General features: G+C 75.2%; 57 protein-coding genes (1 of these 57 only partly in view). 40 read left to right on the top strand and 17 right to left on the bottom strand.

Annotation, left to right across the window (positions count from 1 at the left end; all coding sequences use genetic code 11):
- Positions 1 to 61 precede the first annotated feature (61 nt).
- Positions 62 to 1162 carry a hypothetical protein gene (locus ACI8AB_RS01710; RefSeq protein WP_456948716.1) on the bottom strand — a complete coding sequence of 367 codons (1101 nt, stop codon included), beginning with the start codon at positions 1160 to 1162 and terminating at the stop codon, positions 62 to 64.
- Positions 1163 to 1490: 328 nt separating this feature from the next.
- Between ACI8AB_RS01710 and ACI8AB_RS01715 the strand changes: the two genes are divergently transcribed.
- From ACI8AB_RS01715 to ACI8AB_RS01865, 31 genes are all read left to right on the top strand, one after another.
- The gene (locus tag ACI8AB_RS01715; RefSeq protein WP_456948717.1) at positions 1491 to 2321 is read left to right on the top strand and encodes a flagellin N-terminal helical domain-containing protein; all 831 of its coding nucleotides are present in this window, start codon (positions 1491 to 1493) and stop codon (positions 2319 to 2321) included.
- Positions 2322 to 2431: 110 nt separating this feature from the next.
- Entirely contained in the window at positions 2432 to 3823 is a 1392-nt protein-coding gene (gene fliD, locus ACI8AB_RS01720; protein WP_456948718.1) for a flagellar filament capping protein FliD, read from the top strand.
- 44 nt (positions 3824 to 3867) lie between these two features.
- Positions 3868 to 4254, top strand: coding sequence for a flagellar export chaperone FliS (gene fliS, locus ACI8AB_RS01725; protein WP_387993874.1), 387 nt, complete (start codon positions 3868 to 3870; stop codon positions 4252 to 4254).
- Positions 4251 to 4595, top strand: coding sequence for a hypothetical protein (locus tag ACI8AB_RS01730; RefSeq protein ID WP_456948719.1), 345 nt, complete (start codon positions 4251 to 4253; stop codon positions 4593 to 4595). Before fliS ends, ACI8AB_RS01730 begins: the two co-directional genes overlap by 4 nt.
- A gap of 353 nt (positions 4596 to 4948) precedes the next feature.
- Entirely contained in the window at positions 4949 to 5296 is a 348-nt protein-coding gene (locus tag ACI8AB_RS01735; protein ID WP_387993869.1) for a flagellar basal body rod protein FlgB, read from the top strand.
- Between the two features lies 1 nt (position 5297).
- Entirely contained in the window at positions 5298 to 5696 is a 399-nt protein-coding gene (locus ACI8AB_RS01740; protein WP_387993866.1) for a flagellar basal body rod protein FlgC, read from the top strand.
- Between the two features lie 2 nt (positions 5697 to 5698).
- Complete coding sequence (locus ACI8AB_RS01745) at positions 5699 to 6025, top strand: flagellar hook-basal body complex protein FliE (protein ID WP_456948720.1); 327 nt, start codon at positions 5699 to 5701, stop codon at positions 6023 to 6025.
- A complete protein-coding gene (gene fliF, locus ACI8AB_RS01750; RefSeq protein WP_456948721.1) occupies positions 6025 to 7623 on the top strand; it encodes a flagellar basal-body MS-ring/collar protein FliF in 1599 nt (532 codons plus the stop codon). The genes ACI8AB_RS01745 and fliF overlap by 1 nt, the downstream gene beginning before the upstream one ends.
- Positions 7620 to 8699, top strand: coding sequence for a flagellar motor switch protein FliG (gene fliG, locus ACI8AB_RS01755; RefSeq protein ID WP_387993858.1), 1080 nt, complete (start codon positions 7620 to 7622; stop codon positions 8697 to 8699). Before fliF ends, fliG begins: the two co-directional genes overlap by 4 nt.
- Positions 8683 to 9537: a FliH/SctL family protein gene (locus ACI8AB_RS01760; RefSeq protein ID WP_456948722.1), complete on the top strand. Its 855-nt coding sequence runs from the start codon at positions 8683 to 8685 to the stop codon at positions 9535 to 9537. The genes fliG and ACI8AB_RS01760 overlap by 17 nt, the downstream gene beginning before the upstream one ends.
- Positions 9534 to 10853, top strand: coding sequence for a FliI/YscN family ATPase (locus tag ACI8AB_RS01765; protein ID WP_456903315.1), 1320 nt, complete (start codon positions 9534 to 9536; stop codon positions 10851 to 10853). Before ACI8AB_RS01760 ends, ACI8AB_RS01765 begins: the two co-directional genes overlap by 4 nt.
- A 1-nt stretch (position 10854) precedes the next feature.
- Positions 10855 to 11313, top strand: a complete 459-nt coding sequence (locus ACI8AB_RS01770) for a flagellar export protein FliJ (RefSeq protein ID WP_456903316.1) — start codon at positions 10855 to 10857, stop codon at positions 11311 to 11313.
- Positions 11301 to 12284, top strand: a complete 984-nt coding sequence (locus ACI8AB_RS01775; protein WP_456948723.1) for an NlpC/P60 family protein — start codon at positions 11301 to 11303, stop codon at positions 12282 to 12284. The genes ACI8AB_RS01770 and ACI8AB_RS01775 overlap by 13 nt, the downstream gene beginning before the upstream one ends.
- Positions 12281 to 13639 (top strand): flagellar hook-length control protein FliK, encoded by a 1359-nt coding sequence (locus tag ACI8AB_RS01780; RefSeq protein ID WP_456948724.1) that lies wholly within the window; start codon positions 12281 to 12283, stop codon positions 13637 to 13639. Before ACI8AB_RS01775 ends, ACI8AB_RS01780 begins: the two co-directional genes overlap by 4 nt.
- 12 nt (positions 13640 to 13651) lie before the next feature.
- Positions 13652 to 14071 carry a flagellar hook capping FlgD N-terminal domain-containing protein gene (locus ACI8AB_RS01785; RefSeq protein ID WP_387987853.1) on the top strand — a complete coding sequence of 140 codons (420 nt, stop codon included), beginning with the start codon at positions 13652 to 13654 and terminating at the stop codon, positions 14069 to 14071.
- A gap of 32 nt (positions 14072 to 14103) precedes the next feature.
- Positions 14104 to 15303 (top strand): flagellar hook protein FlgE, encoded by a 1200-nt coding sequence (locus ACI8AB_RS01790; RefSeq protein WP_456948725.1) that lies wholly within the window; start codon positions 14104 to 14106, stop codon positions 15301 to 15303.
- A 240-nt stretch (positions 15304 to 15543) separates the two neighbouring features.
- Positions 15544 to 15855 carry a flagellar FlbD family protein gene (locus ACI8AB_RS01795; protein WP_456948726.1) on the top strand — a complete coding sequence of 104 codons (312 nt, stop codon included), beginning with the start codon at positions 15544 to 15546 and terminating at the stop codon, positions 15853 to 15855.
- Between the two features lie 3 nt (positions 15856 to 15858).
- Positions 15859 to 16629: a motility protein A gene (locus ACI8AB_RS01800; RefSeq protein WP_456948727.1), complete on the top strand. Its 771-nt coding sequence runs from the start codon at positions 15859 to 15861 to the stop codon at positions 16627 to 16629.
- 19 nt (positions 16630 to 16648) lie between these two features.
- A complete protein-coding gene (locus tag ACI8AB_RS01805) occupies positions 16649 to 17593 on the top strand; it encodes a flagellar motor protein MotB (RefSeq protein ID WP_456948728.1) in 945 nt (314 codons plus the stop codon).
- Positions 17590 to 18075, top strand: coding sequence for a flagellar basal body-associated FliL family protein (locus tag ACI8AB_RS01810; RefSeq protein WP_456903320.1), 486 nt, complete (start codon positions 17590 to 17592; stop codon positions 18073 to 18075). Before ACI8AB_RS01805 ends, ACI8AB_RS01810 begins: the two co-directional genes overlap by 4 nt.
- A gap of 94 nt (positions 18076 to 18169) precedes the next feature.
- The gene (locus tag ACI8AB_RS01815) at positions 18170 to 19138 is read left to right on the top strand and encodes a flagellar motor switch protein FliM (protein WP_387987859.1); all 969 of its coding nucleotides are present in this window, start codon (positions 18170 to 18172) and stop codon (positions 19136 to 19138) included.
- Positions 19135 to 19911 carry a flagellar motor switch protein FliN gene (gene fliN, locus ACI8AB_RS01820; protein ID WP_387987860.1) on the top strand — a complete coding sequence of 259 codons (777 nt, stop codon included), beginning with the start codon at positions 19135 to 19137 and terminating at the stop codon, positions 19909 to 19911. The genes ACI8AB_RS01815 and fliN overlap by 4 nt, the downstream gene beginning before the upstream one ends.
- Positions 19908 to 20315: a FliO/MopB family protein gene (locus ACI8AB_RS01825; protein WP_456948729.1), complete on the top strand. Its 408-nt coding sequence runs from the start codon at positions 19908 to 19910 to the stop codon at positions 20313 to 20315. Before fliN ends, ACI8AB_RS01825 begins: the two co-directional genes overlap by 4 nt.
- On the top strand, positions 20315 to 21133 hold the full coding sequence (gene fliP / locus ACI8AB_RS01830) for a flagellar type III secretion system pore protein FliP (protein ID WP_456948730.1): 819 nt from the start codon (positions 20315 to 20317) through the stop codon (positions 21131 to 21133). The genes ACI8AB_RS01825 and fliP overlap by 1 nt, the downstream gene beginning before the upstream one ends.
- Positions 21130 to 21405, top strand: a complete 276-nt coding sequence (gene fliQ, locus ACI8AB_RS01835; RefSeq protein WP_387987863.1) for a flagellar biosynthesis protein FliQ — start codon at positions 21130 to 21132, stop codon at positions 21403 to 21405. The genes fliP and fliQ overlap by 4 nt, the downstream gene beginning before the upstream one ends.
- A gap of 5 nt (positions 21406 to 21410) precedes the next feature.
- On the top strand, positions 21411 to 22175 hold the full coding sequence (gene fliR, locus ACI8AB_RS01840) for a flagellar biosynthetic protein FliR (protein ID WP_387987864.1): 765 nt from the start codon (positions 21411 to 21413) through the stop codon (positions 22173 to 22175).
- A gap of 6 nt (positions 22176 to 22181) precedes the next feature.
- Positions 22182 to 23330, top strand: coding sequence for an EscU/YscU/HrcU family type III secretion system export apparatus switch protein (locus ACI8AB_RS01845; RefSeq protein WP_387987865.1), 1149 nt, complete (start codon positions 22182 to 22184; stop codon positions 23328 to 23330).
- A gap of 79 nt (positions 23331 to 23409) precedes the next feature.
- Entirely contained in the window at positions 23410 to 25437 is a 2028-nt protein-coding gene (gene flhA / locus ACI8AB_RS01850) for a flagellar biosynthesis protein FlhA (protein ID WP_456948731.1), read from the top strand.
- Positions 25418 to 28126 (top strand): hypothetical protein, encoded by a 2709-nt coding sequence (locus tag ACI8AB_RS01855; protein ID WP_456948732.1) that lies wholly within the window; start codon positions 25418 to 25420, stop codon positions 28124 to 28126. The genes flhA and ACI8AB_RS01855 overlap by 20 nt, the downstream gene beginning before the upstream one ends.
- Positions 28123 to 28368 carry a hypothetical protein gene (locus ACI8AB_RS01860; protein WP_456948733.1) on the top strand — a complete coding sequence of 82 codons (246 nt, stop codon included), beginning with the start codon at positions 28123 to 28125 and terminating at the stop codon, positions 28366 to 28368. The genes ACI8AB_RS01855 and ACI8AB_RS01860 overlap by 4 nt, the downstream gene beginning before the upstream one ends.
- 153 nt (positions 28369 to 28521) lie before the next feature.
- Positions 28522 to 29442, top strand: a complete 921-nt coding sequence (locus ACI8AB_RS01865; protein ID WP_456948734.1) for a hypothetical protein — start codon at positions 28522 to 28524, stop codon at positions 29440 to 29442.
- An 81-nt stretch (positions 29443 to 29523) separates the two neighbouring features.
- Here the strand turns inward: ACI8AB_RS01865 and ACI8AB_RS01870 are convergent, their stop codons facing one another.
- The 4 genes from ACI8AB_RS01870 to ACI8AB_RS01885 form a co-directional block, all read right to left on the bottom strand.
- Positions 29524 to 30819 carry a PhoH family protein gene (locus tag ACI8AB_RS01870; protein ID WP_456948735.1) on the bottom strand — a complete coding sequence of 432 codons (1296 nt, stop codon included), beginning with the start codon at positions 30817 to 30819 and terminating at the stop codon, positions 29524 to 29526.
- A 268-nt stretch (positions 30820 to 31087) separates the two neighbouring features.
- Positions 31088 to 31375: a hypothetical protein gene (locus tag ACI8AB_RS01875; RefSeq protein WP_456948736.1), complete on the bottom strand. Its 288-nt coding sequence runs from the start codon at positions 31373 to 31375 to the stop codon at positions 31088 to 31090.
- A gap of 3 nt (positions 31376 to 31378) precedes the next feature.
- Positions 31379 to 32596: a DUF885 domain-containing protein gene (locus tag ACI8AB_RS01880; RefSeq protein WP_456948737.1), complete on the bottom strand. Its 1218-nt coding sequence runs from the start codon at positions 32594 to 32596 to the stop codon at positions 31379 to 31381.
- A 13-nt stretch (positions 32597 to 32609) separates the two neighbouring features.
- Positions 32610 to 33389, bottom strand: coding sequence for an isoprenyl transferase (locus ACI8AB_RS01885; protein ID WP_387987873.1), 780 nt, complete (start codon positions 33387 to 33389; stop codon positions 32610 to 32612).
- 145 nt (positions 33390 to 33534) lie between these two features.
- On the opposite strand from ACI8AB_RS01885, the gene trhA reads away from it, so the two are divergent.
- Positions 33535 to 34341 carry a PAQR family membrane homeostasis protein TrhA gene (trhA, locus tag ACI8AB_RS01890; protein WP_456948934.1) on the top strand — a complete coding sequence of 269 codons (807 nt, stop codon included), beginning with the start codon at positions 33535 to 33537 and terminating at the stop codon, positions 34339 to 34341.
- 7 nt (positions 34342 to 34348) lie between these two features.
- Here the strand turns inward: trhA and ACI8AB_RS01895 are convergent, their stop codons facing one another.
- From ACI8AB_RS01895 to ACI8AB_RS01905, 3 genes are all read right to left on the bottom strand, one after another.
- Entirely contained in the window at positions 34349 to 35602 is a 1254-nt protein-coding gene (locus ACI8AB_RS01895; RefSeq protein WP_456948738.1) for a geranylgeranyl reductase family protein, read from the bottom strand.
- Positions 35603 to 36123: 521 nt separating this feature from the next.
- The gene (locus tag ACI8AB_RS01900; RefSeq protein ID WP_387987876.1) at positions 36124 to 36726 is read right to left on the bottom strand and encodes a hypothetical protein; all 603 of its coding nucleotides are present in this window, start codon (positions 36724 to 36726) and stop codon (positions 36124 to 36126) included.
- Between the two features lie 57 nt (positions 36727 to 36783).
- A complete protein-coding gene (locus ACI8AB_RS01905) occupies positions 36784 to 38781 on the bottom strand; it encodes a thioredoxin domain-containing protein (protein ID WP_456948739.1) in 1998 nt (665 codons plus the stop codon).
- 204 nt (positions 38782 to 38985) lie between these two features.
- On the opposite strand from ACI8AB_RS01905, the gene ACI8AB_RS01910 reads away from it, so the two are divergent.
- Positions 38986 to 39540, top strand: a complete 555-nt coding sequence (locus ACI8AB_RS01910) for an AMIN-like domain-containing (lipo)protein (RefSeq protein WP_387987878.1) — start codon at positions 38986 to 38988, stop codon at positions 39538 to 39540.
- A gap of 49 nt (positions 39541 to 39589) precedes the next feature.
- On the opposite strand, the gene ACI8AB_RS01915 is transcribed toward ACI8AB_RS01910, so the two are convergent.
- Both ACI8AB_RS01915 and mca read right to left on the bottom strand, forming a co-directional pair.
- Positions 39590 to 39952 carry a hypothetical protein gene (locus ACI8AB_RS01915; RefSeq protein WP_387987879.1) on the bottom strand — a complete coding sequence of 121 codons (363 nt, stop codon included), beginning with the start codon at positions 39950 to 39952 and terminating at the stop codon, positions 39590 to 39592.
- Positions 39949 to 40836 carry a mycothiol conjugate amidase Mca gene (mca, locus tag ACI8AB_RS01920; RefSeq protein WP_387987880.1) on the bottom strand — a complete coding sequence of 296 codons (888 nt, stop codon included), beginning with the start codon at positions 40834 to 40836 and terminating at the stop codon, positions 39949 to 39951. Before mca ends, ACI8AB_RS01915 begins: the two co-directional genes overlap by 4 nt.
- A 219-nt stretch (positions 40837 to 41055) precedes the next feature.
- On the opposite strand from mca, the gene greA reads away from it, so the two are divergent.
- Together greA and ACI8AB_RS01930 are read left to right on the top strand one after the other, a co-directional pair.
- Positions 41056 to 41556 carry a transcription elongation factor GreA gene (gene greA, locus ACI8AB_RS01925; protein WP_110907602.1) on the top strand — a complete coding sequence of 167 codons (501 nt, stop codon included), beginning with the start codon at positions 41056 to 41058 and terminating at the stop codon, positions 41554 to 41556.
- A gap of 14 nt (positions 41557 to 41570) precedes the next feature.
- Entirely contained in the window at positions 41571 to 41891 is a 321-nt protein-coding gene (locus ACI8AB_RS01930) for an RNHCP domain-containing protein (RefSeq protein ID WP_456948740.1), read from the top strand.
- Positions 41892 to 41916: 25 nt separating this feature from the next.
- Here ACI8AB_RS01930 and ACI8AB_RS01935 read toward each other — a convergent pair whose 3' ends face one another.
- From ACI8AB_RS01935 to ilvA, 4 genes are all read right to left on the bottom strand, one after another.
- Entirely contained in the window at positions 41917 to 43980 is a 2064-nt protein-coding gene (locus ACI8AB_RS01935; protein ID WP_456948741.1) for a M3 family metallopeptidase, read from the bottom strand.
- A 225-nt stretch (positions 43981 to 44205) separates the two neighbouring features.
- On the bottom strand, positions 44206 to 45015 hold the full coding sequence (locus tag ACI8AB_RS01940; protein WP_387987883.1) for an ABC transporter permease: 810 nt from the start codon (positions 45013 to 45015) through the stop codon (positions 44206 to 44208).
- Positions 45012 to 46016: an ATP-binding cassette domain-containing protein gene (locus tag ACI8AB_RS01945; protein ID WP_456948742.1), complete on the bottom strand. Its 1005-nt coding sequence runs from the start codon at positions 46014 to 46016 to the stop codon at positions 45012 to 45014. Before ACI8AB_RS01945 ends, ACI8AB_RS01940 begins: the two co-directional genes overlap by 4 nt.
- Before the next feature lie 147 nt (positions 46017 to 46163).
- Positions 46164 to 47378 carry a threonine ammonia-lyase gene (gene ilvA, locus ACI8AB_RS01950; protein WP_456948743.1) on the bottom strand — a complete coding sequence of 405 codons (1215 nt, stop codon included), beginning with the start codon at positions 47376 to 47378 and terminating at the stop codon, positions 46164 to 46166.
- 85 nt (positions 47379 to 47463) lie between these two features.
- Here ilvA and ACI8AB_RS01955 point away from each other — a divergent pair, with 85 nt between their 5' ends.
- Together ACI8AB_RS01955 and ACI8AB_RS01960 are read left to right on the top strand one after the other, a co-directional pair.
- Entirely contained in the window at positions 47464 to 48927 is a 1464-nt protein-coding gene (locus ACI8AB_RS01955) for a sigma 54-interacting transcriptional regulator (protein ID WP_456948744.1), read from the top strand.
- Positions 48928 to 48929: 2 nt separating this feature from the next.
- On the top strand, positions 48930 to 50918 hold the full coding sequence (locus ACI8AB_RS01960) for a VWA domain-containing protein (protein WP_456948745.1): 1989 nt from the start codon (positions 48930 to 48932) through the stop codon (positions 50916 to 50918).
- A 68-nt stretch (positions 50919 to 50986) separates the two neighbouring features.
- On the opposite strand, the gene ACI8AB_RS01965 is transcribed toward ACI8AB_RS01960, so the two are convergent.
- The gene (locus tag ACI8AB_RS01965; RefSeq protein WP_456948746.1) at positions 50987 to 51610 is read right to left on the bottom strand and encodes a maleylpyruvate isomerase family mycothiol-dependent enzyme; all 624 of its coding nucleotides are present in this window, start codon (positions 51608 to 51610) and stop codon (positions 50987 to 50989) included.
- A 495-nt stretch (positions 51611 to 52105) separates the two neighbouring features.
- On the opposite strand from ACI8AB_RS01965, the gene ACI8AB_RS01970 reads away from it, so the two are divergent.
- Positions 52106 to 52564, top strand: coding sequence for a GNAT family N-acetyltransferase (locus ACI8AB_RS01970; protein WP_456948747.1), 459 nt, complete (start codon positions 52106 to 52108; stop codon positions 52562 to 52564).
- On the opposite strand, the gene ACI8AB_RS01975 is transcribed toward ACI8AB_RS01970, so the two are convergent.
- Positions 52527 to 53894 carry a DUF2252 domain-containing protein gene (locus ACI8AB_RS01975; RefSeq protein ID WP_456948748.1) on the bottom strand — a complete coding sequence of 456 codons (1368 nt, stop codon included), beginning with the start codon at positions 53892 to 53894 and terminating at the stop codon, positions 52527 to 52529. The two genes, ACI8AB_RS01970 and ACI8AB_RS01975, sit on opposite strands and share 38 nt — an antisense overlap.
- Positions 53895 to 53935: 41 nt before the next feature.
- Here ACI8AB_RS01975 and ACI8AB_RS01980 point away from each other — a divergent pair, with 41 nt between their 5' ends.
- Together ACI8AB_RS01980 and ACI8AB_RS01985 are read left to right on the top strand one after the other, a co-directional pair.
- On the top strand, positions 53936 to 54976 hold the full coding sequence (locus ACI8AB_RS01980; protein WP_456903335.1) for an SGNH/GDSL hydrolase family protein: 1041 nt from the start codon (positions 53936 to 53938) through the stop codon (positions 54974 to 54976).
- 134 nt (positions 54977 to 55110) lie between these two features.
- Positions 55111 to 56331 carry an acetyl-CoA C-acetyltransferase gene (locus ACI8AB_RS01985; RefSeq protein WP_456903336.1) on the top strand — a complete coding sequence of 407 codons (1221 nt, stop codon included), beginning with the start codon at positions 55111 to 55113 and terminating at the stop codon, positions 56329 to 56331.
- A gap of 69 nt (positions 56332 to 56400) precedes the next feature.
- Here ACI8AB_RS01985 and ACI8AB_RS01990 read toward each other — a convergent pair whose 3' ends face one another.
- Positions 56401 to 56556: the 3' portion of an epoxide hydrolase family protein gene (locus ACI8AB_RS01990; RefSeq protein ID WP_456948749.1), read on the bottom strand. It continues 1104 nt past the right edge of the window; 156 of the gene's 1260 nt are visible here — the last part of the coding sequence; its start codon lies beyond the right edge, outside the window — the gene reads right to left on this strand; its stop codon occupies positions 56401 to 56403.

The raw sequence follows: 56556 nt of genomic DNA on the forward strand, positions 1-56556 counted from the left end.
CCCGGTCCCGCACGTGCGGGACCGGGGCCGTCGCGGGGACCCGGGGAGGCTCGGGGGCCCGTCACCCGACCCCGGCGAGGGACGACCGTGGGCCCAGGCCCTTCTGGGCGCGCGTCCGGTTGTCCCGCGCCTGGCGCCACGCCGCCGCCCAGCGCTCGGCGGTGTGCTCCGTCAGGTGCCGCTCCAGCACGACGGCCCGGTCCTGGGCCGCCTTCTCCCGCCGGGCGTCCGGAGCGTCCACGGCGGCAGCGACACCGGCAGCCCAGTCGCGGGGACGCTTGGCGCGTCGTCCGAGACCGAGGCGCTCGTACTCCGCGCTGGGTGACCGGAGGGCGAAGACGCCACGCGCGGCGTACTCCATCACCTTGAGCCAGCTCTTGCACTCGTTGAAGCGGTCGAGTCGCAGCGGAGCGATCCCGACGTCGAACAGTTCCCCCATGGTCGTCAGGTACTGGTCGACGTCCTGCTTCCAGGGGACCTCGACGGGGTCCTCGGGGAGGTGGAGGCGCGTCCGGGCGTCCGCGGCCTGCCCGAGGATGACGAAGCGACTCCGGCCGGCGGTGCGGTCCAGGCCCTGCTGCAGCCCGGACTCCATCACCTGCAGGTCGTAGGGGTGGGTCGGCACGGAACCGGTCCACCCGACGGTGACGACCTCCGGGTCCCGCTCGTACGCCGGCGGCAGCTCGGCGATCCGACGCGGGACCGCGTTGGGGATGTACGCACCTCGTCCGTGTCCGGCGTACTCCTCGAGGAGCGCGGCCGAGGAGACGGTGACGAGATCGGCCTCGCGAGCGCACGCCAGCACGTACTCGTCGATCGAGAGGGTCTTCAGGGTGCGGAAGGCCGTGTGCCCGTACGGCACGGCCCGGAACAGGTCGTCCAGCTCGACGACCACGGCGACGCCCTGGGCCTGGAGGAGCCTCAGGATGTCCAGGCTCTCCCTGGTCTTCGGCAGCTGGAGGACCACCACGTCGGCACCCTCGGCATCGACCTCGCGGACCGACAGGACGTCCTCGCCCGGCCGCTGCGCCATGACGGTCTTCAGGCCGTAGGTGGTCGAGCACTCGACGCCGATCCCGGCCGCCTGGACGGCCTCGGCCGGCTCCGCCGTGCGGTAGTACAGCGACCCGGCGAAGCGGGTCGTCGAGAGCAGGACGCGCATGGGTGCTCCCCCTGGGAGGACGACGGGTGGGGTTCCCCGCGGCGAGAGCCGAGGCGGGGTCCCGCGACGGTATGGCCGGGCAGGCCGCTCCCCGGCCGTCCGACGCGCCGGACTGGGGCCCCAGTGCAGCGCCGAGCCTCCCGTGCCGCCTGGGACGCCGCCCGCACCGCGGGCAGCCTGCACGGACCGCCCCGTCCGGAGGATCCGCGAGAAAGCTGCCCGGTTCGGTTAAAGGTCCCGCGCCCTGCCGCCGTAACCCATGGAGCAAGGCCCGCCAGCACGGATGCCAGCGGGATCAGGAAACGGCCCACGTCCAAGGAGGAACACCATGGGTCTCAGCGTCAACACCAACATCGCGGCGATCAACGCCTACCGCAACCTCACCGTCACCGACGGCCAGATGGGCAAGTCGCTGGAGAAGCTGTCCTCCGGCTACCGCATCAACCGCGCCGCCGACGACGCCGCGGGTCTGGCCATCTCGGAGGGGCTCCGGTCGCAGATCGGCGGCCTCAAGGTGGCCGTCCGCAACACGCAGGACGGCATCTCCGTCGTGCAGACCGCGGAGGGCGCGCTCACCGAGGTCCACTCCATCCTGCAGCGCATGCGTGACCTGGCCGTCCAGGCCGGCAACGACTCGAACAACGAGAAGGCCCGCGCGGCCATCGGCACCGAGGTCACCAAGCTGACCGAGGAGCTGAACCGGATCGCGGGTGCGACCAACTTCAACGGCACGAAGCTGCTCGACGGCTCCGCCTCGTCGCTGAAGTTCCAGGTCGGTGCCGACGGCGACACCAACAGCCAGATCACCATCAACCTGTCGGGTGCCGACGTCGACGCCGTCGCCACCGCGCTGAGCGCCGTCTCCCTGTCGAGCGCGTCGGGCGCCCAGGCGGCCATCACCGCGATCAACGCCCAGATCGAGAGCATCTCCACCGCTCGCGCGGAGCTGGGTGCCTACCAGAACCGGTTCGAGCACACGGTCAACAACCTGAACGCGACCATGGAGAACCTGACCGCGTCGGAGTCCCGGATCCGGGACACCGACATGGCCCAGGAGATGACCAACTTCTCCCGGACGCAGATCCTGAGCCAGGCCGGCACGGCCATGCTGGCCCAGGCCAACCAGGCGTCGCAGAACATCCTGCAGCTGCTCCGCTGACCTCGGCGCAGCGCCTGAGCACCACCTAGCACCACCCGGTGAGGGGGGAGGCCCTGGCCTCCCCCCTCACTGCGCTCGTCCTCCCCCCGCTCACGAGTCGAGGAGTCCCGATGGCCGGTCTGAGCATCAGCGGTCTGGTGTCCAACATGGACACCGCCACGATCATCGACCAGCTGATGGCGGTCGAGGCCAATCCGCAGACCCTCCTCGCGCAGCGGCTCTCGAGGACCCAGCAGCAGGTGACGGCCTACCGCGACGTGAACAGCCGGGTCGACGCACTCAGGACCGCCGCGGAGAAGCTGGCCGGCGACTCCGCCTGGCAGTCGGTCAAGGCGACCAGCTCCTCCACGGCCGTGAGCGCCTCCGCGACCACCGGAGCCGCGCCCGGCTCCCTCTCCTTCCGTGTCGACTGGGTCGCCAAGGCCCACTCGGTCATCAGCACACAGAAGTGGACCGCCACCGATCAGCAGACGGCGGCCGACCTCGACTTCGGCGCCGCCACCATCGACGTGGAGGTGGGCGGCACCACGCACACCATCACCGTCGACCGCAACGGCGACGGCCGCAGCACGCTCGCGGAAGCGGCTGCGGCGATCACGGCCCGCAGCGACCTGGGGCTCTCGGCAACCGCCGTCCGGACCTCCCCCACCGAGTACCAGCTGCAGGTGACCTCCACGAGGACCGGCGAGGCATCCCGCTTCGGCGTCGGCGCACCGGACACCTTCACGACCGTGACGCGGGGCGCCAACGCACAGCTCACCGTCGGCGAGGGAACCGGCTACAAGGTCACCTCCGCGACCAACACCTTCACCGGCCTGCTCGACGGTGTCACGCTGACGGTCACCGAGCCGGCCGGTTCGGTGACCGTGCAGGTGGCGACCGACCCGGAGGCCATCGCCGACCACGTGCAGGCCCTGGTGACCTCGGCCAACGCCCTGCTGGACGCGATCTCCACGCGCACCGACAGCACGAGCAGCACGGCCGTGCTGAAGGGCGACAGCGCCCTGCGCCAGCTCGCCTCGCGGGTCCTCGACGTGCTGTCGTTCGCCGTCGGCGAGGACGGCTCGTCCTCAGCGGTCGGCCTCGAGCTCACCCAGAACGGGCGCTACACCTTCGACGAGACCGCCTTCCTCGACGAGCTGGCCGCCGACCCCGCCGTCGTGCAGCGGATGTTCCGTCAGGTCACCACGCTGCCCGGGCCTGACGGGGACGCCGCCACCACCTCGGACAACCAGTCCCTGCCGACGGGCATCGCCGCCAAACTGGCCGACATCGCACGGACGGCGTCGAACACCACGGACGGGACCCTGACCCTCCTCGTGAGGAGCACCGAGGAGAGGGCCAAGGACCTGGACGAGCGCGTGGAGGCGTGGGACCTGCGACTCGAGCTGCGCCGTACGACCCTCACCCGCCAGTTCACCGCGATGGAGACCGCCCTCGGGACGCTGAGGAACCAGGCGTCCTGGTTGTCCTCGCAGCTGTCGTCCCTGTCGTCGTCGTGACCCCCTGACCACCTGACGCCCGCGCGAGTCCGAGGAGAGACCTGATGAGCACTGCCGCCGCGCTGCGCGCCCGATACGTGGGCGACTCCGTCGCCACCGCGTCCCCCCAGCAACTCCTGGTCATGCTCTACGACCGGCTGGCCCTCGACCTCGAGCGGGCCGCGTCCGCGCTGGCCACCGGCGACCGCCGGACCGCCGGCACGCAGCTGACCCACGCGCAGGACGTCGTCTTCGAGCTGCGTGCGAGCCTCCGCGTCGACGCGTGGGAGGGAGGACCCCGGCTCGCCGCGCTGTACTCGTGGTTGATCACCGAGCTCGTGCAGGCCAACGTCAAGGGCGACCGCAACCGCGTCGAGTCGTGCCTGCGGGTCGTCGAGCCGCTGCGCGACGCCTGGCGGCAGGCCGCCGCCAGCCTGGCGGGCACCGCATGACCGCGGCGCACTCCGCGGACGAGCAGCGCCGCGCGGAGTGGGCCAGCGTCCTCGAGGAGATGGAGGTCGAGGTCCTCGACGCCGAGCGGGCGATCCGCGGCAACCGCGCCGAGGAGATCGCCGCCTGGGGCCGGCGCATGGAGGACTGGACCCCGCCCAGCGTGCTGGGCCCGGTGCCGGCGGACCTGCGCGAGCGGGCCGCCCGGCTGCTGCAGCACCAGCTCGCCGTCGCCGAGGAGCTCGTCGAGCGGATCACCCAGTCCCAGCGCCAGCGCGACGTCGCCGCGCGGATGGCCTACCGGCCCCGCCCGGTGCCCGCCTTCATCGACAGGGCCCTCTGAGCCCGACTGGCAACACTCCACGACGAACCGGCCCGGCCGGGTCCGCCTCGCGGCGGGCCCGGCCGTCGTCGTCCCCGGGCCGGTACCGCCCTCCGGGCGCGGGAGGCGGCTCGGGAGGCGACACGGGCCCCGGCAGTGCCCACCCGGCTCGTCCCCGCCATCCGTCACACTCGTCACCTGAGTCACGCAACGTGGTCAAGGTGTAACGCAACGCTGCCGATGTCGGCCCTGCACGGACAGCACCACTCTCGCCACGGATCGGCGGCCCCTCCCCTGCGCTCGCGCGCCGGGGCAACCCGACGTACCCGGAGGCCAGTCGTGTCCTGCCGTCCTGCCCGCCGGCGGTCCACCCGATGATCAGCGACGTCACGATGACGACGCTGCACGCGGCGCTCAGCGGCCTGGCCCAGCGCCAGCGCGTCACCGCGGACAACATCGCCAACGTCCAGACCCCGGGCTTCCTCGCCGGCCGCACGGACTTCGAGTCCTCGCTGCGCGCCGAGCTGCGGCAGGGCAGGACGCCGACGGTCTCCGGCGGCTCGATCGCGCGCTCGTTCGAGCCGACCCGCGAGGACGGCAACAACGTCAACCTCGACAGCGAGACGGTCATCGCCACCGAGACCGGCCTGCGCTACCAGTTCGCGCTCACCGCGCTCGACGGCAAGTACAGCGGTCTGCGCACGGCCCTGAGGACGTCCTGACGTGTTCGACAGCCTCGACGTCTCCGGGTCCGGGCTCTCCGTCCACCGCCGCTGGATGGACGCCGTCTCGGACAACATCTCCAACATCAACACGGTCAGCTCGACCGACGGCGAGGCGTTCAGGGAGCGCATGGTCGTCGCGCAGGCCGTGGACTACGGCTCCGGTGAGGGCGGCGTCCGCATCGCCCGGGCCGAGTTCGGCAGCGGCGAGGGCCGGCTCGTGCACGAGCCCGACCACCCGCTGGCCGACGCCGAGGGCTACGTCCGGTACCCGGACATCGACCTCGGCGACCAGATGACCCAGCTGATCATGGCCCAGCGCGGCTACCAGGCGAACCTGGCGTCCCTGGAGCGGGCGACCACCGCCTACCAGGCCGCCCTCCAGCTCGGGAAGGGCTGACCGTGAGCTCCCCCATCGACGGCATCTCGCTGCCCGGCGTCCCGACGATCGGCGCCCTCGGCGGGATCAGCGGCACGACGGCCGCGGCCCCGGCGACCTCGACGTCGGGCGAGGGCTTCGCCGCCGCGCTGACCGGCGCGCTCGACCAGCTCGGCAGCCTGCAGTCGGCCAAGGACGCCCTCGCCGTGCAGGGCGCCACCGGCGACCTGCGTGACGTGCACGACTACATGATCGCCGCCCAGGAGTCCTCCGTGGCCACCGAGGTGGTCGTGACCCTCAAGAACAAGGCGGTCGAGGCCTTCACCGAGATCATGAGGATGCCCGTCTGATGCCTGCCGCACTCGCTGGGCCGCTGGCGAAGCTGCGGAGCACGCTCGCCACCATCAGCCTCGGCCAGAAGGTCGTGATCGGCCTGCTGGTGGCCGGGCTGGCTCTGGGCGGCTTCTTCTTCTACCGCTGGATCACGACGCCGACCATGGCGCCGCTGTTCTCCAACCTGGCCTCGACCGACGCCTCGGCGATCGTCGACGAGCTCAACGCCGCCGGCGTCTCCTACGAGCTCGCCGACGGCGGCGGCACCATCCTCGTGGCCCACGAGCAGGTCTACGACCTGCGGCTGCAGATGAGCGGCAAGGGCCTGCCGGCCGGCTCGGAGACCGGGTACGCGCTGCTCGACGAGCAGGGCATCACCACCAGCGAGTTCCAGCAGCAGGTGCAGTACCAGCGCGCCATCGAGGGCGAGCTGGCCAACACCCTCGAGGCGCTCGACGGCGTGCAGACCGCCGTGGTCCACGTCGCGCTGCCCGAGGACGAGGTCTTCGCCTCCGACGAGCGCGAGCCGACCGCCTCGGTGCTCCTGGACCTGGAGCCGGGCACCGAGCTCGCCGGCGAGCAGATCCAGTCGATCACCAACCTGGTCTCCTCCAGCGTGGAGGGCATGGACCCCGAGCAGGTGACCGTCTCCGACTCGACCGGCCAGCTGCTCTCGGCCGCCGGCCAGGGCGTGAGCGCCGCCTCCGGCGACGCCCGCTCGCAGATGGAGACCGACTACGAGAGCCGCTTGGCCGCCAACGCCCAGGCCATCCTCGACACCGTCCTGGGCCCGGGCAACGCCCGCGTCGCCGTGCGCGCCGACCTGGACATGTCGCAGAGCGACAGCACCGCGACGACCTACGGCTACACCCAGGGCACGCCGCCGGTCTCCGAGCAGACCTCGACCGAGCAGTACACCGGCGACGGCACCGCCGTCGGCGGCGTGCTCGGCCCGGAGAACACCGCCGACGCCGCGAACGGCGCCGGCGGCGGCACCTCCACCTACTCGACCGAGTCGACGACGGCGAACAACTCCGTGGACCAGACGGTCACCAACACCGTCACCGCGCCCGGGGAGGTCAACCGGCTCACCGTCGCGGTGGTCCTGAACGACACGGTGGCCGGCAACCTCAACCAGACGCAGGTGCAGGACCTCATCGGCAACGCCGTCGGCCTGGACACCGTGCGCGGCGACGACATCAGCGTCGCCTCGCTCGCCTTCGACACCACCGCCGCCGACGCCGCCGCCGCGGAGATGACCGCGGCCCGCGAGGCCGAGCAGCAGGCGCAGATGTGGTCCCTGGTCAAGAACGGCGGCATCGCGCTCGGCATCGCGCTGCTGGTCCTCGTCGTGTGGCTGCGCTCGCGCCGCCGTGGCGACGACGAGGAGGACGAGGAGGACGAGCCCCTGGAGCTCGACGAGGGCCTGATCGCCGAGCTCGAGCGGCTGCGGGTGTCCAGCTCGCGGGACGACACGGCGGTCCTGGACAACCGGGCGCTGGAACTGGAGGCCGCGGAGCGGCAGCGGGTGCGGGGGGAGATCGCGACGATGGTCAGCGAACGTCCGGACGAGGTGGCGCAGATGCTGCGCGGCTGGCTGAGTGACGTCAAGTGACGCTCGCCAGCGTCGAGCAGCTGGTGGGCGCGGGCGGGACCAACCTGCCCGCGCTGCCGCCGGCTCCCCCGCGTCCCGAGATGCCGGGCCTGCGCAAGGCCGCCGTCTTCCTCGCCCAGATGAGCAGGGAGGAGGCCGGGCTGCTGCTGTCCAAGCTGCGCCCGCGCGAGGTCGAGGCCCTCACCCGCGAGATCATGAAGCTCGGCTCGGTCGAGCCGGAGGACGTCGACGGCGTCCTCACCGAGTTCTCGCAGATGATGGCCGCACAGCGGTACGTGGGCCGCGGCGGCGTCGAGTTCGCCCGCGAGATCCTGGCCGCCGGCCTCGGTGAGGACAAGGCCGAGGGCATCCTCGCCCGGCTCAACGTCGTCTACACCGAGGTGCCGTTCGCCTCGCTGCGCAACGCCGACGTCCGCCAGCTGGTCACCTTCCTCAAGGACGAGCACCCGCAGGTCATCGCCCTGGTGCTGGCCCACCTGTCGGCCGGGCAGTCGGCCGAGGTGCTCTCGGGCTTCTCCCCCGAGCAGCAGGCCGAGGTGGCCCACCGGATCGCCACGATGGACCGCACCTCCCCGGAGATGGTCCGGCTGGTGGAGGAGGAGCTCGGCCGCCGCATGGGGTCGCTGCTCGCCCACCAGGACATGTCCACCGTGGGCGGCGTCGAGACCCTCGTGGAGATCATCAACCGCTCGCCGCGGCCGACCGAGCGCTCGATCCTCGAGTGGCTGGACACCTCCGACCCGGAGCTGGCCGAGCAGGTGCGCGCGCAGATGTTCGTCTTCGAGGACATCACCACCATCGACGACCGCTCGATGCAGCTGGTGCTGCGCGAGGTCGAGGCCAACGACCTGGCCACCGCGCTCAAGGGCGTGCGCCCCGACGTCCGCGACAAGGTGGTCCGGAACCTCTCCGAGCGGGCCGCCGAGAACCTCGCCGAGGAGATCGAGCTGCTCGGCCCCGTGCGCGCCCGCACGGTCGAGGAGGCGCAGGGCAAGATCGTCGCGGTCATCCGCACGCTCGAGGAGCAGGGCGTCCTGACCATCTCGCGCGGTGGGGACGATGAGTTCGTCTCCTGACGGGCCCCGTCCGACGCCCCGGGAGTCGGTGCTGCTGCGCGGGGCCTCGGCCAGCGCGGCGGCGCCGTACCGCTCGGTGCCGGGGACGACGGTCCCCGAGCCGCGCCCGGCACCGCGGGCGGCGACCCACCAGCCGACCGAGCAGCCGACCCGGCCCCTGACGCTGCCCGTCGTGGACGGCGCGCCCGAGGTGGTCGTCGAGCGGCGGTCCTCCGTCCGGCGCGCCGCCGACGTCCCGGTGCCCAACGGCCGCGGCGTGCTGCGGCTCGGCGACGTCTACGCCGAGGAGCTCGCCCGGCTGCGCGAGTTCGCCCGCGCCGAGGGGCACGGCGCCGGCTACGCCGAGGGCCTGGCCGAGGCCGGCCGGGTCGTCGCCGAGGCCGAGGCCGAGGCGGCCGCGCGGCTGGCCGACGCGCAGGCCCGCTGGGAGCGCCGGATGGCCTCGGCCACCGCCGCGCTCGGCGCCGCCGTCGCCGCCCTCGACGCCGCCGTGGTGCCCACCGCCGAGGACGTCCGCGACACGGTCGTCGAGGGCGTCCTGACGCTGGTCGAGGACCTGCTCGGCCGCGAACTGTCGGCCTCGACCACCGCCGGCGTGGACGCGATCCGCCGCGCGCTGACCCTCGTCCCCGCCGACGCCCCCGCCGTCGTCCGGCTGCACCCCGACGACCTCGCCGAGGTCCCGCCGGCCGCCCTCGCCGCGCTGCCGCGGTCGGTCACCGTCGTCGGCGACGACGCCGTCGAGCGGGCCGGCGCGGTCGCCGAGTGCGGCCCCCGCCGGGTCGACGCACAGCTGTCGACGGCGCTCGCGCGGGTGCGGGCGGTGCTGTCGGCGTGAGCACCACCGCGCTGCTGCAGCGCGCCCGCCTGGCCGCCCGCCCACAGCTGACCGGCTCGGTCGTCGGCGCCATGGGGCTCACCCTCACCGTCGAGGGCGTCGCCGCCGCCGTCGGGGACCTCGTCGAGGTCGACCCCGGACCGCGCGGGCTCGTGGCCGAGGTGGTCGCCGTCTCCCGGGACCGGCTCACCTGCATGCCGCTGGGCGAGCTCGGCGGCGTGCGCGCCGGCGCGCCGGTCCGGAACACCGGCATGCCGCTGCAGGTGCCGGTCGGCGAGGCGCTGCTCGGCCGGGTGCTGGACGGCCTGGGCCGCCCGGTCGACGGGCACGGCCCGCTCGGCCCCGGCAGCGGCGGGGGCATCGACTGGGTGGACCTCGCCAGCGAGACCCCGCACGCGCTGTCCCGCCGCCGGGTGGAGGAGCCGCTGCCGGTCGGCGTCCGCGCGCTGGACACCCTCGTGCCGGTCGGCAAGGGCCAGCGGTTGGGCATCTTCGCCGGGTCCGGTGTCGGCAAGTCCACGCTGCTCGCGCAGATCACCCGCGGCACCGAGGCCGACGTCCGGGTCATCGGGCTGATCGGCGAGCGCGGCCGCGAGGTGAAGGAGTTCCTCGAGGAGAACCTCGGGGCCGAGGGCATGGCGCGCACGGTCGTCGTCGTCGCCACCTCCGACGAGCCGCCGCTGGTGCGGCTCAAGGCGGCGTTCGTGGCCACCCGCATCGCCGAGGGCTTCCGCGACCAGGGCCGCGACGTGCTGCTGCTCATGGACTCCATCACCCGCACCGCGATGGCCCAGCGCGAGGTCGGCCTGTCCGCCGGCGAGCCCCCGGCCACCCGCGGCTACCCGCCGAGCGTCTTCGCGATGATGCCGCGCCTGCTGGAGAAAGCCGGGCCCGGCGCGACCGGGTCGATCACCGGCCTCTACACCGTGCTCGTCGAGGGCGACGACCACAACGAGCCGATCGCCGACACCGCCCGCTCGATCCTCGACGGGCACGTCGTGCTCACCCGGAGGCTGGCCACCACCGGCCACTTCCCCGCCGTCGACGTCCTGGAGTCGATCTCCCGGGTCGCCGGCGCGGTCACCGCGCCCGCGCGGATGGCCGACGCCCGCGAGATGCGGCGGCTGATGGGCGCGCTGCGCGACGTCAAGGAGCTCGTGGAGATCGGCGCCTACCAGGCCGGCAGCGACCCGCTGGTCGACCGCGCCCGCGCGCTGTCCCCCGCCATCGACGCCTTCCTGCGCCAGCCGCTGGAGGACAGCACCTCCCCCGACGACGCCTGGGCGATGCTGCACCGGCTCGTGACGGCCGGCTGAGGTGGCGAAGCCGGCCGCCTTCCGCCTCGAGCCGGTGCTGCGGGTCCGCCGCGCCGCCGAGCAGGCCGCCGAGCGGGCCGCCGCCGAGGCGGCCGCCGCGGCCCGCGAGGCGGAGCGCCGCGCCGAGGCGCAGGCCGCCGCGCTGGCCGCGCGGGTCCCGCCCGCGTCCGCGCCGGCGCAGGTCTTCGTCGCCGCGATGGTCGCATCGGCCGCCGCGGCTGCCGATGTGACAGCTGCACGGGCGACGGCGCAGGCCTCGGCCGAGCAGGCCGGGCTGCTGCGCGCGCGGTGGACCGCCGCCGCCCAGCGGACCAGGGCGCTGGAGAAGCTGCGCGAGCGGCACCTCCTCGCGCTGCGGACCGCCGAGCTCAGCGCCGAGGAGCGCGCGGTCGACGACCTGGTCACCGCCCGGCACGCCGGGACCGGACCCGAGGGAGAGGAGGACCCGTGGAGGGACTGACCGCGGTGCACAGCCGCATCGCCGAGATCCAGAACCGGATCCTCACCTTCGCCTCGGCCTCGGCCACCTCGACGTCCGCCGCCTCGACGTCGGCTGCCTGGGCCAGCGCCGCGTCCGCCGCCGGGCTCACCGGCACCGCGGCCACGACGGCGACCGGCGCGGCGGCGACCGCCGGCAGCGGCCTGGAGGACCAGGCGGTCGCCGCGGCGCGGCGCTACCTCGGCGTGCCCTACGCCTGGGGCGGCACCGATCCGTCCGTGGGCCTGGACTGCTCCGGCCTGGTGCAGCGGGTGTTCGCCGACCTGGGCGTCGACCTGCCCCGCACCAGCTCCCAGCAGGCCACCGCGGGCACCCCGGTCGCGAGCCTGGCCGAGGCCCGCCCCGGCGACCTCGTGTTCTTCGACAACTCCCCGTCGCGCCCGGGCATCGACCACGTCGGCATCTACGTCGGCGACGGGAAGATGATCGCCGCGCCGCAGGAGGGCGACGTCGTCCGGGTGCAGGACGTCGGCACCCCGACCGTCATCCGCCGGGTGCTGCCCGCCTCCGCCACCGCCTCCACGGCGGTGACCGCCCCCGGCGCCGGCCTGGCGGGCGTCCCGTACGCCGACCTGTTCACCGCCGCCGGCGCCAGGCACGGCGTCGACCCGGCGCTGCTCGCCGCGGTGGCGAAGGTCGAGTCCGGCTTCGACTCCTCCGCCGTCTCGCCCGCGGGCGCCACCGGCCTCATGCAGTTCATGCCGGCCACCGCCCAGGGCCTCGGCGTCGACGCCGGCGACCCGGCGTCGTCGATCGACGGCGCCGCCCGCTACCTGCGCCAGCTCACCGACCGGTTCGGCTCGACCGACCTCGCGCTGGCCGCCTACAACGCCGGTCCCGGCACGGTCGCCCGCCACGGCGGCATCCCGCCGTACGCCGAGACCCGGTCCTACGTCCGCAAGGTCACCAGCGCCGCGGAGGCCTACTCGTGACAGCTCCCGTCCTGACCGTCGCCGCGGCCGCGCCCGCCCCGGCCTCCCCGGCCGGCGGCTCCGACCCGGGCTCGGCCGCCGGCTTCGCGTCCGCCCTGGACGACGTCCTCGACGACGCCGCCGCCGGGCGTCCGCGCGCCGACCGCGGCGTCGGCCGCGACGGCGACCGTCCCGGCCGCGCCGTGGGCCGCGACGGCGACCCCGGCCGCCCCGGGGCCACCGCCGGCACCCCGGCCGGCAGCGCCGACGACGCAGCCCCGGCCGACGCCCGCCCCGCGGGCGACACCCCCGTGCCGCCCGGCGCGCTGCCGGCCGGCTGGGCGCTGGCCCTCGCCCTCGGCACCGCCGTCCCCGGCACCGGCACGACCACCCCCGGCGGCACCCCCGGCGGCACCCCCGGCGGCACCGACGTCGCGGCCCCCGGTGCGGCCGCCGCGCACGGCGCCGTCCCCGCCGGGGCCGTCGCGGTGCCGGGCGTCGCCGCCGGCCTCCCCCGGCCCGCCCCGGCGCCGGTCGCCGCGGGCGCCGGCGCGGCGACCGTGCCCGCCGCACTGCCCGGCACCGCCGTCCCGGCCCCCGTGGCCCCTCCGCCCGCGGCTCCCGCCGCGGCGGCGCTGCCCGCGGGGCTCGTCGTCGTCGCGGCCGACCCGCGGCCGGCGCCGGTCCCGGCGGCCGCCCTGCCCGTCCCCGCCGAGGCGCCGGCCGCACCGGCCGCCGCACCGGTCCCCGCGGCCGCGGACCCGGGCGCGCTGGAGCGCGACCCCGGCACCTCCGGTGGGAGCCCGCTGTCGGCGGTCCCGGCGCCCGCCCCGGCACCGGCCGCCGCATCGGCGACCCCGGCCGCGGCCCCGGCCCGGCCCGACGTGCCCCAGCCACCGGTGGCCGCCCAGGTCGCCCCCACCGTCGCCACGCTGGCCGCGGGCCCCGACGGCACCCACACCATGACGCTGGTGCTCACCCCCGAGACGCTCGGCCCGGTCGAGGTCCGGGTGACCGTCCACTCCGGCACGGTCGAGCTCAGCCTGCGCGGCGCCTCCGACGCCGGCCGCGCCGCCCTCCTCGACGCCCTGCCCGACCTGCGCCGCGACCTGGAGGCCTCGGGCCTGACCTGCTCGCGGCTGCAGGTGGACCGCGACGCGGCCGGCTCCGGCTCGTCGCAGGCGCAGGCCGGCTGGCAGCAGGCCCAGCAGCAGGCCGGCGAGCACGGCCGCGGGTCCGCGCAGGGCGGTGCCCACGGTCGTGGCCCCGCCGACGACCGCGGCCGGCCGTGGCTGCGCACCCCCGACACCGACGGGAGCCGCCCGGCTGCCGCCGCCGACCACCCCACGTCGAGCGTCCTCGACGTCCGGGCCTGAGAGGAGCCGACGATGACCGAGCCCGTGGGCGGCGTGGGCGGCAGCCCGGCCACGTACACGGCCACCACCGCGGTGGACCGCAGCGACCAGATGGGCAAGGACACGTTCCTGCAGCTGCTGGTCGCGCAGATGCGGTACCAGGACCCGAACAGCCCGACGAGCACGACCGAGTTCATGTCGCAGACGGCGACGTTCACCCAGGTCGAGAAGCTCGAGGAGATCGCCGCGCAGAACGCCGAGCTGCTGGCCCTGCAGCGCTCGCTCTCGGCCGGCGCGCTGGTCGGCCACAGCGTCAGCTGGACCGCCGAGGACGGCACCACGCGGACCGGGACGGTGTCGTCGGTCCGCTTCGGCGGCGACGGGCCGACCGCCGTCGTCGGGGGCACCGAGGTGCCCCTCGGCCGCCTCAGCGAGATCTCCCTCCCCGCCTAGCCCACGCTCCCCCCTCCTGAGAGGACCTCCCCGTGCTCCGCTCGATGTTCTCGGCCATCTCCGGCCTGCGCGCGCACCAGACCAAGCTCGACGTGACCGGCAACAACATCGCCAACGTCAACACGGTCGGCTTCAAGAGCAGCCAGACCGTCTTCGAGGACACCCTGTCCCAGGTGATCCGCAACGGCTCCGCGCCGACCGCCGAGACCGGCGGCACGAACCCGGCGCAGGTCGGCCTCGGCGTCCGGGTCGCCGGCGTCACCACCAACTTCGGCCAGGGCTCCACCCAGAACACCGGCCGCGCCACCGACTTCATGATCAGCGGTGACGGCTTCTTCGTGACCCGCGCCGGCAACGAGAACCTGTTCACCCGCGCCGGGTCCTTCGACTACGACGGCGCCGGCAACCTGGTCACCCCCGACGGCGCCCAGCTGCAGGGCTGGACGGTCGGCGCGGACGGCACCGTCGACGCCAACGGCCCCATCGGCCCGCTGCGCATCCCCTTCGGCCAGGTGATGGCACCGACGGCGACGACGGGCGGGACGCTCGCCGGCAACCTGTCGACGTCGACCGCGGTCGACGGCGAGGTCGAGACGCAGGTCACCGTCTACGACTCGGTCGGGACGGCGCACGAGATCGCCCTCACCTTCACGAAGGACGCCGCCAACCGGTGGACCGTGTCCGCGCAGGAGGGCGAGTCGGCTCCCCTCGCCTCGCAGGTCCTGTCCTTCGACCCGGGGACGGGTGAGCTCCCCCCGGGCACGACGTTCTCCTTCACGGTCGCGGGTCAGAGCGTGGGCATCCGCCTCGGGGGGCTGACCGAGTACGGCGGGAAGACCTCGCTCACCCCCAGCGGCGTGAACGGCAACGCCATGGGCACGCTGCAGTCGATCTCGCTGAGCAACGACGGCACGATCATGGGCGTCTACTCGAACAGCCTGCGCGAGCCGATCGGCAAGCTGGCGCTGGCCACCTTCGCCAACCCCGGCGGCCTGTCCAAGGCCGGCAACTCCAGCTACCGGGTGGGCGACAACTCCGGCCAGGCCGTCATCGGCGAGGCCGGCACCGGCGGGCGCGGCTCGCTGACCGCCGGCGCGCTGGAGATGTCCAACGTCGACCTCGCCGAGGAGTTCACCGGCCTGATCGTCGCCCAGCGCGGCTTCCAGGCGAACAGCCGCGTGATCACCAGCTCCGACGAGATCCTGCAGGACCTGGTCAACCTCAAGCGCTGAGCGAGGACCTCCCCCACCAGGCCGCGGCCCGGCACCCGTTCCCCGGGGTGCCGGGCCGCGCCGCGTCGTGCCCCGGTGCGCGTGTGACGTGCGGGAACGCGGTGCCGGGCTCACCCCCCGGGGGTGGTGCGGCGGGCCGGGTTCGGCTCAAGCAGTCCCCGCGCGGGACCGATGGTCCCTGTAGCCGGCGCCGCGCCGTCGCGGCCCTCCCCCTTCCCGAACGAGCCAGAGGACCCACCCGTGATCCGAGTGACGCGCCTGAACGGGGAGCACTTCGCGCTCAACCCCGACCTGATCGAGCGGGTCGAGGGCCACCCCGACACGGTCGTCTTCCTCGTCGACGGCACCAAGTACGTCGTCAGCGAGGACGTCGACGAGGTGCTCGACGAGATCCGCGAGTACCGGGCCAGCATCCTCGCGACCGCCTACGCCATGGACCGCGGCACCTACCGCTCCAGCACGACCGCCGGCCCGGGCGCCCCGGCGACCGACCCGGGCGGCGACACCCGCCGCGCGTCGGTCGTCCCCTTCCCGGCCCGTGAGGAGCGCTGACCCGTGGACCCGTCGACCCTGATCGGCTTCGTCGTCTCGCTCGTCGCGCTCCTGGTCTTCATGGTCATGGAGGGCGCCGACCCGACGTCGCTGATCTTCCTCCCGGCCATCGTGCTGGTCATCGTCGCCACCTTCGGCGCGGCGATGTCCGGCCAGACGATGGGCGACCTCAAGAAGATGGGCGGCTGGTTCAAGGCCGGCCTGATGCCGGCCAAGGTCCCGGCGGCCTCCGAGCAGATCCAGACCCTGGTCACCCTCGCCGAGAAGGCCCGCAAGGAGGGCCTGCTCGCGCTCGAGGCGCAGGTCAAGCAGATCGAGGACCCGTTCCTCAAGCGCGGCCTGCAGATGGGCATCGACGGCACCGACCCCGAGGAGCTGCGCGCCGTCCTCGAGAGCGAGATCGCCGCCAAGAAGGCCGAGGACAAGGTCGCCGCCAAGTTCATGACGACGATGGGCGGCTACGCCCCGACCATCGGCATCGTCGGCTGCATCGTCGGCCTGATGAACGTCATGGGGAGCCTCAGCAACCCCGAGGCCCTCGGTCCCATGATCGCCTCGGCGTTCGTCGCGACCCTGTGGGGCGTCATGGCGGCCAACTTCTGGTTCCTGCCCATGGGCGCGAAGATCCTGCGGGTCAGCGAGCTGCAGGCCGCCCAGATGGAGCTGCTCGTCGAGGGCATCGCCGAGATCCAGGCCGGCACCAGCCCGCGCGCCGTCCGGCTCAAGCTCAGCGCCCTGATCCCGCCGAGCGAGGCCGCCAAGGAGGCGGCGTGACCACCCCCGGGGCCGGCGCGTGAGCGCCGGCGGCCACGGCGGCGGCAAGCGCCGCGGCAGGAAGCACCCCGAGCACGAGGAGCACGAGAACCACGAGCGGTGGCTGGTGTCCTACGCGGACATGATGACGCTGCTCCTGGTGCTCTTCGTGGTCCTCTTCGCGATGAGCCAGGTGGACAAGGAGAAGTTCGCCGCGCTGGCCAGCGGCCTGTCGGAGGCGTTCGGCGCCCCGGTGAGCGCGCTGAGCAGCGCGGGCACGAACTCCGACGCCTCGGTCCTCGACTCCCTCGACGCCGCCGTCGACGTGCAGATCCCGCCGGCCCCCGCCGCGGAGTCCGACGTCGACGCCGCCGCCGCGCAGGCCGCCGCCCAGGAGGCCGCGAACGTCGCGGCCGAGGCGCGGGCCGAGTACGACCAGCTCGCCGCCGCGCGCGACGCCATCGACGCCGCCCTCGCGGCGGCCGGTCACGCCGGGACGGCGCGGTACGAGATCGACGAGCGCGGCCTGACCGTGCACATCGTGTCCGACCCGGTGCTGTTCGGCCCCGAGGAGGCCACGCTGCAGCCCCAGGGCCGCACCATCCTCGACGCCGTCGCCCCGACCCTGGCCGCGCTGCCCAACGACCTCGCGATCGAGGGGCACGCCAACTCGCTGCCGGTGACCCCGGGCGGGCCGTGGCCCTCCAACTGGGAGCTGTCGGCGTACCGGGCCACCACGGTGGTGCGCCACCTGGCCGCCGCCGGCGTCCCGCAGGACCGGATGTCCGGGACCGGCTACTCCGACACCCGCCCGGTGGTGCCGGCGAGCGACCCGGACGCCCTGTCCCTCAACCGCCGCGTCGACGTCGTCGTGCTGTCCGACGCCTCCGCCGAGGCCCGGCAGCTCCTGCCCGGCCTCGACGCCCCCGCACAGGCCGCGCCCGGACCGGCCGCCGCCCCTGCCCAGGAAGGCACCCACGAGTGAGCACCAAGAGCAAGGCCAAGGAGAAGGAGAAGGACGCCCCGGCCGAGGGCGAGGAGGCGAAGGGCGGCGGCAGGAAGAAGCTGCTCGTCGTCGCCGCCGTCCTGCTGGTCGTCCTCGGCGCCGCGGCGTACCTCTTCCTGTTCGCCGGCGGCGAGGCCGAGGCCGAGGAGCCCGAGCACGGCGGCTACACCGCGCTGGAGCCCATCGCGGTCAACCTGGCCGGCGGGGGCTACCTCAAGATCGGCATCACCCTGGAGTACACCGCGGCCGCCGCCTCCGGCGGGCACGGCAGCGGCGGCGTCGACGGCTCCAAGGCCCTCGACATCCTCATCTCCACCTACTCCCAGGCCCAGCCGGCCGACGTGACCGGCGCCCGCGAGGCCCTCAAGGAGTCCCTGGAGCACCAGATCGTCGAGGCCTACACCGAGGACGGCGTCCCGATGGTCATGCACGTCTACCTCACGGAGTACGTCACCCAGTGACGCACCAGTCCCACTCGTCCCACACTCCCCGGCTGACCGGCGGCGCCCCGCGCCGCCGGTCAGTTCGCGTCCGGGCCCCGCCGATGAGGGGACCGTGACCCGCCCCGACACCGCGACCGCGCCCGCAGGGCCCGGGCCGCAGGCGCCGGCCGGTGGCGGCCGCAGCCGGCGCGGTGCGCCCCGCACCTACGACTTCCGCCGCCCCACCAAGCTCTCCCGCGAGCACGTCCGCGTGCTGCAGATCGCCCAGGAGGCCTTCGCCCGCCAGGCGACGACGGTCCTCACCACGATGCTGCGCACCGGCGCCCGGATGGAGCTGCACGGCATCGAGCAGCACTCCTACGACGACTTCCTCGCCACGCTGCCCGACCCCTGCTTCCTGACGACGTTCACCATCGAGCCGCTCGGCGGCAAGGGCCTGCTGGCCTACCCGCTGGACATGGCGATGGCCGGCGTCGACCACATGCTCGGCGGCTCCGGCGCCGCCCACCAGCCCGAGCGGCCGATGACGGCGATGGAGACCACCATCACCACGTCGCTGCTCACCCGGCTGCTGCAGGAGTTCGCCGCCTCCTTCGCGCACGTCACCGAGCTGCAGCCGGCCATCGACGGCATCGAGTACAACCCCGCCCTCGCCCAGGCCGCGGCCGGCTCGGACACCGTGATGGTGGCCCGCTACACGATGTCGATCGGCAGCCGCGAGGGCGCCGCGTCGCTCGTGCTGCCCTTCAGCTCCTTCCAGCAGGCCCTCGACAGCGCCGCCTCCCCGCAGCTGTCGGAGTCGGCCCAGCGCACCCGGCAGCGCGCCGCCGAGCTGCTCGCCGCCCGCCTGGAGCTGGTGCCGGTCGACGTCAGCGTCCGGTTCAGCCCGCTCGAGGTGTCCTCGGAGGACCTGCTCTCCCTGACCGTCGGCGACGTGCTGCTGCTGCGCCACCCGCGGGACGCGCCGCTCGAGGTCACCACCAACGACGCCGTCTTCGCCCACGCGATCGCCAGCAACCACCGGCGCCGGCTGGCCGCCGCCATCGTCCCCGCCCCGTCCGCCGTGAAGGACCCCGCATGACCGCCACGCTCGACACCACCCAGGCCGCCACTCACGCCGCTGCAGAGACCATCACCGCCGTCGTGGTGGCCGCCGCCCGCGCCGCGGCCGCGCTCGTCCCCTCCGGCGCCGAGCTGGTCCCGGGGCCCGCGGTCACCGACCCCGACGCCGTCCCGGTCCCGCCGGCCGCGGCCGCCGCGGTCGGCGCCCGGCTCTCCGGCGAGATCACCGGCGACGTCGTCCTGGTGCTGTCGGCGGAGGTGGTCGAGGCGCTCGACAACTCCCCCGTCGGCCCGATGGACGTCGCGACCGCGCTGCGCCCCGCGCTCGAGGCCGCCGCGGCCACCCTGGGCCGGGTCCGGGTCGACGCCGAGCGCACCGAGGACCCGGTGACCGCGCTCGACGGGCTGCGCGACAAGGGCATGTTCGTCGCCGTGCCGCTGGTCGCCGGCGCGGGGCACCCCTCCGCTGACCACATCGCGACGCTCGCGCTGCAGGTCACCCTGCCGACGGCGCCGCGCACCCCGCGCAACAGCCTGGACCTGCTGCGGCACGTGGCCATGGAGGTCACCGTCGAGATCGGCCGCACCCGGATGACCGTGGGCGAGCTGCTCTCGCTGCACCCGGGCGAGGTGGTCGAGCTCGACCGCGCCGCCAGCGCCCCCGCCGACCTGCTGGTCAACGGCACCCTCATCGCGCGCGGTGAGGTCGTCGTCGTCGACGAGGACTTCGGCCTGCGGATCAGCGAGATCGTCAGCGACGCCGCCGCCGAGCTGGGGGCCGCGCAGGCATGACGTGGATGCTGATCCGGCTGGTGCTGTCGCTGGCCTTCGTCGGCGGGGTGCTGTGGTTCGCCGCGCGCCTGGCGAAGAAGCGCGGGCTGGGCTCCAGCGGCGGCCTCGTCGAGGTCGTGGCACGCCAGCGCATGGGCCGCGCCAGCACGGTCAACGTGCTGCGCATCGCCGACCGGGTGCTCGTCGTCGGCGCCACCGAGGAGCAGGTCACCCTGCTCGCCGAGCTCGACGGCGACGCCGTGGAGGCCACGCTCGCCGAGCGCGCCGCCGCCGCGCCGACGGCCGCGGGCGGCCCTGCCGTCCCGGCGCCCCGCGTCGGCGGCGCGCTGGCCGGCTCGGTCTTCGACCGGTCGGGCTGGCAGAGCTTCGTCACCCAGCTGCGCGAGCGGACGGTCCGCCGTTGATGACCGCCACCGCCCCCGCGCGCGCCCTCGCGCGCCGGGCCGCCACCCTGCTGCTGGCCCTGCTCGGCTGCGCGCTCGCCGGCGTGCTGCTCGCGGGTCCGGCCGCGGCGGCGCCCACCGCGCCGACCGCCCCCACGGCACCGGCCGTGCCGGCGGTCGACGGCGGGGTCGACATCTCGGTCGGCAACGGCAGCCCGAGCACCTCGATCACGCTGATCCTCGCGGTCACCGTGCTGTCGGTGGCGCCGGCGGTGCTGCTGCTGTGCACGTCGTTCACCAAGATCGTCGTCGTCCTGTCGCTGACCCGGAACGCGCTGGGCCTGCAGTCCTCGCCGCCGAACTCCGTGCTCACCGGCATCGCGCTGTTCCTGACGCTGTTCGTCATGGGGCCGGTGCTGTCCGACGTCAACGACGTCGCCGTGCAGCCGTACGTGGACGGCGCGATGACGGTCTCCCAGGCCTACGACGCCGGCGTCGTGCCGCTCAAGGAGTTCCTGCTCGACAACACCCGCGACGACGAGCTGCAGCTCATGGTCGGCCTGTCCGGGGAGGAGCAGCCCGAGGACCGCGCCGCGGTGAGCATGACGACGCTGGTCCCGGCGTTCGTCCTCTCCGAGCTCAAGAGCGCCTTCATCATCGGGCTGGTCGTGTTCATCCCGTTCCTGGTGATGGACATGCTGGTCAGCGCCGCGCTCATGTCGATGGGCATGATGATGGTGCCGCCGTCGATCGTGTCGCTGCCGTTCAAGCTGCTGTTCTTCGTGGTCGTCGACGGCTGGGCGATGATCACCACGTCCCTCGTGGGGTCGTACGGATGACCGACGCAGACGTCACCGACATCGCCGTCCAGACCATGATGGTGGCCGCGAAGGTCGCCGCCCCGGTCCTGCTCACGGCCCTGCTGGTCGGTTTCCTCATCTCGCTGTTCCAGGCGGCGACCCAGATCCAGGAACCGACGCTGTCGTTCGTCCCCAAGATGATCGCGGTGAGCATCGCCCTGCTGGTCACCGGCAACTGGGTGCTCTCCGAGCTGGTCGACTTCACCCACACCCTCTTCGACCAGCTGCCGCGCCTGCTCGGGCGGACCTGACCGTCATGGACCTCGAGGTCCCGGCGGTCACCCTCGCGGCCCTGCTGCTGGCCACCGCCCGGGCGGCCGGCTTCGTCCTGCTCGCCCCGCCGTTCACCACCCGCACCATCCCGGCGCCGGTCAAGGGGGCGCTGGCCCTCGCGCTGGCGGTCGCCCTGGTCGACCGCGTGGCGCCGGGCCTGCCCGAGCCGACCACCGGGTTCCTCGTCGTCACCGCCGTCAGCGAGGTGGCCATCGGCGCGGCGCTGGGCTTCGTCGTCCAGCTGTTCTTCACCGCGGTGCAGTTCGCCGGCGAGCTCATCGACCTCACCGGCGGCTTCTCCCTGCAGCCGGCCTACGACCCGCTGGCGATGACCACCAACTCGGTCATCGGCAAGCTGCACTACCTGCTCGCGACGACGCTGTTGTTCACCAGCGGCGGGCACCTGGTGATCGTGCGCGGGTTCGCCACCTCCTACGAGGGGCTGCCGGTCAGCGGCGGGTTCCCGGCCGGGGACGTCGGCCAGGTCGTGCTGACGGCGTTCTCGATGATGTTCCTCGCCGCGCTGCAGATCGCCGGCCCGATGGTGGCCGTGCTGCTGCTGGCCGACGTCGCCCTCGCCCTGCTGTCTCGGGCCGCCCCGGCGCTGAACATCTTCGCCATCGGCTTCCCCGTCAAGATCATGCTGACCCTCGCGCTGCTCGGGCTGACCTTCCCGCTGCTGCCGCCGGCGCTGGACGCGCTGGTGGAGCAGGCCACCCGCGCGATCGTCGGCTTCCGGAGCGGGTGAGGCCGGGTGGCCAAGGACGGACCGGGCGGTGAGAAGACCGAGAAGCCCACTCCCAAGCGCCTCAAGGAGGCGCGCAAGGAGGGGCAGATCCCGCGGACCCAGGAGCTCGGCACCTGGGCGGGCGTGGCGGCGGCGAGCGTGTTCCTGCCGGTGCTCGTCGCGAACGCCTTCGACGCCGTGGGCCGGCTGTTCGTGCGGTTCGGGTCGGTGGTCGAGCACCCGGAGCCCGACGCCGTCGGCGCGCTGCTCGGGGAGGCGCTGACGACCTTCCTCGAGACGGTGCTGCCGATGGCGCTCGCGCTCATGCTCGTCGGGGTGCTCGCCTCGGCCGCGCAGGGCGGGGTCGCGCTGGCCACCAAGGGCATGAAGCCGACGCTCAAGAAGCTCAACCCGTTCCCCGGGATGAAGCGGATGTTCGGCACCCACGGCCTGTGGGAGGCGGTCAAGGCGGTCGTCAAGACGGCGGCGCTCGGGACCGTCGTCGTCGTGACCAGCGGAAGGGCGCAGGCGCTGGTGTCGGCGTCAGGAGCGCTGCCGCTGTCGGCGGTGGTGGCGACGTTCGCCTCCTCCGCCGTGCTCATGTTCCGCGTCGTGGCGATCACCGGCCTGGTCATCGCGATCGCCGACTACGTCGTGGTGCGCAAGCAGACGATGACCAGGCTGAAGATGACCAAGTACGAGATCCAGCAGGAGCACAAGCAGTCCGAGGGCGATCCCCACGTGAAGGGCCAGCGCCGGTCGATGCAGCTGGCCCTGTCGCGCAACCGGATGATGGCCGAGGTCGCCACCGCCGACGTGCTGCTGGTCAACCCGACCCACGTCGCCGTCGCGCTGCGGTACGAGCCGGAGAAGGGCGCGCCGCGGGTGGTGGCCAAGGGCGCCGACGAGATCGCCGCGAGGCTGCGCGAGCGGGCCGCCGAGGCGCGGGTGCCGATGGTGCAGGACGTGCCGCTGGCCCGGGCGCTGCACGCCTCCTGCGAGCTCGGCCAGGAGGTGCCGCCGCAGCTGTTCACCGCCGTCGCCCGGGTGCTGGCCTTCGTCATGCAGCTCGGCGCCCGCGGCGTGCGCGGCGGCTTCCACCGGCCCGGGTTCGAGGCGCCCGACGTCGCCGGCCTGCCGCGGGCCGGCCGCCGGAGGACCCCGGTCGCCTCCTGACCCTGGGACGGCTGTGACTCGTGCGCCGTCAGCGGTCGGCCGGGCACCCCCGGCTGCCGATGGAGTGCCCGTGCGAGGGATGACCAAGGCCGCCGTGCCGATCGGCGTGGTGGCCATCGTCCTCATGCTGGTCGTGCCGCTGCCCGCCGCGGTGCTGGACCTGCTGCTGGGCCTGAACATCACCGCGTCGCTGCTGATCCTGCTCGTCGCGATGCAGATCAGGCGGCCGCTGGACTTCGCGGTCTTCCCGTCGCTGATCCTCGTCGCGACGCTGTTCCGGCTCGCCCTCAACGTCTCCTCGACGCGGCTGGTGCTCACCGACGGCTACGCCGGCAAGGTCATCGAGGCCTTCGGGCACTTCGTGATCGGCGGCTCGCTCGTCGTCGGCCTGGTGATCTTCGTGATCCTCACGATCATCCAGTTCGTCGTCATCACCAACGGCGCCGGCCGCGTGGCCGAGGTGGGCGCCCGCTTCACCCTCGACGCGATGCCGGGCAAGCAGATGGCCATCGACGCCGACCTCAACGCCGGCCTGATCAACGAGCAGCAGGCGCGCAAGCGGCGCACCGAGGTCACCGCCGAGGCCGACTTCTACGGCTCGATGGACGGCGCCTCGAAGTTCGTCAAGGGCGACGCCATCGCCGCCATCATCATCACGCTGATCAACCTCGTCGGCGGGTTCGCCGTCGGCGTCATGCAGCGCGGCATGGCGCCCGGCGACGCCGTCTCCACCTTCTCGCTGCTGACCGTCGGCGACGGCCTGGTCTCGCAGATCCCCGCGCTGCTGCTGTCGACCGCGACCGGCATCATCGTCACCCGCTCGGCCAGCGACGGCGACATGGGCAGCGACCTGCTCGCCCAGCTCGGCCGCTTCCGCCAGCCGGTGCGCATCGCCGGCGGCGGGGCGCTGGCGCTGTGCCTGATCCCCGGTCTGCCGAAGCTGCCGTTCCTCCTCATCGGCGGGCTGTTCCTGCTCATGGCCGCGCGGATGACGGAGGCCCCGGCCGAGGACGACGACACGCCCGCGCTCGCCGCCGAGGAGCCCGCGCCGGACTCCCCCGAGGCGATCGCCGAGCGCATGCGGGTCGACCCGCTGGAGCTCGAGGTGGCCTTCGACCTGGTCGACCTCGTCGACTCCTCCCGCGGCGGCGACCTGCTCGACCGGGTCAAGGCGCTGCGCCGGAAGGTCGCGATGGAGACCGGCCTGGTCATCCCGCTGGTCCGCACCCGCGACAACCTCGACCTGCCCTCGTCGCAGTACGTCATCTGGCTCAACGGCGTCCCGGCGGCCAAGGGCACCTCCCCCGCCGGCACCGTGCTGGCCATCGGGGACGCCCTCGACGGCCTGCCCGGCCGGCCCACCCGCGAGCCGGTGTTCGGCCTGCCCGCCAAGTGGGTGCCGGTGGAGCTGCAGCGGCAGGCCGAGATGGCCGGCGCGACCGTCGTCGACCGCTCCTCGGTCATCACCACCCACCTGGCCGAGGTCGTCCGCCAGAACGCCGCCGAGCTGCTCGGCCGCGAGGACGTGCGGCTGCTGGTCGAGATGGTCAAGCGGACCCACCCCGTCGTCGTCGAGGAGCTCACCCCGGGGCTGCTCACCCTCGGCGAGATCCAGCGGGTGCTGCACGCGCTGCTGGCCGAGAACGTCTCCATCCGCGACCTGGTGCGCATCTTCGAGGCGCTGTCGCTGCGCGCGAAGACCTCCACCGACCTGGACGGGCTGGTCGAGGCGGTGCGCGCGGCGCTCGGCGCGGCGATCAGCCACCCCTACGTCACCCCCGACGAGCGGCTGCACGTGCTCACCCTCGACCCCGCCTTCGAGCAGCGGCTGCTGGAGGCGGTGCGGCAGGGCGACGGCGGCCAGGTGCTGGCCCTGGACGCCGGCTCGGTCGACGCGCTGGTCACCGGGTGCAGCGGGCTGCTCGAGGACGCCGAGCAGCACGGCCTGTCCCCCGTCCTCGTCTGCTCCCCCCAGGTGCGGGCCGCGCTGTCCCGCCTGGTGCGTCAGGTCCTCCCCCGCCTGCCGGTGATCTCCTACTCGGAGGTCTCCCGGACGGCCCAGATCGAGTCACTGGGAGTGGTGAACGGTGCCGTTGCCATCCGTTGAGGCGCCCACGCCCGAGGCCGCCGTCGCCGCGGCCCGCGAGCGGTACGGCAACGCGGTGCGGATCACCGGCGTGCGCCGCATCCGGTCCGGCGGCGTGCTGGGCTTCTTCGCCACCGAGCGGTTCGTCGCCGAGGTGGAGGACGTCGAGCCGGCCCGGCGCGGCCCCGCGCCGAGGTCCGAGTCGGCCCGCCGGATCGAGGCCGCGCTCAGCCGCGACCCCGGCCCGCTCGCCGACACCGGCGCGTTCCTGCGCGCCACCGAGCTGCACCGCAGCCGGCCCGCGGCGGCCCGGCCCACCGCGCGCCCGACCGCCCCCACCGAGCGCCCGACCATCCCGACCGAGCTGCCGGACCCGGTGTCCGAGCTGGCCGGCCTGCTCGGGTCCGGCGACGGCGGCCCCGGTGTCGACCTGTACTCCCGGGCGTCCGTGGGCGCGACCCGCCGGCCCGCCGCCGGGACCGCCGCCTTCCGCCCGGCCGCCGCCGTCCGCACCGCCGCCCCCCGCGCGGCCGCCGGCCCGTCCGCCGCCGCGGCCTCGGCTGCCCGCCGGCCCGGCCGGGCGGCGGTCCGCCCGCCGGCCGGGCCCGCCGGTCCCTCGCCGTTCACCGCCGCGCTGGCGCAGGTCGTCGCCGGTGACCGCGAGGTCCGCGAGGCGGTCGACGACGCCGTGCGCTCGGCCGCCGCGATGTCCGCCGCCGAGGCGCTGCGGGCGGTCCAGGCGGTCGCCGCCGCGACCGCCGAGGCCACGGACGAGGAGCTCGCGCCCCCGTCGGTGCTGCGGACCCCGGAGCCCGCTCCGGCCGCGCCCGCGATGCCGCTGGCCGCCGCCCTCGCCGCCGCCATGGCCGCGCCCGCCCGCGCCGCCGCCCCTGCCCCGGCAGCTCCGGCTCCCGCGCCGGTGCCGGAGCCGGTCGCGCCCGTCGTCGAGGCTCCCGTCGTCGAGGCTCCCGTCGCCGAGGCTCCCGTCGCCGAGGAGCCGCTGCCCGAGACCCTCGACGCTCCCGCGGTCCCCGGGTCCGCCGAGGAGTCCGGACCCGGCGTGGACATGTGGGCCGACCCCGTGCCCGTGTCCCGCCCCGTCGCCGTCGCCGAGCCCGTCGTCGAGGAGCCGGTCGTCGAGGAGCCCGACGTCGAGGAGCCTCCGGCCGACGAGGACCCCGAGGACGCCGAGGACGCCGAGGACGCCGAGGAATCCCTGCTCACCGAGCTGCTCGGCCCGGAGGCGGACGAGACCGCCGCCGAGGACCCCGTCGCCGTCGAGTCCGCCGTCGAGGACACGGCCACCGAGGACACCGCCGCCGAGGCGCCGACCGCCGTCGCGCCGGTGCCGGAGGACGAGCCGGTCACCGACGTGCTGCCGGCCGTCGTCGCGGAGCCGATCGAGGTGCCGGCGCCCCAGCCGGTGGCCACCTGGGCCGACCCGGACCTCACCGGCCCGGTCACCGGGCGCGAGGAGGCCATCGCCGAGGTGCTCCGCGCGGCCCTGGCCCACGACACCCCGGACGACGCGCTCACCGACATCCTCCGCGGCGTGCTCGCCAGCGCCTCCACCCAGGGCGGCGCGCACCGCGGCCGCCCGCCGGTCCCCGCGCCCTCGCAGCGCGTGGACCAGGAGCCGGGCTGGGTCGACGCCTCGGCCGAGTCCGACGAGTGGGAGGCCGACGAGGCGGTGCTCGCGCCGACCGCCAGCGACCCCGCCCCGCTGCCGCTCGACTCCACCGCCGTCCTGCCCCCGCTGTCGCTCCTGCCGCCGCCCACCCCCGGTGCCGAGCTGGCCGTGCCGCGGCTGCTCGGGCGCCCGCCGGTGCCGCCGGCGCGCCGCCTGCCGCCGGTGCCCGGTCAGGCCGTCGCCCGCGTCGCCGCCCCGGCGCCGGGCCTGGCGACCGTGACCCGCCTGCCCGTCGACGCCCGCGCCGCCCGCGGGTGGACGCCGGCCCGCGTCGTCGTGCCGTCGGTGCGCGAGGCCGGTGCGGTGGCGCCGGGCCGCGGCTGGGTCGACCCGCGGATGGTCGAGGCCGCCGGCACGGTCGCCCGCCTGCGCGCGCTCGGCGTGCCGGAGGACCTGCTCGGCGGGGGCTTCCCCGCCGAGGTCGCGCAGTCCGGCACCTACGCGGCGCTGACCCGGGCGCTCGGCGCGGCGCTGCCCGCGGCGCCGTCGGCCCCGGCCGGTGCCGGCGAGGTGCTGCTGGTCGTCGGCCCCGGCGTCGAGACCCTCGCCGCCGCGCGCTCGCTGGCCGCCGGCATGCGGCTCGACGGCGACCGGCTGCAGTGGGCCACCCGCGGCGACCTCGCCGCGCTCGCGCCCGGGTCCAGCCGGATCGCCTCGGTCGACACCGCGATCGCGCGCAAGCAGGAGGCCGCCGCCGCGGGGACGCCGACCGTCGTCGCGGTGGACGCCCCGATGCGCGCCGGGAGCCGGACGTGGCTCGAGCAGGTCATGGCGATCTTCTCGCCGGTCGCCGTCTGGGCCGTCGTCGAGGCGACCCGCAAGCCCGAGGACGTCGGCCCGTGGCTGGACGCCCTGCCCCGCGTCGACGCGCTCGTCGTCCAGGACTCCGACCTGACCGCCGACCCCGCCGCCGTGCTGGGCCGGACGACGGTGCCGGTGGCCCTCCTCGACGGCGTGCGGGCGACCGCGCACCGCTGGGCGTCGCTGCTGTGCGAGCGGCTGGAGACCGCTGAGGCATGAGCCCGCTGCGCTGGGACGTCCTCACGGCGGGGTTCGTGCTGGCCCTGCCGGTGCTCGCGCTGTACCTGCGCGGCGACTTCACGCTCGACGACGTCGCCACCCGGCTGCCCTGGTGCCTGCTCGCCGGCTGGGGCGCCGTCGCGCTGCTGCGCTACGCCGCGACGCCGCGGCCCCGCCCGGCCCCGCCGCGCGCGTCCCGGACGCCGGCACTCCCGGACGAGGACCCCGCCCCCGCCGCCTGACCCCGCTCCTGGGGCGTTGTCCGGACCACTGGGGCCCTGCAGCACCCCGGTACCGCGAGGACCACCCCAGGAGCGGCCGTCCACAGGTAGGGCGTCGTCCACGACCGGGTCCGGTGAGCCCTGCCGGACGAGTGAGGACGCCACGGTCGCCCGGTGACCGACGTACCGCCCCGCCTCCTCCTCCGCCGCGACGCGCTCGACGAGGGCTTCACCGACGACGAGCTGGGCCGCCTGGCCCGGCGCCGGGAGTGGACCCGCCTGCGCCGAGGCGCCTACCTCGACGGCGCCGCACCGGACGCCGCGGCCGCCCGCCACCGCCTCCTGGTGACGGCGACACTCGGCCAGCTCCGGCGGCCGGCCGTCGTCAGCCACCAGTCGGCGGCGGTCCTGCTCGGCATGCCGCTCTGGGGTGTACCGCTGGGCCGGGTGCACGTCACCCGGCGACCGCCCGCGTGGCACGACGCCGGCCGCGTCCTGTTCGTCCACGTCGGAGGCCTGGACGACGACGAGGTCGTGGAGGTCGGCGGCGTTGCCGTCACCTCGCCGGCCCGGACCGCCGTCGACCTCGCGCGTGCGGTGCCGTTCGAGCCGGCCGTCGTCGTGCTCGACGCAGCACTGCACGCCGGACTCTGCACCGAGGCCACACTGACCGACGCCCTGGGACGGTGCCGCGGGCGGCCGGGCGCCCGGTCGGCCGGCCGCGCCGTCCGGTTCGCCGACGGCCGCAGCGAGAGCGTCGGGGAGAGCCGCAGCCGGGTGGTCCTGCACGCACTGGGTCTGGACCCCAGCGGCCTGCAGTTCCCGGTGCGGACGGCGGAGGACGTCCTCCTCGGCCGCACCGACTTCGTGTGGGAGGACCGCCGCGTGGTCGGCGAGTTCGACGGGCGGGTCAAGTACGGGCGGCTGCTCCGGCCGGGCCAGGACCCGGGCGACGCCGTGTTCGAGGAGAAGCGCCGGGAGGACGCCATCCGCGGCGAGGGCTGGGGAGTGGTCCGCTGGACCTGGGACGACGTGCAGGACCGGATCCTCCTGGGGGCACGGGTCCGGCGAGCACTAGTCCGCGGCGGAAGGTGAGCCCTCCTGGGGTGTTCTTCGCGCTCGAGGGGTGCTGCAGGACCCGAGGAGGACGAGGAACGCCCCAGGAGGGCCGCGCGGTCAGAGCTCGAGGTCCTCCAGCATCTCGGTGACCAGGGCGGCGATCGGCGAGCGCTCGGACCGGGTCAGCGTCACGTGGGCGAACAGCGGGTGCCCCTTCAGCTGCTCGACCACCGCGGCGACGCCGTCGTGCCGGCCGACCCGCAGGTTGTCCCGCTGCGCGACGTCGTGGGTGAGCACCACCCGCGACCCGCTGCCCAGCCGCGACAGCACGGTGAGCAGTACGCCGCGCTCGAGCGACTGCGCCTCGTCGACGATCACGAACGAGTCGTGCAGCGAGCGGCCGCGGATGTGGGTCAGCGGCAGCACCTCGATGAGGTCGCGCGCGGCGATCTCGTCGAGGACGTCCGTGGACACCAGCGCGCCGAGGGTGTCGTAGACCGCCTGCGCCCAGGGCGACATCTTCTCGCCCTCGCTGCCGGGCAGGTACCCGAGCTCCTGCCCGCCGACGGCGTACAGCGGCCGGAAGATCACGACCTTCCTGTGCGCCCGCCGCTCCATCACCGACTCCAGCCCCGCGCACAGCGCCAGCGCCGACTTGCCGGTGCCCGCCCGCCCGCCGAGCGAGACGATGCCGATCTCGGGGTCCAGCAGCAGGTCCAGTGCCACCCGCTGCTCGGCCGAGCGCCCGTGCAGCCCGAACGCCTCGCGGTCACCGCGCACCAGCCGCACCTGCTTGTCCGGGGTCACCCGTCCCAGCGCCGACCCGCGCGAGCTGAGCAGCACCAGCCCGGTGTGCGCGGGCAGCTCCGCGGCCGCCGGCACGTACACCTCGCCGGTGTCGTAGAGGCCCGACAGCTCGGCGTCGTCCAGCGACAGCTCGGCCATGCCAATCCAGCCCTCGTCGACGGAGTCCAGCGCGCGGTACTCGTCGGTCTCCAGGCCGACGGCGGCCGCCTTGACCCGCAGCGGCACGTCCTTGGTGACCAGGCAGACGTCGCGGCCCTCGGCCCGCAGGTTCAGCGCGACCACCATGATCCGGCTGTCGTTGCTGTCGTTGCGGAACCCGGCGGGGAGCACCGCGGCGTCGCTGTGGTTGAGCTCGACGTGCAGCGTGCCGCCGTCCTCCCCCACCGGCACCGGCGCGTCGAGCCGGCCGTGGGTGACCCGCAGGTCGTCGAGCAGCCGCAGCGCCTGGCGGGCGAACCAGCCGAGCTCCGGGTGGTGCCGCTTGTCCTCGAGCTCACCGATGACGACCAGCGGGAGCACCACGTCGGCGTCGCCGAAGCGCAGCAGCGCGCGGGGGTCGGACAGCAGGACGGAGGTGTCGAGGACGTACGTGCGGCGAGTGGTCACGGGTCGTCTCCCCTGGGGCGCGAGACCGCGCCCCGCCTCGAAGGTGGCCGGGCCCCGGCGCAGGGGCCGGGCACCGGCCCCCCTGGTCGACGAGAACGTCAGCACCAACCGGGCCTCCCGTGGACGGCGGGGCGGGCCCGTCGTCCACCCCGGACGCTAGAGGCACGGACCGACGGGAGCGCGCGGTCACAGCGCGCCGAAACGCACTGTTCACCCGATGGGGTCCCACCCGTACCGCCCGTCCCGGCGACACCCGGGCGCGCACGGCTCAGTACCGCTCGCGTCCCCGCGCGTCCGGCGGCCGGGGCAGCGGGCGCGACGCCGGCAGCTCCCACGTGGGCGGCGGCCCGCCGCGCTCCGGCGCCTCCCAGGTCTCCGGCCGCCGTCCCCGCCGGGGCCGCGCAGCCGCTGCCGCCCACAGCGCCGGCACCAGCAGGACCGGCCACTGGACGGCGAGGTCGCCGATCCACAGCAGGCCGGCGAGCAGGAGCACGAACAGCCATCCCGCCGTCCACAGGCCGAGGGCGCGGGCCTCCCGGGGGTCGCGGCGGGGCACCGGTCAGGCGTCCGTGAGCTCGGCGGTGACGACGGCGGGGGTCAGCGGCTCGTCGAGCAGGCGCACGAAGCGGTCGGCGACGTCCTGGCCGGCCGGGCGGGCGCCGAGCCAGCGGTGCAGCAGGTCGTAGCCCTCGACGTAGGTGGTGATGTACGCCCGCCACAGCGGGTGGGTGAGGAACCGCAGCTGCTGGCGGGCCCGGTCGGGGCTGACCAGCGACCAGCGCTGGATGTAGGCGGCGACCTCGTCGGCGTCGGCCCCGCGGTCGTGCAGGAGCACGGCGGCGTCCTGGCGCACCCGGTTCAGCGGCGCGGCGGCCGCGGCGATCCGCTCGGCGAGGTGCCCGTCGAAGCGCAGCCCCAGGTCGCCGAGCACCTCGGCCGACCACGGCCCCCAGCCGTCGCCGACGGCGGCGTCGACGCCGAGGTCGGCCAGCCCCTCGGCCATCAGGCACTCGGGGGTGTTGACGAGGAACACCGTGTGCTCGAGGTGACCGGCCCGCTCGACCAGCCCGCGCTCCTTGCGGCAGTGCTCCGTGTGGTGGCCGGGGTAGGACTCGTGCGCCACCAGGTGCACCAGCTGGCTGAGCCGGTGCGGCAGGTCGGCGTTGATCGCCACCCGGGAGCGGTAGTCGCCCTCGTAGTAGTTGAAGCCCGACCACGGCTTGTCGGTGACCACCTCGTAGCGCACCGTCTCGGCCTCGGGCAGCCCGTAGCGGCCGCGCACCCGGTCGCGCAGCGCGCTGGACAGCGCGTGCACCGCGGCCTCCAGCCGCTGCGGCGGGCACTCCTCGCGACGGCGGTGCGCGGCGTAGCGCTCGGCCAGCGACCCCTCGCCGGGCAGCAGCGCGTCCAGCTCGGCGTGCGCGGCGGCGTAGGCGGCCGGGTCGCCGAGGGTGAGGTCGACCTGGAAGTAGCCGCGGACCTCGTCGAGGAAGCCCACCGGCTCCCCGCTCATCTTCCGGGCGCTGCACTCCAGGCCGGTGAGCTGGCCGCGCAGGAACGCGGCGCGGTCGGCCGGGAGCACGGTCGAGTCCAGCTCCTGCAGCAGCGCCCGGGTCTGGTCGCGCAGCCCCTGCGGCGTCGGGGCCGGCTCGCTCTCGACCTCGGCGCGGATCCGCTTCTCGCCGGTGTAGGCGTCGACGAAGCCGGACTCCAGCCGGTCGAACCGCAGCCCCAGCCGCACGTACTCGAGGGGGACGTCGACCGCGCCGAGTGCCATGGGCCCGAGTCTGTCACCCACCGAAACGGCGGTGCCGCGCCGCGTAGGCCCGCAGCGCCCGCAGGAAGTCCACCCGCCGGAAGTCGGGCCAGTAGACGTCGGTGAAGTAGAACTCCGAGTGCGCCGTCTGCCAGAGCAGGAAGCCCGACAGCCGCTGCTCGCCGCTGGTGCGGATGACCAGGTCCGGGTCGGGCTGGCCGCGGGTGTAGAGGTGCTCGGCGATGTGCTCGACGTCGAGCACCTCGACCAGCTCGTCCAGCGACGTCCCCCGGCTCGCGTGCTCGGCCAGCAGCGAGCGGACGGCGTCGGCGATCTCCCGGCGGCCGCCGTAGCCGACGGCGAGGTTCACCGTGGCGCCCGGCCGGTCGCGGGTGGTCTCCTCGGCCTCCTTGAGGACGGTGACCGTCTCCGGCGGCAGCAGGCCGAGCGCGCCGACCGGGTGCAGCTGCCACCGGCGGTCGGGCGCCGACAGGTCCTCGACGACGCCCTCGATGATCCGCAGCAGCGGCGTGAGCTCGGGCTCGGGCCGGGACAGGTTGTCGGTGGAGAGCAGGAAGAGGGTGACCACCTCGACGCCGGCCTCGTCGCACCAGGCGAGGAACGAGGCGATGCGGTCGGCGCCGCGACGGTGGCCGGCGTTCGGGTCGAGCAGCCCGGTGGCGCGCGCCCAGCGGCGGTTGCCGTCGATGATCGCGCCCACGTGCCGGGGGACGTCGGCGCCCACCAGCTGCCGGGCCAGGCGACGCTCGTACATCTGCGTCAGGACGTCGCGGACCCACTGACGCGCCCCCACGGGGCCACACCCTAGGCGCCCCGGGACGCCGCCGTTCCGCTGCCTCCCGCCCGCGCGCCGCCCCTCCGGGGCGCTGCCGGGGAACTCACAGGTCGCTGGCACTGCGGGCCCACCTACGCCTCCGTAACCTCGGTTCGTGACCTCCATGCCCGACGAGCTCGAGCCGGTCCGGGTGGAGGCCGACGGGGCCGTGCTCGACGCCCCGCGCGGTCCCGCCATCACCACCGTCCTCGAGGAGGGCGAGCGGGTCGAACGGACCTGGACCCGCGAGGACTTCGGCGGCGACGACGACTGGGACCACCCCGACACGCGACCGCGGATGCGCGGGTGGCTGCACCTGTTCGCCTTCTTCGGCGCGATCGTCGCCGGCGCCGTCCTCGTGCCGCTGGGCTCGGTGCTCGGCGCCCGCGCCGGCTTCTCGGTCGCCGTCTACTGCCTGACCATCTGCGGCCTGTTCGGCACCAGCGCGCTCTACCACCGCCGTCGCTGGTCACCGCGCGGCTGGAAGGTCATGAAGCGGCTCGACCACTCGATGATCTTCCTGTTCATCGCCGGCACGTACACGCCGTTCTCGCTGCTCGCCGTCGACCAGCCGCTGGGCTACTGGGTCCTCGGCGGCGTCTGGGCCGGTGCGCTGGCCGGCGTCTGCCTCAAGCTCACCTGGCCGACGGCGCCGCGCTGGGTGGGCGTGCCGCTCTACGTGGGCCTGGGCTGGGTCGCCGTCTTCATCCTCACCGACATCCTGCACATCGCGGGCGTGACCTCGCTGGTGCTGCTGGCGGCCGGCGGCGTGCTCTACACCGTCGGCGGCGTCGCCTACGCGGTCAAGAAGCCGAACCCGTGGCCGGGCGTCTTCGGCTACCACGAGGTCTTCCACGCGATGACCGTCGTGGCCGCGATCTGCCACTACATCGCCGTCTACTTCGCGATGTACAACAGCCCCTTCGTCTGAGCGCCGGTCAGCTGAACGGCGGCCGCCCGTCCCACCGGGTCGAGGCCCGGCCCGCCGCGCGCCAGGCGCGGGCGACGACGTCGCGGTCGGCCTCGGTGACCAGGTTGCCCATCACCCGCAGCGCCACGGTCATCAGCGACCGGGACCGCATCCCGACCGGGCCCGCCGAGGGCAGGAAGCGGGGCACCGTGAGCAGCCCGGCGAGCCGCCGGGCGATCGAGAAGGCCTCGCCGTAGTGACGGCGCAGCGTCGCCGGCCAGGCGCGCGACCAGTCGTCCTCGGCCAGCAGGTCGACGACGGCGCGCCCGGTCTCGAGGCCGTAGTCGATGCCCTCGCCGTTGAGCGGGTTCACGCAGCCGGCGGCGTCACCGACCAGCGCCCAGTTCCGGCCGGCGACACCGGAGACGGCGCCGCCCATGGGCAGCAGCGCGGACGCGACGTCGCGGACCGGCCCGTCGAGCTGCCACTCCTCGCGCCGTGACCCGGCGTAGAACTCCAGCAGCGACTTCAGCTGCACGCCGGCGGGCCGCCGCGCCGTCGCCAGGGTGCCGACGCCGAGGTTGACCTCACCGGCGGCGGCACCCAGCGGGAAGACCCAGCCGTACCCGGACAGCAGCTCGCCCTCCTCGCCGCGCAGTTCGAGGTGGGAGGAGATCCACTCGTCGTCGCTGCGGCCGGAGCAGACGTAGCTGCGTGCGGCGACGCCGTAGGCGGTGTCGCGGTGCCACTCCCGGCCGAGCACCCGGCCCAGCGGCGACCGCACGCCGTCGGCGACGACCAGCCGGCGGCAGGCGACGCTCACCCGGCTGTCGTCGGCGAGCTCGAACACCACCGCGCGGACCCGGTCGCCGTCGCGCTCCACGTCGACCGCCCGCGCGCCGTCGACCGGGACCGCCCCCGAGCCGAGCGCCACCTCCCGGATCCGGGCGTCGAGCTCGGTGCGCGGCACCGCGCTGCCGTGGTCGGGGAAGGCGCCGCCCGGCCAGGGCAGCTCCCACACCTGCCCGAACCCGGCGGCGCGCAGGCCGCGGTTGCGGGCGTGTCCGCGCACCCAGTCGCCGAGGCCGAGGTGGTCGAGCTCGGCGACCGCGCGGGGGGTCAGCCCGTCGCCGCAGGTCTTGTCGCGCGGGAAGACGGCGGCGTCGGCGAGCAGCACGTCGTGACCGGCGCGCGCGGCCCACGCGGCCGCCGCCGAGCCCGCCGGCCCGGCCCCCACCACGAGGACGTCGGTCGCGGCGGGGACGGCGGCAGCTGCTGGCACGCCCTCCAGTGTCCCTGCTCCGCGCCGGCCTCCCTGCCGGGTCCCGCCGCGAGCTCGCGAGGGGCGGGGGGCAGGGAGGCCCTTCGACCGAACAGGGGAACCGGGCGGCGGCCCCCGGCGCGGCGCGGCCGGCGTCGGACAGCGGCCCCCGGCCGGCGGTCACGAGCACCGCCGCGGCGGCCTCGGCGTGGCCGCGCTGCACCGCCGCGGAGCCGCCGTGCAGGCCGGCCGCCGCGCGGGTGGCCCACGGGCCGTCCTCGTCGTCGGGCGCCGGCGGGCGCCACGAGCGCCAGTGGTCCACCGCGGTCGACCCCGGCGGGCCCGCCCGCCGGGTCGCCGGCGCGACCAGCGCCCGGCGGGCGTCCTGCAGCAGGTGGCGGGTCAGGTCGACCACCGCCCAGCCGGTGCAGCCGGTCGTCGCCCACCCCTCGGCACGGGTGAGCGTGAGCATCACCCGGGTGAGGTCCTCCTACGCCGTGCGCAGCAGCTCCCGCGGGCTCACTCCACCAGCCCGGCAGGGCTCACAGCTCCGGGCCGCGCGCCCGGACCTCCTCCACCGAGGCCATGGCGTCGCGCAGCTCGGTCAGCCAGGCGTCGGCGTGCTGCCCGACCAGGCGCACGGCCCAGACCAGCGCCTCCGAGCGGGAGCGGGCGACGCCGGCGTCGACGAGCGTGTCGAGCACCAGCCGCTCGGGCTGGCGCAGCCGGGTCATCACCGGCACCGAGGCGTTGGTGAACACCTCGCGGACGTCGCCGCACGAGGCGCCCCAGGCCACGGAGCGGCCGTAGCGCTCCTGGGCGGCGTCGGCGATGGCCATCCGCTGGCCGCGGGTGTCCTCGCGGAAGCGGGCGATGCGGCCGGCGCGGGCGGCGGTGGGGTCGCCCTCGCCGGCGTCGGGCTCGGCGAGCGGGCCGACGACGGTGATCTCGTCCCGGTCGACGGTGATCTCGGCCGGCCCGGTGAACCAGCCGTCGGGCAGCCGCCCGGCGAACCAGCCCGCGACCTCGGCGCGGTCGACCGGCGGGGTGTCGCCCCCGCGGCCGCCCGGGCCGCGGCGGCGCCAGCCGGGGGCGCCCATGCGGGCGAAGGGTGAGTCGGCGAAGCGGTGGTGGTGTCCGTGCACGACGGCCTCCTCCAGTGAGGTGCTTACGTGATTACACGGTAAGACCGTCGGGCGGGGTCAGGAAGGGGCCATCGCTGCGCCGAGAGCGGACACGTCCGTGACCGGCGCGGAGCAGACGAAGCCCCGGCACACGTAGGCGGCGGGGCGCCCGCCGACGGGCGGCCGGCCGGCCAGCAGCGGCACCCCGGGGGTGTCCGGCTCCCCCACCACGACGACGGCGCCCGGGCTGGCCGAGCCCCGCGCGGCCGCGGCGAGCGCGTCCCGCTCGGGCCCGGCCGGGCCGCTGACGGCGACCTCGAGCGGCCCGGCCAGCAGCGCCTCCCCCACCGCCGCGGCCCAGCCCGCCGCCCGCGGCGCCCGGCGCACCAGCACGCCGAGCTGCCCGGTCGCGGCCTCGCCGAGCTCGCGGTGCCGCGGCGACCCGGCCAGCGCCGCGTAGGTGACGAACGCACCGGCGGCCGCGGCGACCCCGGCCGGGGTCGGCCCGTCGGCAGGGTCGAACGGGCGGTGCACCAGCGCCTCGGCGTCGGCGGCGGTGTCGTGCCACCCGTCGGCGTCGTGGAACTGCTCCGCGACGACGTCGAGCAGGTCACCGGCCCAGTCCAGCCACCGGCCCTCCCCGGTCGCCTGGTGCAGCGCGAGCAACCCCTCGGCGAGGTCGCCGTGGTCCTCGAGCACCCCGGCCGGCGCCCCGGCGACGCCGTCCCGCGAGGCCCGCCGCAGCCGCCCGCCCACCCGGTGGACGTCCGCGAGGAGCTCCGCTGCGCGGCGGGCGGCGTCCACCGACGCGGGGGTGCCGGTGAGGACGCCGTGCTCGGCCAGCGCGGCGACGGCCAGCCCGTTCCAGGCGGTGACCACCTTGTCGTCGCGGGCGGGCTGCGGGCGCCGGGCGCGGGCGGCCAGCAGCCGCTCGCGCACGGAGGCGAAGCGGGCGGGGTCGTCGGGATCACGAGGCAGCTGCAGCGTGGAGGTGCCGTGCTCGAACGTGCCGCGCCCGGTCACCGCGAACAGCTCCGCGGCCCAGCGGCCGTCGTCGTCGCCGAGCACCTCGGTGAGCTGGGCCGGCGTCCACACGTACGTCAGGCCCTCGACGCCGTCGGTGTCGGCGTCCAGCGCGCTGGCGAAGCCGCCCTCGGGCGTGCCGAGGTCGCGGACGAGGAAGGCGGCGGTCGCGTCGGCCACGCGCCGCGCCCACTCCTCGCCGGTGGCCCGCCACAGGTGCAGGTAGACCCGCAGGAGCAGGGCGTTGTCGTAGAGCATCTTCTCGAAGTGCGGCACCACCCAGCGCTCGTCGACCGAGTAGCGGGCGAAGCCGCCGGCCAGCTGGTCGTGGATGCCGCCGCGGGCCATCGCCTCCAGCGTGCGGCGCGCCACCTCCAGCGACCGCGCGTCCCCGCTGCGGGCGGCGTGCCGCAGCAGGAACTCCAGCAGCATCGACGGCGGGAACTTCGGGGCGCCGCCGAACCCGCCGTGCCGGTCGTCGTGGTCGGCGGCGACCGCGGCCGCGGCGCCGTCGAGGTCGGCGGCCGACAGCGGCGTGGGCGGCCCGAGGTCCAGGCGGCGGGAGATGCCCTCGGCGATCCGGGTGCCGGCCTGCTCGAGCTGGTCGCGGCGCTGCGTCCAGGCCTCGGAGACGGCGGTGAGCACCTGCCGGAACGCGGGCACGCCGCCGGCGGGGCGCGGCGGGTAGTAGGTGCCGCAGTAGAACGGCCGCCCGTCGGGGGTGGTGAAGACCGTCATCGGCCAGCCGCCGGAGCCGGTGAGCGCCTGGGTGGCGGTCATGTAGACGCTGTCGACGTCGGGCCGCTCCTCCCGGTCGACCTTGACGCACACGAACCCGGCGTTCATCTGCGCCGCGGTCGCCTCGTCCTCGAACGACTCGTGCGCCATCACGTGGCACCAGTGGCAGGCGGCGTACCCGACGCTCACCAGCACCGGGACGTCCCGCTCGCGCGCCTCGGCGAAGGCCTCCTCGCCCCACTCGCGCCAGTCGACCGGGTTGTCCGCGTGCTGCAGCAGGTAGGGGCTGGTCGCGGCGGCGAGGCGGTTCGGCACGGTCCGGGGATACCCATCGTCACCCCGCGGCAACGGGAAGGCGATGTGCCATGTCGTGTCGCGCCCGGGACGCCGTTTCCTGTCACTTATCCACAGAGAGGCGCGTCCTGGGTCGACGTCCGTGGGCGATCAGAGCCATGGCGTCTGCGCGGCCGTGGGCGCATCCTCCCCACGTCCGCATCCCCCTGACCCCGGGAGCCCACCATGAGCACCACCCGCACCCGCACCGCCGTCGTCCTGGCCGCCGCCACGGCCGCTCTCGGCCTCGCCCTGCCCTCCGCCTCCGCCGCCTCGTGCAGCACGGCGTGGGGCTCCCAGCCGGAGACCGTCTCCGACGGCGGCGGCGGCACCCTCGACGACGTCCGCGCCGGCCGCCACGACTGCTACGACCGGCTGGTCCTGGACCTCGACGGGATCGACGCCGCCGACGTGGGCTACGACGTCCGGTACGTGCCCCAGGTCGTGCAGGACGGCTCGGGCCGGCCCGTGCCCCTGCGCGGCGCGGCCGACCTGCAGGTCGTCGTGCACACCCCCGGGCACACCGACGCCGGGGCGGCGACCTACGACCCGCGCACCGACGCCGAGGCCGTCGCCGTCGGCGGCTACCGCACCTTCCGGCAGGTCGCCTACGCCGGCTCGTTCGAGGGCAGCAGCACCGTCGGGCTCGGCGTCCGCGCCCGCCTGCCGTTCCGCGTGCTGGTCCTCGACGGTCCCGGCGACGGCTCGCGCCTCGTCGTCGACGTCGCGCACACCTGGTGAGCACCGCGACCGGGCCGGGACCGCACCCGGCCCGGTCGGCCCGCCGGCGTCAGCGCGCCGGCGGGTCCGTCCGGTCGTCGCGCCCGGGGGCGCTCCGCTTCGGCCCCTCGATGGCGCGGGGCGCGCGGCGCAGGTCGTCGAGCAGGTCCTGACCGGGCCGGCGCGGCGGGTCGACCAGCTCGGCCGGGGTGTCGGGGACGACGACCTGCGGGTGGTCGTCCTCCGGCTCGAAGCTGCGCGGGATCCGCTTGAGGTGCCGGTTCATCGACCGGACCAGCAGGAACACGGCGAGCAGCAGGACCAGGGTGAGGAACAGCCCGAACGGGCCGGACTTGCCGACGTCCTCGGGCAGCTGCTCCTCGGCGGCCAGGACCGCCCCGGCCAGCGCGCCGCTCACCAGTCCGGTGGTCACGGGACCGGCACCTCGCTGCGGATGCCGGCGAACAGGTCGTCCTCCGGCAGCGTCGAGTCCACCAGCGAGCGGGCCAGCTCGTAGTCCTCGGTCGGCCACACCCGCTGCTGCAGGTCCATCGGGCAGGCGAACCAGCGGCCGTTCGGGTCGATCTGGGTGGCGTGCGCGATCAGCGCGGCGTCCCGCACCGGGAAGTACTCGGCGCACGGGACGCGGGTGGTGACGCGGTGGCTCATGTCGCGCTCCGGGTCCCAGTTCGCCAGCCACTCGGCGTAGGGCGACTCGGCGCCGGTCTCGAGCATCGCCTCGTGCAGCGCCCGCGTCCGGGTCAGCGTGAAGCCCATGTGGTAGTAGAGCTTGCTCGGCTGCCAGGGCTCGCCCAGCTCGGGGTAGCGCTCCGGGTCACCGGCCGCCTCGAAGGCGTGCACCGAGACCTCGTGGGTCTTGATGTGGTCGGGGTGCGGGTAGCCGCCGCGCTCGTCGTAGGTGAGCACGACCTGCGGGCGGAACCGGCGGATCAGCGCCACCAGCGGCGCGGCCGCCTCCTCGGTGGGGACCAGCGCGAAGCAGCCCTCGGGCAGCGGCGGCAGCGGGTCGCCCTCGGGCAGGCCGGAGTCGACGAACCCGAGGAACTCCTGCTGGACGCCGAGGATCTCCCGGGCCCGGGCCATCTCCTCGACGCGCAGCTGCGGCAGGCGCTCCCAGATCTCCGGGCGGTCCAGCGAGGGGTTCAGCACCGAGCCGCGCTCTCCGCCGGTGCAGGTCGCCACCATCACCTCGACGCCCTCGGCGACGTACTTCGCCATCGTCGCCGCGCCCTTGCTCGACTCGTCGTCGGGGTGGGCGTGCACGGCGAGCAGGCGCAACTGGTCGGCGTCGGTCACCTCCCCAGTGTCCCCCGACGCGCCGACGGAACGCCGCCGACGGGTCCCCCGGAGGGCTGGATGTGGTGCCTGTCACGGGATGCTCCGGTACCGTCCGCTCCCCGGCAGGGAGCGGATCGCGTCCCTGCACGGGCCGCCCGGCCGGTGTTAGCTTGGCCGGATCGACGTCGTCGCCTCCCGACCGGGACGCGGCTCCCGAGCTGTGCAGGAGTACCCCGCGTGACCACCCCCACTGAGAACGAGCAGGGCATCTGGCTGACCCAGGAGGCCCACGACCGGCTGAAGGCCGAGCTCGACCAGTTGGTGGCCGGCCGGCCTGCCATGGCCGCCGAGATCAACGCCCGCCGCGAGGAGGGCGACCTCAAGGAGAACGGTGGCTACCACGCCGCCAAGGAGGAGCAGGGCAAGCAGGAGGGCCGGATCCGGCAGCTGACCGACCTGCTCCGCAAGGCGCGCGTGGGCGAGCCGCCGACGACGGCCACCACCGCCGAGCTCGGCACCGTCATCACCATCCGCTTCCAGGGCGACGACGAGACCGAGAAGTTCCTGCTCGGCTCCCGCGAGATCGCGGGCACCACGGACCTCGCCGTCTACTCGCCGGAGTCGGCGATGGGCTCGGCGATCCTCGGCGCAAAGCCGGGCACCTCGGTCACCTACCAGGCGCCCAACGGCCGCGACATCACCGTCGAGGTCGTCGCCGTCGAGCCGTTCGTCCCCTGACCCGGCCCCGCGTCGTGGCCCGCTCCCGGCGGGCGGAGAACACCGGCTTCGTCTGCGTGCACTGCGCCGCCGACGTCCCCGCGAACACCGACGGGCACTACCGCAACCACTGCCCGGTGTGCCTGTGGTCGCTGCACGTCGACGACCTGCCCGGCGACCGCGCCAGCGACTGCCGGCAGCCGATGGAGCCGATCGGTCTGGTGGAGAAGTCCGGCAAGGGCTGGCAGGTGGTGCACCGCTGCACGGCGTGCGGTCACCGCCAGCCCAACCGGCTCGTCCGCGACGGCGACGCCCCCGACGACCTGGACCTGGTCCTCTCGCTCCCCTGGTTGTAGGCCGCCGCTCCCGGAGCGGACGCGCTCAGGCGGGCGCCAGCCCGCGGCGGCGGAGCAGGGGTGCCGGGTCGGCGTCGCGTCCGCGGACGGCGCGGAAGGCCTCCAGCGGGTCCACCGACCCGCCGCGGGACAGCAGCCGCTCGCGGAAGACGTCGCCGTTCTCCCGCCGCAGGCCCCCGTTCTCCCGGAACCACTCGACGGTGTCGGCGTCGAGCACCTCCGACCAGATGTAGGAGTAGTAGCCCGCCGCGTAGCCGCCGGCGAAGACGTGCTGGAAGTACGTCGTCCGGTAGCGCGGGGGCACCAGGTCGGAGGCGACGCCGGCCGCCTCGAGCGCCCGCCGCTCGAACTCCGCCGGGTCGCCGATCTCGGTCTCCGGGGTGATCCGGTGCCAGGCCTGGTCCAGCAGCGTCGCGGCGAGGTACTCCAGCGTCGCGAACCCCTCGCCCCACAGCCGGGCGGCGTCGAGCGCCTCGACGGCGGACGACGGCAGCGGCTCCCCCGTCTCGACGTGCCGCGCGTAGTGCGCGAGCACCTCCGGCCACAGCGCCCACACCTCGTTGACCTGGCTCGGGAACTCGACGAAGTCCCGCGGCACCGCGGTCCCGGCGAAGCGCGGGTAGGTCACCGCGGAGCTCAGCCCGTGCAGCGCGTGGCCGAACTCGTGGAACAGCGTGTCGACCTCGTCGAGGGTCAGCAGCGTCGGCCGCCCCTCGGGCGCGCGGGCCACGTTGAGGTTGTTGACGACGACCGGCCGGGTGCCCAGCAGCCGCGACTGGGGGACGAACGAGCTCATCCACGCGCCGCCGCGCTTGCCCTCGCGCGCGGTGAAGTCGCCGAGGTAGAGGCCGACCGCCTCGCCGTCGGGACCGCTGACCTCCCACACGCGGACGTCGGGGTGGTAGCCGGCGAGGTCCGGGCGGGGGGTGAACCGGAAGCCGTAGAGCAGCTCCGCGGCGTGGAAGACGCCGTCGACGAGCACCCGGTCCAGCTCGAACCACGACCGCAGCGCGGCGGTGTCGACCGAGTACCGCTCCGCGCGCACCCGCTCGCTGTAGAAGGCCCAGTCCCAGGGCGCGAGCTCCGCGACGCCGTCGCGGGCAGCGGCCTCGGCCAGCACCGCGGCCTCCGCCCGCGCGTTCGCCGTCGACGGGCCGACCATCGGTGTGAGCATCGCGTCGACGGCGGCGGTGCTGCCGGCGGTCTGGTCGGCGAGGACCAGGTCGGCGTGGGTGGCGAAGCCGAGCAGCCGGGCGCGCTCGGCCCGCACCCGGGCGATCCGGACGGCCACCGGCCCGTTGTCGTGCTCTCCGGACGACGCGCGGGTCACCGACGCCTCGAACACGCGGCGGCGCAGCTCCCGGTCCCGCAGCTTGGCCAGCACCGGCTGGCCGGTGGGCAGCAGCAGCGGCAGCACGTACCCGTCCAGGCCGCGGTCGGCGGCGGCGCGGGCCGCGGCGGCGACCTCCTCCTCGGACAGCCCGTCGAGCTCGGCGGCATCCGCGACCCGGACGGCGGCGGCCTCGGTGGCCAGCTGCAGGTTCTGCCCGAACTGCGTGGACAGCTCCGACAGCTCCCGGTTCAGCCCCGACAGCCGGGCGCGGCCGGCCTCGTCGAGCCGGGCGCCGGCCAGCACCCGGTCGAGGTGGTGCCGCTCCACCAGCCGAACCGCCTCGGGGGCCAGGCCCGCGGAGTGCCGGGCGGCGTGGACGGCGTCGACGCGGGCGAACAGCGCGGGGTCCAGGCGCAGCGCGTCGGCGTGCGCGGCCTCCAGCGGCGCGAGCTCGCGCTCGATCTCCCGCAGCCGCGGCGAGGACAGCGACGAGGACAGGTTGCCGAACACCGCCTCGGCCCGGCGCAGCAGCGCGCCGGAGCGCTCGAGGGCCTCGATCGTGTTCGGGAAGGTCGGCGGCTCGGCCGAGCCGGTGATCGCGGCGATCTCGGCGCGCTGCTCGGCCATCCCGGCCAGGACCGCCTCGCGGCAGTGCTCGAGGGTGATGTCGGCGAACGGCGGCAGCCCGTACGGCAGCGGCGACTCGGCGAGCAGCGGGTTGTCAGCGGACACGGCGGGGGCGGACTCGGCGCTCATCGCCGTCCATCCTGCGCCGCCCCGGAGCGTCGGACACGGGTGGCCCGGAACCGGCGAGGTCCCGGGCCACCCGTGTCCAGCCAAGACACCGCGGTCCTCCCGGACCGCACCACGACCACGTGCCGTCCCGGCTGCCGCTGAGCCGGACCCGCCGCTCCTCGCGGAGGCCTCCGGCCCCCGCTCGTCCCGGCGACGGCGGCTCCGCCGCCGGGACGAGCGCGCGGGTCAGCGGCTGGCGGTGCGCTGGTAGAGGCGGACCGACAGCGGCACGAACACCGCGAGGATGACCGCCGTCCAGATCAGCGTGTACAGCACCGGGTTCTGCAGCGGCCACGCGTCGGGCACCGGGTAGCCGGCGGGCACGTTGCCGAACAGCTCCCGCGCGGCCAGCGTCACCGAGGAGACGGGGTTCCACTCGGCGAAGGTGCGCAGCACCGCCGGGAAGGTCTCCAGCGGCACGAAGGTGTTGGCGATGAACGTCAGCGGGAAGATCACGATGAAGCTGGCGTTGTTCACCACCTCCGGCGTGCGGACCAGCAGCCCCACCACCGCCATCAGCCACGAGATCGCGTAGGCGAAGACGAGCAGCACGAGGAACCCGCCCACCGCCTCGCCGATCGAGGAGTTGATCCGCCACCCGACCACCAGGCCGGTCAGCGCCATCACCGTGATCGAGATGACGTTGAGCCCGGAGTCGGCGATCGTGCGCCCGACCAGCACCGCCGACCGGGACATCGGCAGCGACCGGAACCGGTCGATCAGCCCCTTCTGCAGGTCCTCCGCGATGCTCGCGCCGGTGACGGTCGACCCGAAGACGACGGTCTGCGCGAAGATGCCCGGCAGCAGGAACTCCGCGTAGCTGATGCCCGGCGGCAGCCCGCCGATGGCGCCGCCGAACACGTAGCGGAACAGCACCACGAACATGATCGGCGACAGCGTCGCGAACACGATCAGGTCGGGCACCCGCTTGACCTTGATCAGGTTGCGCTTGGTGATGACGACGCTGTCGGACAGCGTCGCGGCCAGCGAGGTCATCGCACGCCTCCCGTGGGGACCGGCTCGGCCGGGGTCTCGTCGGTGGCGCCTTCGTCCCCGCCCTCGGCGGCGTGGCCGGTCAGCGCCAGGAACACGTCGTCGAGGTCGGGGCGGCGCAGCCCGACGTCGAAGATGTCGGCGGTGTGGCCGTCGAGCCGGCGCAGCGCGTCGGCCAGGACCTCCGCGCCGCCGCTGACCGGGATGCTCAGCCGGCGCGCCTGCTCGTCGACGTGCGGCTCGTCCACCGCCAGCGGCCGCAGCCGCGCGACCATCTCCGGCAGGGCGCCGGCGTCGGTGACCGCGAACTCCAGCCGCTGCCCGCCGACCTGCGCCTTGAGCTCGTCGGCCGTGCCGCGCGCGATCGCCCGGCCGCGGTCGATGACCACCATCCCGTCGGCCAGCCGGTCGGCCTCCTCCAGGTACTGGGTGGTGAGCAGGATCGTCGTCCCGCCGTCGGCGAGGTCGGCGATGAACTCCCACATCGCCAGTCGGCTGCGCGGGTCGAGCCCGGTGGTGGGCTCGTCGAGGAAGAGCACCCGCGGCCGGGCGATGAGCGAGGCGGCGATGTCCAGCCGTCGGCGCATGCCGCCGGAGTAGGTCTTCGCCGGCCGGTTCGCGGCGTCGGTGAGGTCGAACCGCTCGAGCAGCTCCCCCGCCCGGGCCCGCGACTCCCGCTTCCCCAGCCGGTACAGCCGGCCCACCATCTCCAGGTTCTCGAAGCCGGTCAGGTACTCGTCGACCGCGGCGTACTGCCCGGTCAGCCCGATGACCGAGCGCACCCGGTCCGGCTCCCGGACGACGTCGACGCCGGCCACCTGCGCGCGCCCGCCGTCGGGCTGCAGCAGCGTGGTCAGGATGCGGACGACGGTCGTCTTGCCCGCGCCGTTGGGCCCGAGCAGGCCGAGCACCGTGCCCTCGGGAACGGCGAGGTCCACCCCCGCCAGCGCCGTGTTCGACCCGAAGCGCTTCTGCAGTCCCTCGACGAGGATCGCGTCGTTCATGACAGGGAAACTAGGTGTGAGCACCGACACTTCCCGAGTCCTTTTCGCGACCCGCGAACGACCCGACGCCTGCTGTTCTCTCCCACGACACCTCTCCCTGTCCGACGGTCCCGGAGGGCAGACCGACGGACGCGGGAGAAGTGAGCGCTAGGCCTCCGAGACGGCGAAACCGGCCTGCTCGAGCGCGCCGGCGACGGTCCGCGCGTGGTCGGGGCCGCGCGTCTCGAGGACGACGAACACCTCGACCTGCCCGAGGTCCAGGCGGGTCGCCGTCCGCTCGTGCTCGACCTCGAGGACGTTCGCGCCGGCCTCGGCGAGGACGGCGAGCACCGCGGCCAGCGACCCCGGCCGGTCGGGGACGGCCAGGCGCAGCCGCAGGTACCGGCCGGCGGCGGCCATGCCGTGCTGGACCACCTTCATCATCAGCACCGGGTCGACGTTGCCGCCGGACACCACGGCGACCACCGGCGGCCGGAACACCTCCGGCTCGGCCATCACGGCCGCGACCGCGGCCACCCCGGCCGGCTCGACGACGAGCTTGGCCCGCTCCAGGCAGAACAGCAGCGCGCGGGAGAGGTCCTCCTCCCCCACCGTGCGCACGTCGTCGACCAGGTCGCGGACGTGCGCGAGGGTGAGGTCGCTGGGCGCGCCGACGGCGATCCCGTCGGCCATCGTGGACACCCCGGTCAGCGCCACCGGCCGCCCGGCGGCCAACGACCCGGGGAAGGCGGCGGCCCCGGCCGCCTGCACCGCCACGACCCGCACCTCGGGCCGCCGTGCCCGCACCGCGGCGGCCACCCCGGACACCAGCCCGCCGCCGCCGGTGCAGACGACGACGGTGGCGACGTCGGGGCACTGCTCGAGCAGCTCCAGCCCGACCGTCCCCTGCCCGGCGATGACGTCGGGGTGGTCGAAGGGGTGGATGAACACCGCCCCGGTCGCCCCGGCGTGCTCGACGGCGGCCGCCAGCGCCGCGGTCAGGTCGACCCCGACCAGGCGCGCGTCGGCGCCGTAGCCGCGGGTGGCGGCGACCTTCGGCAGCGGCGCGGACTCGGGCATGAACACCGTGGCGCGGACACCGAGCATCCGGGCGGCCAGCGCCACCCCCTGCGCGTGGTTGCCGGCGCTGGCCGCGACGACCCCGCGGGCCCGCTCCTCCGCGGTCAGCCGGGACAGCCGCACGTAGGCGCCGCGGAACTTGAACGAGCCGGTGTGCTGCAGGTTCTCGCACTTGAGGTGCACCGGACCGCCGACCCGCTCGGCCAGCGCCCGCGAGTGCTCCAGCGGCGTGCGCCGGGCGACCCCGTCGAGCAGCCCGGCGGCGGCGACGACGTCGGCTCCGGTGACCAGCTCGGCTCCCATGCCCCGATCCTCGCAGGGAGCGCGATCCCGACCGGGCCGACGCAGCGGCTCCCGCATCGTGCCTGGTCGTCGTACCGTGGCTGAGGTGACGGACGTCGCCCCAGCGCAGACCCCACCCGCACCCACGACCCTCGGCGAGCTCCGTGCCAGCGGAGCCGTCGCCCGGCCGGTCAAGGCCGAGATCCGCGCCAACCTGCTCGCCCGCCTGGGCGCCGGGGAGCCCACCCTCCCGGGCATCGTCGGCTTCGAGGACACCGTCGTCCCCGAGGTCGAGCGGGCGCTCATCGCCGGCCACGACCTCGTCCTGCTGGGCGAGCGCGGCCAGGGCAAGACCCGCCTCATCCGCACCCTCGTCGGCCTGCTCGACGAGTGGACGCCGGTCCTCGCCGGCAGCGAGCTCAACGAGCACCCGCTGCAGCCGATCAGCGTGTGGGCGCACCGTCAGATCGCCGAGCACGGCGACGACACCCCGGTCGGCTGGCTGCACCGCAGCGAGCGCTTCGGCGAGAAGCTGGCCACCCCCGACACCAGCGTGGGCGACCTCATCGGCGACGTCGACCCGATCAAGGTGGCCGAGGGCCGCACGCTGGGCGACCCCGAGACGGTCCACTACGGCCTGGTCCCGCGCACCAACCGCGGCATCTTCAGCGTCAACGAGCTGCCCGACCTCGCCGAGCGGATCCAGGTCGCGCTGCTCAACGTGCTCGAGGAGCGGGACATCCAGATCCGCGGCTACCGCGTGCGGCTGCCGCTGGACCTGCTGCTCGTGGCCAGCGCCAACCCGGAGGACTACACCAACCGCGGGCGGATCATCACCCCGCTCAAGGACCGCTTCGGCGCCGAGGTGCGCACCCACTACCCGCTCGAGCTCGGCGACGAGATCCGCCTGCTGGACCAGGAGGCACGGACCAGCGGCCTCGGCGCCCCCAGCGGGCACGACGCGTTCGACGCCCCCGTCGTCCCCCAGCACCTGGTCGAGATCGTCGCCCGGTTCACCCGGCTGGTCCGCGAGTCCAGCCACGTCGACCAGCGCTCCGGCGTCAGCGCCCGGTTCGCGATCGCCGGGCTGGAGACGGTCGCCGCCTCCGCCGTCCGCCGGGCCGCGATCGCCGGGGAGACGCGGCCGGTGGCCCGGGTGGTCGACCTGCCGGGGGTCGTCCCGGCCAGCCGCGGCAAGGTCGAGTTCGCCGACGCCGGCAGCGACCCCGACGACGACCGGGAGGTGGAGGTGCTGGAGCACCTGCTGCGGCAGGCGACCGCGCAGACCTTCCGGGCCCGGTGCGGCGGGCTGGACCTGACCGGCCTGCAGGAGCACTTCACCGGCGGCGAGACCGTCGAGTCCGGCGAGCTGGTGCCGGGCGCGGCGCTGCTGGGCCAGCTGGGCACCATCCCGCGGCTGGCCGAGCTGCTGGGCCGCCTCGGCGTGCCGGAGGGCGAGGAGTCCGCCGAGCAGGCGGCCGCCGCGGTCGAGTTCGCCCTCGAGGGGCTCTACCTCACCCGCCGGCTGGCCAAGGACACCGACGGCACCCGCACGGTGTACGGGGCCTGACGGTGGCGCGCCCACGCCCCGGCAGGGGGTACCGGTACGGCCGCTGGCGGGGCGGGCCCGACCCGCTGGCCCCGCCCTACGACCTGGGCAGCGCCGTCGACGAGATCGGCGACTCGGTGCTCGGCGGGAGCGGCGTCCGCGAGGCGCTGCGGGAGCTGCTGCGCCGCGGCATGGACGGCCGGCGCGGGCTCGACGAGCTGCGCCGCTCGGTGCGGGAGCGGCTGCGGCAGGCCCGCACCGCGGGCCGGATGGACGGCACGCTGCAGGAGGTCCGCGAGCTGCTCGACCGGGCGCTCGCGGCCGAGCGCCGGGAGCTGTTCCCCGACCCCGACGACCTGGCCCGGCTCAAGGAGGCCGAGCTCGACGCGCTGCCGCAGGACACCGCGGGCGCGGTCCGGGCGCTCAAGGAGTACGACTGGGCCTCGGCCGAGGCCCGGCAGACCTACGACCAGATCCAGGACCTGCTGCGGCGGGAGGTGCTCGACAGCTCCTTCGCCAACATGAAGCAGGCGCTGCAGAACGCCACCGAGCAGGACGTGCAGGCGGTCAAGGACATGGTCGCCGACCTGTCCCAGCTGGTGGACGCGCACAACCGCGGTGAGGACACCGGGGAGCGCTTCCGCGAGTTCATGGAGAAGCACGGGCAGTTCTTCCCCGACGACCCCCAGTCGGTGGACGAGCTGATCGACTCCCTCGCCCGCCGGGCCGCCGCGCAGGAGCGGATGATGGCCGGCCTGTCGCCCGAGCAGCGGGCGGAGCTGGCCGACCTGATGGCGCAGACCATGTCCGACCTGGGGCTGGCCAGCGAGATGGCCCACCTGCAGGACGCGCTGCGCCAGGCCCGTCCCGACCTGCCCTGGGGCCAGCGCGGCCAGGTGCCCGACGGCGAGCAGGGCCTGGGCCTCGGCGACGCCACCAGCGCCGTCGCGGAGCTGGCCGACCTCGAGGCGCTGTCCAACCAGCTCTCGCAGGGCTACGCCGGCGCCTCGCTGGCCGACGTCGACGAGGAGCTGCTGGAGCAGGCGCTGGGCCGCGAGGCCGTCGACGACCTCGCGGCGCTGCGGCAGATGGAGCGCGAGCTGGAGCGGCAGGGCTACCTCAACCGCTCCGACGGCAAGCTGGAGCTCTCGCCGAAGGCGGTGCGCCGGCTGGGCGCCACCGCGCTGCGGCGGGTGTTCGCCAAGCTCGACGCCACCGGCCGCGGCGAGCACGACGTCGCCGACGCCGGCGCCGCCGGGGAGCTCACCGGCAGCTCGCGGGAGTGGCAGTTCGGCGACGAGCAGCCGCTCGACGTCGTCCGCACGGTCCGCAACGCCGTGCTGCGCACCGCCGGCGACCCGCACGGGGACGGCGACCGCCGGGTCCGCATCGCCGTCGAGGACTTCGAGGTCGTGGAGACCGAGCGGCGCACCGGCGCCGCGGTCGCGCTGCTGGTCGACCTGTCCTACTCGATGGCGCTGCGCGGCACGTGGGGGGCGGCCAAGTCGACGGCGATGGCGCTGCACTCGCTGGTGACCACCCGCTTCCCGCAGGACGCGATCCAGATCATCGGGTTCTCGTCGACCGCGCAGGTGCTCAAGCCCGAGACGCTGGCCGAGCTGAGCGTGGACACGCTGCAGGGCACCAACCTGCAGCACGGGCTGATCCTCGCCCGCCGGTTCCTGGCCCGGCACCGGGACGCCGAGCCGGTGGTCCTCGTGGTCACCGACGGCGAGCCGACGGCGCACCTGGAGGAGGACGGCACGCCGTACTTCTGCTGGCCGCCGATGCCCGAGACGATCGCCCGGACCGTCGCCGAGGTGGAGCGGGTGGCCCGGTCCGGCGCGACGCTCAACGTGTTCGCGCTCGACCCCGAGCCGGGGCTGGTGCACTTCGTCCACGACATCACCGCGCGCGCCGGCGGCCGGGTCTTCACGCCCGACAGCGAGCGGCTCGGCGAGTACGTCGTCGCGGACTACCTGCGCACCCGCCGGGGACGCCGGGCCCGCTGAGGGGAGGGGCCGCCGCGGGCCCCGGGCCCGCGGCGACCTCCCCCGGACCGGTGGGCGGCCACCGGCCCTCAGCGGCGGCGCAGCACCCGGCCGTCGGGGAGGGTGCGACCGCCCAGGAGCGCGACCAGCGGGCCGCTGTCCGCGCGGACGACCTCACCGTCGCCCCGGCTCCACGCGGTGTCGGCGGCCTCGAGGCGGACACCGGTCAGGTCGAGCCCGAAGACGGCGCCGTCCGCGGCGGCGAGCCGGTCGAGGACGGCGACCACGGCCCCGGCCGGTGCGACCGGCGGCCGCCCGAGCGCGACGGTCACGTCCAGGGAGTGGATGACGGCGTGGCTCAGGGCCCCGGCCGCGCCACCGCCCGGCGGCTGCCACCCGTGCAGGACCGGCGAGCGCAGGGCGTCCAGCAGCTCGGCTGCCGGCAGGGAGGCGTCGCGGTCCGCCACGGTGTCGGAGAGCCGGGCGAAGTCCCCGCCCGCGGCCGCCATCTCGGCCCCGAACTGCTCGGCCGACAGCCGCGCGGGCATCGTCACGTGCGCCACCACGTGCCGGACCTGCCAGCCCGCGCACAGCGAGGGGGCGTCCCAGGTGCCGGCCGGCCCGGAGGCCAGCAGGTCCGCCAGACCGTCGTACGTCCGCCCCACCCAGGACCGGAGGTCGTGCGCGTCCACCTCGTGCAGGCTCTCCGCCATCTCGTCCCCTTCTCTCGTCCGGCTGGTCAGGGTGCCGGGTTACGGGCGCCCAGGGGTGGACGCCCCGCGGCGGAGGAACTCATCGGTCCTGGCCCGGACGGAGCAGGCCGCTGGGCGCCGGGAGCGGCCGCGGTCGGTCGACTGCTCGTCGGCGGCGCGCGTGCGTGGGTCCGGGGCGCCGCGTTGCGGCGGGCAGCCGGTGTCCTGGCGGCGGCCCCTCCCGGCCGCGGTCCACGCCCGGTGCTGCCCGATAGCGTGGCGCCGTGTCCCGATCGGCCCGGCTCCTCCGCGCCGGCCTGCTCACCGCGGCCGGCGCCCTGCTGATCGCCGGCTGCGGAGGCGGCGGGGACGACTCCCCGGCGTCGAGGCCACCCCGGTCGTGACGCAGCTGAGCGCCGCCGTCACCGCCGTCGAGGGCTCGGCGGCCGGACCGGCGCTGTCGCGCGTCGGGGCCCACCACGACCGGAACTGCGGCCCCGGGGCCGCGCCCACGAGGTGACCGTCACGGCCGAGGAGGTCGGCGTCGACGTCGTGCTGCCGCTGCGCAGCGCCGTCCTGCGCGACGGCGGGCCCGCCGCGATGCCCGGCGACGACGACCCCGCGACCGTGCACCTGGCCACCCGGACCGCCGACGGGCGGGTGGTCGGCGTCGTCCGGCTGTCGCCCGCTCCCTGCCCGTGGCAGCCGGCCCGGGCGCCGTGGCAGCTGCGCGGCATGGCCACCGACCCCGCCGTACGGGGCACCGGGGCCGGCCGCGCGCTGGTCGCGGCCGGCCGGGAGCTGCTCGCCGTGCGGGACGCGGACCTGCTGTGGTGCAACGCCCGCGTCCCCGCGGGCGGCTTCTACGAGCGGATGGGCTTCTGCGTGGTGACCACACCGTTCGACGTCGCGGGCATCGGCCCGCACGTCGGCATGCTCACCCCGCTCGGAGCGGGTGCGCGCCGCTCGAGCTGATCCCGGGGATGCGCCCGGCGCGGAAGGCGTCGACGAACAGCCGGTGGTCCTCCTGCGTCTGCCGCGCGTAGGAGTGCGCGAAGTCGACCAGGTCGGCGACGAACTCCTCGCGGCGGCCGCCGACCATCGCCGACACCGCGTCCTCGGTCTGGAAGTCGACCAGCGTGTGGTCGCTGTCGACGTCCCCGACGCAGTGCATCTTCGCCGTCGCCCGGCCCAGCTGGGCCACGACCGGGGCGATCTCCTCGGGCTCGGTCAGGTCCTCCCAGTCCAGGTCCACCTCGTAGGGCGAGAGCTCCTGGACGACGAACCCGACGCCGCCGATCTCGGTGTGGCCGAGGAACTGCGAGGCGTTGGCCTGCAGCGCCCGCTGGCTGACCGCGGTGCGGTGCCCGTGGTGCTCGAAGTAGGAGCGGATCCGCTCGTCGCGGACGATCCGGCTGGGCGCGGCCACGTTGCCCTGCTTGAGCGACAGGACGACGTCGTTCTCCAGCGCCTGGTCGTAGCCCTCGAGCAGCACGTTGTAGGCGGGCAGGCCGGCGCTGCCGATGCCGAACCCGCCCGTGCCGATGACGTCCTTGACGTCGTAGGCGACGTCGCGGCGGCGCACCGGCGGGACGACGGTCTCCCGCCAGCGGTCCAGCGCGGCGAGCACCCGGTCGCGCTCGGCGTCCTCGAGCCGGCGGGTGCGGCCGCCGTCGGCGAACCGCCGCTGGTAGGTCTCGACGACGGTCGTGCGGTCGAGCAGCGCGGCCCGCGTGCGGGTGGTCGTCTCGAGGATCGCCTCGCGGACGGCGCCCTCGGTGTTCGCGGCGGTCAGCGCGAACGAGCGGTCGTCGTCGGAGCGGCGGAACGCCTCCACCTGGTCCAGGTAGGCGCCGAGGTAGGTGCCGACCAGCTCCCCGATCACGTCGTCGCCCAGGGCCTTGCGCCACGCCAGCAGCGCGAAGCTGGCGGCGAACCGGCGCAGGTCCCAGGTGACCGAGCCGACGTAGGCCTCGTCGAAGTCGTTGACGTCGAACACGATCCGCCCGGCGCCGTCCATGTAGGTGCCGAAGTTCTCCGCGTGCAGGTCGCCCTGGATCCACACCCGGCCGGTGCGCTCGTCGCACCAGGGGTCCTCGAGGCGGTCCATGTCGGCGTAGAAGAGGCAGGCGCTGCCGCGGTAGAACGCGAAGGGGTCGGCGGCCATCTTGCGGAACTTGGTGCGGAAGGCGTCGGCGTCGACGGCCATCAGCTCGGAGAAGGCCTCGACCAGGACGTCGACGATCAGCTGCGAGCGGTCACCGGGAGCTCGATCGGGGGCCACCCGTCGGGGGGATTCGGGCACGGGGCGCACCGTAGGGGCCGACTAGCCTGCAGGACAGACGGTTGCGCGGCGCGACGGGCGGGGTGGCGGTGACGAGGGCGAGCAGGGCGCGACGGCTGGCGGCCGGCGCCGCCTACGGCGGCACCGGGCTGGGCCTGGCCGGGGCCGGGCTGCTCGGTCTGCTCCGCCTCCAGGCCCTCGCGGCCCGCCGCCGGGTGGAGGCGCGGACGTCGAAGCAGGACCCGCCCTCCGGCGACGGCGTCTACGGCCGGGGCCGCGGCAAGCCGATCGTGTTCACCGTGCTCGGCGACTCCAGCGCCGTCGGCCTGGGCGTCACGCGCGCCACGGAGACGCCCGGCGTGCTGCTCGCCGCCGCGCTGACCGAGCTCGCCGAGCGCCCCGTGCGGCTGGTCCGGCTGGCCGTCTCCGGCGCCGAGTCCTGCGAGCTGGACCCGCAGGTCGAGGCCGCGCTGGCCCAGCGGCCCGACGTCGCGCTGATCATGATCGGCGCCAACGACGTCACCACCCGCACCCGGCCGTCGGTGTCGGTGCGCCACCTGGCCGACGCGGTGCGGCGGCTGCGCGAGGCGGGCGCGCAGGTCGTCGTCGGCACCTGCCCCGACCTCGGGACGATCCGGCCGATCGGGCAGCCGCTGCGGCTGCTGGCCCGGCGGTGGAGCCGCCAGCTGGCCGCGGCACAGACGATCGCCGTCGTGGAGGCCGGCGGGCGGACGGTCTCGCTCGGCTCGGTGCTCGGGCCGAGCTTCGCCCAGGACCGCTCGCTGTTCAGCGTCGACGAGTTCCACCCCAGCGCGGCCGGCTACGCGCAGGCCGCCGCGGTCATCCTCCCCGCGCTCGCCGACGCCATCGGCGTCTGGCCCGCCCGGGCCGAGCGCGGCCGGCTGCGCCGCACCTCGGTGCGCCCGGTGGCCCAGGCGGCGGCGCGGGCCGCCGGGCGCCCGGGCACCGAGGTGCGGGCCACCGAGGTCCGCGGCTCGGGCACCGGACCGCTGGGCCCCTGGGCGCGGCTGCTGCGCCGCCGGCCCACCGAGCTGCCCACGCCCGAGGAGGCCGGCCAGGCCAGGGAGGCGTCGGTCGGCTGAGCGCCGCGTGACCTGCAACACAGCGACGCTCTGTTCCCGGTACACCCGCGACCGGTCGCGTACCCGGGGGTAGTTTCCGGGGTGACCCGACACCCGGCACCCCCGGCCGGGAGCCCCTCACCGTGGAGGACCCCATGCCCGAAGCCGTCATCGTCGCGACCGCGCGCTCCCCCATCGGGCGCGCGTTCAAGGGGTCGCTCAAGGACCTGCGCCCCGACGACCTGACCGCCACCATCGTCCGCGCGGCGCTGGACAAGGTCCCCGCCCTGGACCCGACCGACATCGACGACCTGATCCTCGGCTGCGGCCTGCCCGGCGGCGAGCAGGGCCACAACATGGGCCGCGTCGTCAGCGTGCTCCTCGGCATGGACCACCTGCCGGGCACCACGATCACCCGCTACTGCTCGTCGTCGCTGCAGACGACCCGCATGGCCATGCACGCGATCAAGGCCGGTGAGGGCGACGTCTTCATCTCCGCGGGCGTCGAGATGGTCTCCCGCTTCGTGAAGGGCAACAGCGACTCGCTGCCCGACACCCACAACCCGGTCTTCACCGACGCCGAGGCGCGCGTGGCCAAGACCGCCGAGAGCGGCGCCGACTCGTGGACCGACCCGCGGGAGAACGGCGAGATCCCCGACATCTACATCGCCATGGGGCAGACCGCCGAGAACCTGGCGCTGCTCAAGGACGTCTCCCGCCAGGAGATGGACGAGTTCGCCGTCCGCAGCCAGAACCTGGCCGAGAAGGCCATCGCCGAGGGCTTCTGGGAGCGGGAGATCACCCCGGTCACCACCCCCGACGGCACCGTCGTCAGCAAGGACGACGGCCCGCGTCCCGGCACCACCCTCGAGGGCATCTCCGGCCTCAAGCCGGTCTTCCGCCCCGACGGCCGGGTCACCGCCGGCAACGCCTGCCCGCTCAACGACGGCGCCGCCGCGGTCGTGGTCATGAGCGACACCAAGGCCCGCGACCTCGGCCTCACCCCGCTGGCCCGCATCGTCTCCACCGCGGTGACCGGCCTGTCGCCGGAGATCATGGGCTACGGCCCGGTCGACGCCTCGAGGCTCGCGCTGCAGCGGGCGGGCATGACCATCGACGACATGGACCTCGTCGAGATCAACGAGGCCTTCGCCGCGCAGGTCATCCCGAGCTACCGGGACCTGGGCATCGACATCGACAAGCTGAACGTGCACGGCGGCGCGATCGCCGTCGGTCACCCCTTCGGCATGACCGGCGCCCGCATCACCGGCACGCTGCTCAACGGCCTGCAGACCACGGACGGCACCTTCGGCCTGGAGACCATGTGCGTCGGCGGCGGCATGGGCATGGCGATGGTGCTGGAGCGCCTCTCCTGAGCCGCTCCCGGCACGCCACGGCGGCCCGGTCCCCTCGGGGGCCGGGCCGCCGTCGTCCCGGGTGCGGGATCAGCCGCGCAGCGGCCGGAAGGCCGCGCGGACCTCGGTCGCGAACAGCTCGGGCTCCTCCCAGGCGGCGAAGTGCCCGCCGCGCTCGACCTCGTTGAAGTAGGTGAGGGTGGGGTAGGACCGCTCGGCCCAGCTGCGCGGGGTCCGCCAGATCTC

The organism is Geodermatophilus sp. SYSU D00698 (assembly GCF_054050335.1).

Coding starts and splice junctions, on each gene's coding strand:
- ACI8AB_RS01710 (WP_456948716.1), bottom strand. CDS start 1,162: ATGCGCGTCCTGCTCTCGACGACCCGCTTCGCCGGGTCGCTGTACTAC.
- ACI8AB_RS01715 (WP_456948717.1), top strand. CDS start 1,491: ATGGGTCTCAGCGTCAACACCAACATCGCGGCGATCAACGCCTACCGC.
- fliD (WP_456948718.1), top strand. CDS start 2,432: ATGGCCGGTCTGAGCATCAGCGGTCTGGTGTCCAACATGGACACCGCC.
- fliS (WP_387993874.1), top strand. CDS start 3,868: ATGAGCACTGCCGCCGCGCTGCGCGCCCGATACGTGGGCGACTCCGTC.
- ACI8AB_RS01730 (WP_456948719.1), top strand. CDS start 4,251: ATGACCGCGGCGCACTCCGCGGACGAGCAGCGCCGCGCGGAGTGGGCC.
- ACI8AB_RS01735 (WP_387993869.1), top strand. CDS start 4,949: ATGATCAGCGACGTCACGATGACGACGCTGCACGCGGCGCTCAGCGGC.
- fliF (WP_456948721.1), top strand. CDS start 6,025: ATGCCTGCCGCACTCGCTGGGCCGCTGGCGAAGCTGCGGAGCACGCTC.
- ACI8AB_RS01760 (WP_456948722.1), top strand. CDS start 8,683: ATGAGTTCGTCTCCTGACGGGCCCCGTCCGACGCCCCGGGAGTCGGTG.
- ACI8AB_RS01785 (WP_387987853.1), top strand. CDS start 13,652: ATGACCGAGCCCGTGGGCGGCGTGGGCGGCAGCCCGGCCACGTACACG.
- fliN (WP_387987860.1), top strand. CDS start 19,135: ATGACCGCCACGCTCGACACCACCCAGGCCGCCACTCACGCCGCTGCA.
- ACI8AB_RS01825 (WP_456948729.1), top strand. CDS start 19,908: ATGACGTGGATGCTGATCCGGCTGGTGCTGTCGCTGGCCTTCGTCGGC.
- fliP (WP_456948730.1), top strand. CDS start 20,315: ATGACCGCCACCGCCCCCGCGCGCGCCCTCGCGCGCCGGGCCGCCACC.
- fliQ (WP_387987863.1), top strand. CDS start 21,130: ATGACCGACGCAGACGTCACCGACATCGCCGTCCAGACCATGATGGTG.
- fliR (WP_387987864.1), top strand. CDS start 21,411: ATGGACCTCGAGGTCCCGGCGGTCACCCTCGCGGCCCTGCTGCTGGCC.
- flhA (WP_456948731.1), top strand. CDS start 23,410: ATGACCAAGGCCGCCGTGCCGATCGGCGTGGTGGCCATCGTCCTCATG.
- ACI8AB_RS01860 (WP_456948733.1), top strand. CDS start 28,123: ATGAGCCCGCTGCGCTGGGACGTCCTCACGGCGGGGTTCGTGCTGGCC.
- ACI8AB_RS01880 (WP_456948737.1), bottom strand. CDS start 32,596: ATGGCACTCGGCGCGGTCGACGTCCCCCTCGAGTACGTGCGGCTGGGG.
- trhA (WP_456948934.1), top strand. CDS start 33,535: ATGCCCGACGAGCTCGAGCCGGTCCGGGTGGAGGCCGACGGGGCCGTG.
- ACI8AB_RS01910 (WP_387987878.1), top strand. CDS start 38,986: ATGAGCACCACCCGCACCCGCACCGCCGTCGTCCTGGCCGCCGCCACG.
- ACI8AB_RS01935 (WP_456948741.1), bottom strand. CDS start 43,980: ATGAGCGCCGAGTCCGCCCCCGCCGTGTCCGCTGACAACCCGCTGCTC.
- ACI8AB_RS01940 (WP_387987883.1), bottom strand. CDS start 45,015: ATGACCTCGCTGGCCGCGACGCTGTCCGACAGCGTCGTCATCACCAAG.
- ACI8AB_RS01945 (WP_456948742.1), bottom strand. CDS start 46,016: ATGAACGACGCGATCCTCGTCGAGGGACTGCAGAAGCGCTTCGGGTCG.
- ilvA (WP_456948743.1), bottom strand. CDS start 47,378: ATGGGAGCCGAGCTGGTCACCGGAGCCGACGTCGTCGCCGCCGCCGGG.
- ACI8AB_RS01965 (WP_456948746.1), bottom strand. CDS start 51,610: ATGGCGGAGAGCCTGCACGAGGTGGACGCGCACGACCTCCGGTCCTGG.
- ACI8AB_RS01985 (WP_456903336.1), top strand. CDS start 55,111: ATGCCCGAAGCCGTCATCGTCGCGACCGCGCGCTCCCCCATCGGGCGC.